Here is a 54,390-nt window from a genome sequence, read left to right on the forward strand (position 1 = left end):
GCAACCTCGCCAGTGCCGCTCGCAAACAGGATGAGGAAGACCGGCTCGCCTGGCTGCACTTCTACCGGTCGGCGCTGACGGTGCGCGCGAAGCTCGTCACGCCGCGCCTGAAGGGAGCGAAGGCGTTGGGCGCGACGGTGCTCGGCGAGAAGGCGCTGATCGCGCGCTGGAAACTGGGCGATGGCGAAACGCTTACGGTCGCCTTGAACCTCGATGATGCGCCCGTTGCGCTTGACGAGACGCCGCAAGGCAAGGTGATCTTCGAGACCCCCGCGCGTGCGCAGGATCGCAGCCGCGACGGCGAACTCGGCGGCCGCACCTTCCTCGCGTGGCTGACCGGCGATGTGAACGAGTACGCCATCGCGCACGATGCGCGCCGCTTCGAACCGGCGTCGGCCGAAGGAAAGAACCTGTGAGCGCCGCCGACAAATCCGCTGCCGCTTCGTCGAGCAGCATCGAAACCCTTGCGGCGCGCGCCGGCTTCGAAGTCGAATGGCAGGACGCGCATAAAGAGATGCGCCGCGTGCCCGACACCACGCTGCGCATCCTGCTGGAAAAGCTCGGCCTGCCCTGCGGCACTGCCACGCAGATCAAACAGAGCATGGCCGCCATCGATGCAGAAACGAGCGGCCGCAAACTGCCGCCGCTCATCACGGCCGTAGTGGACCGCGCGATCGCGCTGCCGGTGTCGGCGGCGAAGTCGGGGGCGCGCTATCGCATCGAGCTCGAAAACGGCGCCGTGATCGACGGGCGCTTCACGTCGCCGAAGGGCGAGACCGCGCTGCTCTCGCCCATCGCCGAGCCGGGCTATCACACGCTCGTCATCAACGACCATCGCACGACGCTGGCGGTCGCGCCCGCGCGCTGCTACACGATCGACGACGCCTGGCGCGCGCTTGGCGATGACGCTGACAACGCGCCGCCGCTGTGGGGCGTCGCGGCCCAGGTGTACGGCCTGCGCCGCAACGGCGACGGCGGCATCGGCGACTTCACGGCCCTCGCCGCGCTCGCCACGCAGACGGCCCGGCGCGGCGGTCACGCTGTCGCCATCAGCCCGATGCACGCGATGTTCAGCGCCGAGCCGAACAAGTTCAGCCCGTATTCGCCGTCGTCGCGGCTGTTCCTCAACGTCGCGCATGTCGATCCAGCCGCCGTGCTCGGCGCGCCCGCCGTGCGCGCCGCCATCGAACAAGCCGGTCTCGCCGGCGAACTCCAGGCGCTCGAGGAATTGACGCTGATCGACTGGCCGCGCGCCAGCCAGGCGCGCCTCGCCATTCTTCGCGCGTTGTTCGAGAAGTTCTCGGACGATCACGACTCCGCTTTCGCGAAGGACTTCGCCGCGTTCGTCGAGGAAGGCGGACGCCCGCTCGAAGACCACGCGCGTTTCGAGGCCTTGCAGGCCGCGCAACTCACCGCGAACGGCGAAGGCCACTGGCGCAACTGGCCCGAGGCATTGCGCGATCCGCGCGGCGAAGCCGTCGCCGGGTTCGCCCGCGCCCATCGCCGGGAAGTGGACTTCCATCTCTTCACGCAATGGCTCGCGGCAAAGGGCCTGCTGCACGCCCAGCACGCCGCGCGCGATGCGGGCATGGCCGTGGGACTGGTCGCCGATCTCGCCGTGGGCTGCGACAGCGCCGGCAGTCATGCGTGGTCGTATCGCGATGAAATGCTCACCGGCGTCTCCGTGGGCGCGCCGCCCGACCTGTTCAATCAGGCAGGTCAATCGTGGGGACTCACCACCTTCTCGCCGCGCGCGATGCGCACGCAAGGCTTCTCCGCGTTCATCGACATGCTGCGCTGTGCGTTCAAATGCGCGGGCGGCATCCGGATCGATCACATTCTCGGCTTGCGCCGCCTGTGGCTCGTGCCGGAAGGCGAAAGCGCGAAAGACGGCGCGTATCTGCGCTATCCGCTGGAAGACCTGTTGCGGCTGATCGCGCTGGAATCGTGGCGGCATCGCGCGATCGTGGTCGGCGAGGATCTCGGCACGGTGCCGCCCGGTTTCACCGAACGTTTGCAGGAACATGGCCTGCTCGGCATTCGCGTGCTGTGGTTCGAGCGCGCAGTGGACGGCCCCGGCTTCAAGCCGCCGCGCGAATGGGACAGCGGCGTCACCGCGACAACGACCACGCACGATCTGCCGACGGTCGCCGGATGGTGGCGCGGCGAAGACATCGTGTGGCGTTCGAAGATCGGCCAGACAATGGCGCGCGCCGACGGCCGCGATGCGGTGGAAGTGGCGCTGGAAGAGCGTGGCGAAGATCGCGAACATCTGTGGCGCGCGTTTCAGGACGCAGGCATCGCGCCCGCCGACGTCGCTGCACCCGATCTCGACAACGCGCCCGTGGACGAGGCGCTGGCCTTCGTTGCCGCGACGCCCGCGCCGCTCGTCACCTATCCGCTCGAAGACCTGCTGGCGCTGGTGGAACAGCCCAACCTGCCCGGCTCCATCGACGAGCATCCGAACTGGCGCCGGCGGCTGACGCTGCCCGTGGATGAACTGTTTCTGGACGACGCCTTCGCCGACCGGCTGCTGGCCGTCGATAGCGCGCGCAAGCGTTCCGCCCAACCGAACGAACCCACTTCGAATCCGACCGACTCACCATGACCGTTCCGCGCTCCACGCTCAGGCTCCAGCTGCACAAGGATTTCACCCTCGACGACGCCGCCGCGCTCGTGGACTACTTTGCGTCGCTCGGCGTGAGCCATGCGTACCTTTCGCCGATCACGACCGCCACCGCCGGCTCCACGCATGGCTATGATGTCGTCGATTACACGCGGATCAATCCCGAACTGGGCGGCGAAGACGCGTTGCGGCGTCTCGTCGAGAAGCTTCGTGCGCACGACATGGGCCTCCTCGTCGATATCGTGCCGAACCACATGGGCGTGGGCGGCTCCGAGAACGCGTGGTGGCAGGACATTCTCGAATGGGGCCGGCACGCGACGCACGCGCGCTTCTTCGATGTGGACTGGCACTCGCCGGACCCGGCGTTGCGCGGCAAGGTGCTCGCGCCGTTCCTCGGCGCCTCGTATGGCGAGGAGCTGCAAGGCGGCAAGATCAAGCTCGACTATCGCGCGGATGAAGGTCGCTTCGTCATCACGTATTACTCGCACGCGTTTCCGGTGTGTCCGGTGGACTATCCCGCCGTGTTCCAGGAAGCGCCCCAACTGGCGCAACGCTTCGCCGGTCTCACGACGCAACCCGCCGACCAGCCGCGCGCCGCCGATGCCCGCACTGCCCTCGTCACGATCGCGGGAACCGAAGGCGGCCAGGCCGCGATCGAGGCGATTCTCGCCGCGCATTCTTCCGATACGCCGGCGGGCCGCGACCGGTTGCATCGTCTGCTGGAGCGCCAGCATTATCGGCTGGCCTGGTGGCGCACCGCCGCCGACGAAGTGAACTGGCGCCGCTTCTTCGACGTGAGCACGCTGGGCGGCGTGCGCGTCGAGCGTCCCGAAGTATTCGAGGCTTCGCACGCGCTGATCTTCCGGCTCTTCACCGAAGGCTTGATCGACGGCGTTCGCGTCGATCACGTGGACGGCCTCGCCGAGCCGCGCGAATACTGCCAGCGTCTGCGCGCGCGGCTCGAAGAGCTGTCGGCTGCGCGTCCCGAGGCGTTGAGACACGGGAACGGACATACGTACTTCGTGGTCGAGAAGATTCTCGGACGAGACGAACCGCTGCGGCGTGACTGGCAAGTGGACGGCACGACCGGCTATGACTTCATGAATGACGTGGGCGCGCTGCTGCACGATCCGGCCGGCGCCGAACCGCTGGCCGCGCTTTGGGCGGAGCTCACGGGCGGGAGCGCGAGCTTCGCGGAAGAAGCGCTCAGCGCGCGCCGCAAGATTCTCGCGGAGAACCTCGCGGCGGAGCTGGATCGCGTGACGCGCGCGTTGCACCGTATCGCGCGCGACGCGCAGACTACCCGCGATTTCACCTTCACGTCGATCTGCCGCGTGGTTGCGGAACTGGTCGTGCACTTTCCGGTGTATCGCATCTATCCGCTGGGCAGCGTGCGCAGCGCCGAGGACGAGCGCTTCTTCTCGCAAGCGCTGGACGCCGCGCGCGCGACGCTCTCGCGCGCGGATCATGTCGTGCTCGATCAGGTTGCACAATGGCTCGGCGGCAAGCTGCCCGACGAGGCGCCGCAGGAGGCGCGCGTTGAGCGTGGACGAGACCGCGCCGCAGAGCGCAATCGCGATCGCGATCGCGATCGGAATCATGCACAAGTACAGGCAGCAGGTCAGGCCGGACAGAATGCGCAGCAGCCGTCGAGCGGCTCACAACGCCGCGCCGCACAGACCTTGTTCTCGCAACTGACCTCGCCGGTGGCGGCGAAGGCGGTCGAGGATACGGCGTGCTATCGCTATGGCCGGCTCATCTCACGCAATGAAGTCGGCGCTGATCCGGGCGAGTTCGCGTTATCGGTCGGGGATTTTCATGCGGGCAACCAGGAACGTTTTGCGGCCTTCCCCCACGCGATGCTGTGCACGGCCACGCACGATCACAAACGCGGTGAGGACGTGCGCGCCCGCATCGCCGCGCTGAGCGAGATCCCGGACGAATGGGCCGCGACGCTGCGGCAATGGTCCACGCTGAACACGCCGCTGCGGCGCGGCGCGACCGGCGGCCTGGCCGAAACCGGCGACCTCAATGACTGGGCGCCCGGCCCCGCCGCGGAAGCGATGCTCTATCAGACGCTCGTCGGTTGCTGGCCGCTGACGCTTGCCCCGGACGATGAAGCAGGCGTTCACGAGCTGGCCGAGCGCGTGGCACAGTGGCAATTGAAGGCATTGCGCGAAGCCAAGTTGCGCACCAGCTGGTTCGCGCCGGATGAAGCCTATGAACAGGCATGCAAGGACTTTCTGTTCGATATCGTCTCGCCGCAAAGGCGCAATGGTTTTCTGCAGGAACTGTCCGCGTTCGTCGCACGGCTCGGGCCGCTGGGCGCGGTGAACAGCTTCCAGCAAACGCTCCTGCGATTGACGGCGCCCGGCGTGCCGGACCTGTATCAGGGGACCGAGCTATGGGACTTCAGCCTCGTGGATCCGGATAATCGCCGGCCTGTCGATTTCGACTTGCGGCGCACATGGCTTGCCGAGATCGAGGAGAAAGGCGCGCCCTCGGAACAGATCGGCAACTGGCGCGACGGGCGCGTGAAGCTGGCTGTCGTGCGGCGAGCGCTGGCGTTGCGCAAGCATTGCGAGTCGTTGTTCGCGCAGGGCGAGTACATTCCGCTCGAAGTAACGGGCGCACAGGCCGGACATGTGATTGCCTATGCGCGGCATGCGGGCAGCGCGTTTGCGGTGGTCGTCGCGACGCGGCTCGCCGCGCCCTTGCTCGATGCAGATGCGGACCTGCCGCTGGTCGCAGCGGAGCGCTGGGGCGATACGGCTATCGTGCTGCCGGAAGCGCTGCACTCGCGTGCGCTGTTCGACTGGCTGAGTCCGAATGCCCCGAAGGCCGAAGGCGCGCAACTCTTCATGCGCGACGCATTGGGCGCGATGCCGGTGGCGTTGCTGGTGGAGGAAGGCGTGCCCCGGCCTTGAGCGTGTCATGTCGTGCGCGATGCCGGCTGAGGCATCGCGCAGTTCATGCTGAGGGCTCTCCCTTGAACCATTTCCACATCAGTTTCTCACCGGGTTTCAACTGCGCGGCGCGGGTTGTGAAATCCTCGAATCTCGGCGGATCCGCCCGGATGTCACTCAGCACGACTACGAGGAACGAGAACAGGTCGGGGTCGGCCATTCTTGCGGCGGTGGCGCTTTCTCCTTCCGCGAGCTTCCGGTCCTCTCTCAGAAGACCTGAGATGTCGACACCCACCTCCTCTCCCGTCGCGTTCCATCCCCTCGCGTTGGCGTTGACGAACGCCGCCAAGGGTCGCGCTTCCAGCGGTTGACCATCGAATACGAACAGGTTGTACGTCAGCGACAGTTGATCGTAAAACACTTGTTTCTCCGCAGCAGAGAACTTCGTCAGATTCTGCTTGGCCGCCTCCATCAAAGCAGTCCACTTCCGGGCAATCCGCCTGTTCTTCGTTGTCGCGACAAATCCTTCACGAATAACGCTTCGACAGAACTCATTCGTTCGGACAAGATGGGCTGTGACGTCGAATATATAGGTCGCTGTGTCGAAGTTATCAGGTCGCATTGCCAGCGGTATGATGTCTTCTCGCGCAGCGTACAGGTGCGCTCCGGTATCCTCGCCTCTCTTGATGAAACCCGGCCCTGTTACGGCATCCACCCGCTGATTGTGCTCCGCGTCTACATCCTGCGGTTGGATCCCTGTGGTGGCATCACGTGCCTCGGCGATATCAAAAGCTGAACCCGCCATAGCGGACAGCCTGCGCCCTGCTTTACCGCCCAGGAACGCCACGTCGTCTGAAACGCTGATCTCAGTCAGAAATTCGATGATATTCGAGAGATTGTGTGCGAAGCCGTGGATCGTCGCCGGACTGGAGTCATTCAAGAATATCTGGAAGGCCTGTTTCACCTGCTCCTGGACATCTTGTGCATCGCTCATCGCGGCCTCTCGCGCCTGACGCAGCATGACAAGTGCATCGCTCTTCGCAATCCGCACTTCCGTCACCATGTATCTTGCCTGCGCCGAGGTCCGGTCGAGGCCGGCGCCTGCCCACGTCGGCGAAGCAGCCCCTCCGCCCCTTCTGGGCGAAGTGCTTGCAACCCAGTCGGCAAACCTTCGGCGAAGATATGACGGAAACGGGCTGGAAGCGTCGTCAAGGACGGCCGTGTCGAAATTCGTATCCCAGTCGATAACGTAATAGATGTCCCCAACCTTGATGTAGTGGATCGCGAGTTGCTGCCCGTCTACGTCGTACGAAAACTCGTTCCGGTAAAGATCGGGCCCGACTCGCGTAACCCCTTCCTCCGGCTTCACGGGCACTTTCGCAAGGGCCGCGATATTCGGAGGCAGAATTGCATTGTCCAGGAACGCTTTGAGAGAACGGGTATCCGAGAGCACCTCGAAGGCAGATCTGGTCCTGACGATCACCCTGCCCTTCGAGATCACCCCTCTGAAATTAAGCGCAAATGGATTCAACGGAAATGTGAAGGGGAAAAAAAGGTCGAACAGCAGGGTGAGGAACTCTCTGCCAAGCTTCGTGACCGATTTAAGCGGAATTTGAGCGATCACATGAGCGGCCAACTTTCGGCCGTTCAGACCCGTGCGTATGCCCAATTTCCACAGGCCACCAAGATTGGCATCCTTCACGATTTTAATCGAGGATCTTAACCATGGAACGACCGTGAGCAAGACGGTTGCTGCATCAACGATGATCGCAAATGGATCCACGTTGTGGTTCTTGTCCAGACTGGCTTTTCGAATCTGGCTGTAAAACACGACGAAGAAGCCAATCCACTTGTCCTTCGGCGAAAGTTCGTGCATGGACGAATGCAGCAGGTCGGCCATGTCGCTCAAATCTTTCTCCGTCTCTCTGAGAAGATAAGGTACGAGCTGGGTGCCGATGACAGAGTCAGCGGGTGGGCTGATCTTTTCTTTCTTCTCAAACCTTTTGATGTTCCTCCCACCACCCCGCGCGTGGTTCTCAAATTCACATTTGACTTTCCCGAAGTAGATGCCTGGACGCCCTTGTGCGCTGGTCAGCTCGGAAAGCGCCTCGACCATGAATGGTCGCATTGTCCTCAAAGCCGAGCTATATGCCTCGGTCAAGTCGGGAGAGTTGGGTATTTTGGGCAGCCATTCCATTCCTGTATGCCAGCTCTTTACTTCTTCTTCAACCTCCTTCCTCTGTTTTTCAAAGGTTTTCTTTACCGTCGGATTTTTCACGAAAAAATAGAACAAACAGGAATCGTCATTCAGCTGAATCAAATGTGCCCGTGCGGTCACTCCGACCCAATCGACATCAAGATTAACAATGGCCTTGACGTCGTACATTCGCCCGTATTGAAGCTGTACATTCTCCAGGCCGATTTTTATCATCAATCCCGCGTCGTAGGGGAGTCCTGTTGCTCTGTAATCCGTAAACTGTCTGTCATAGCGTTCGTATCGTTCGTCCCCCGAGCCAAACTGCGATGACGGCTTGATTCCAGCCATGGATAAGTAGGAAGCAGGCTTTTCGGGAAGCACAGCGAACGGGTGGAAGGACCGACCTTTCTCCAGAAAAGTGGTGTGCAAGCCGTTGTAGTGCCTTCCCCGCATGGTTTCAACGCTCTGCGAGGTCGTACTGATTGTGTAGATGCTCACTGCCAGGAAAGCAAGATCCGTGGTAACGAATTCGATCTTATTCGAGCCTCCCTCGTAGATTATTTCCCTCGCGGCAACGATACAGTCTGTTATGTCGGTGTAGCGGTCTTTGGGTTTTATTTTCCTGCTTTCTATCTCTGAGCCAACCGCGCTGATCAACTCATGAAATCTCGCGGTTTTCGAGAATTGCGTCCATAAATAATATCTCGCAGATACTGTCTCTGCATCCGCCGTGTCTCTGGAGACTCCTGCTTTTCCGCTTCGTTGGGCGGCAAGCGCGAGTTCCGCCAGCGCGCCTGAATAGTGAGCCCAGAGCGTCCGTTGATTGACTTCGTAAGCTCCCGCTCTCCAGTCGATCGCAAGAGCGTATTTCTCTTCAAGCTTCTTTCCTTTTTCGATGCCGGCCTGATAGGCGTCGAAGATTCGCTTGTAAAGTTCCGTGGATCCCAAATGATCACGCCGATCCTGCAGGACCTTCTTTTTGTCGTCCACTTCCGTCTGCGCCTTGTTCAACCAGATGAGGTATTCTTCTGCCCAGACCCAATCATGTGTCAGATCGTTCCATTGGAGCAGCCAGTCGAAACCAAGCTTGAAAAACGCTGGGACTTTTTCCACAGATGGTTTGCCGCCAAACACATACAGGGGGTCCACGTAGAAGACTTTACCCGCATTATTCTTTATTGCAGTTGTTTCGAGGATTGCTCTCGAAATCAGTGTTTTCTGTTCATCGACTTCAGCCAGCTCCGCGTCGATTTTCTCAATTGCATTGATCGAGTCAGTGGATTCGACAGCGTCGTCCATGATCGATTTGTCGATGTATTCCGAGAAGTCCTCCTGCATGATAATTCTTCCCAACTGCTCGATAATCCGGCGCGGAAACTCCTGTCGCCAGTCTCCGGATGTGATGTCGTGTGCAAAGAAGGCAAACAGCTGCGCAGTCAGTATTATGACAGTGCGCCACTTTTCATTCGCATCAGTGGATCGGTATTCCGCTTCGAAGCTGTTCAAGCACGCTGAAAGGATTTGCATCGTTTCAGCCGCGTTCCTCACTGGACGTTTGGCCCATTTCTTTTCAGCCTCCCGAATCAGCCTGACGCCAACTTCCCCTCGCGCCATCATGGTTCTCAGGCATTCAGTGAACCAGGAAGGAGCCGATCTCCCCTCCCAGTCCAGCGCCCAGACCTTGTTGGCAAGGCGCAGGTTCACGTCGCACACGGTTCCATCGCCGAACGACGCACTCAGCACCCCCTCGGAAACGTTCCTCCATTGGAACTGCCAATATCTCCCTGCAAAGCAGATCAGCAGATCGGACTGTCCGTCCAGAAGATCGTAGTACAGACTCCCGTCTTGCCCTCGCTGCTGACCTTGAGCGCCGTATGCTCCGTCACTGCCGAATGTACGCCCCAGTTCCAGCAATGCGGCCGAGGCCGTCGTGTTGCTTGCACTGGACGGGTTGCGCATCCCATCCAGCTTTCCTTGATCGTTCATCACGGACGGAAGCAGTCCTTCTGTCTTGCTGAAAACCACATGCAGGATTCGCTTCTGACCTTCGAATGTGTAGTCGAAGTGTCCGTGATAGGTTAGATCGCGGCTAGCGAAGGCGCCGCTTTCATGATCCGATTCCTTCAGATCGACCGGCCGATATTCATCATTTTTAAAGTAGAAATAGGCATTTTCGGCCTGAATATACCCGGCTTTATCAATGCGAAAGTAGACTTGGTGACCCAGCTTTTTCGGATGCGCTCCTACCGTAGTACTATGAACTGCATCTGCCTTCGAAAATCTACGCTCGATAACCTGGTCAACAAGGCTTTTCGTGGAAGGCACCAAAAGCGGTTCTATCCTGGTGTGATAGCGCGCTTCAAATCTGTGGAAATCGTCAAGGGAATTGAATATGTGCACATCGCCGTTCGCGAAGACGGCGGGCATCCAGCCTCGATCTTCATCAAGGACAAACATCGCCTTTTCATTGGAATTTTTTCCGTAAGTCACGTACCCGGCAGCGGTGAATGTGGATGCAACATTTGAGTCAGGCTGGAAAATTTTCCACCAGGTCAAAGGCCAATACAGACGAACCGCTTTGATCAGATAACCCGACCGCAGGGTCCAGAACACACGTTTGTGATCACCAGGATTTCTTCTTATGAGTTTCCCGTGGCCTGAATAACTATCCTTCTTATCCTTTGCATACAGAAATTCATCCAGCAAAGAGCGCGGACCTCGTTGCAGGTCTTTCGAATGTTCCACGTAGTAGAGAGGCGCCTCCGGGGTTATCCCAGGGTAGGTACCGCCGTCCCACTTCTTGGAGACTCGCCATCGCAACGATTCGGCGTAAACCACGTCTACCACAGTGTGTTCCCCCAGAGCGAGGTTGGCGAAATACCTGATCGAAGGGTCTATCTCGAAAGGATTTCCACCGAAGCGGTTACGCTGCAGCTGGCTGATCTCGAAGAACTTCGCCTCAACGGGGACGTAATATTTTTTGTCGGCATAAACGCAGAGCACGTCGTCAATGTTATCCGGCATGGTGACGCGCTTGTCGTCGAGCTTGCAGCCTTCGTAGTCATCCAGATATTTTGCCAGCGCGGAGCAATCGCGCCCCGTATTTGATGCCGCTACCGCGCGCTTGACCACCTGATGCGCTGTCGACGAACCGGCTTGCGGCTCGGCAACGGATTGCTTCGGCAGATTCGCCGCGTCTTGTTCCCTTCGAAGCCATGTGCGCGCCAATGATCCCAAGACGAACACTCCGCCAGATACGAGAAACGCCACGCCGGCGATCTGCGGGATGCGGCCGGACGCCCCGCGCCTTGGAACAGCGTCAGCCTCAGGGACGACCGGAAGGCCGGCAACGTGCTGACTGTCCGCGCCCATGGGTACCCAAGCGATCTCCTCGGCAGAATTCGTCTGGACGTCATGCAAGTCCGCCGAGGCGTTTCGTCGGCGCGGAAATGGCGATCGGCACGTGTACCAAGAATAAATGAGCGCGAGAAGGCAAAGCACGGCAAGGCCTGCGCCGATAGCGGTTCCCGTCCACCGCCGAGCCGGATGGTCCAGTTCTTTTACCACCGCTTCGAGTTGTGCGAACGTCAGCTGGAAGTCGGAGAGCTGGTACCTGAGCGTTTCAGCTTCCGCAAAGGGATAGGTGCCTGCCTCAATGACATCCAGTAGCGCCTGAACTTCGCGCACCAGATACTCGGCCTCGAAGCCTTCCACGTCCATTTCCAATGCTTCGGCTTCGAGCGTGCCTCCGAGCATCTTGTGAGCGTCGGTGACGAACCAGCGCTTGTCGCGGAACGTGATGGCAGGCCCGGTCAACCCGCCCATGTGTTCCGATGCCCCTGGCTTCAATAGACGCAATATGTCGTAGCTGCTGTCGAATACGATTTCGAATGTTCTTCCCTCCACACGGATATACCGGCTGGCGCCGTGATGGTAAATGCCGCAGGGGTCCGGCGAACCGTCCTTTGTTAAAGCCCTGTTCTCTTCCGACAGCTGGATCCCGTGATGCTCGTATTCAACCGCGAGAGCCCCATCGACCAAGCTGAACTCGGTGGGCTGCGCGCCACGTAGCCACGCAAACGCGCGTTTGATCGATGGCATTGACGCGATGCTGCCTCGCGCTTGCCGGAGTAACGGCTCAGCAGCCGCGCCGACCTTCGGAGCCAATGCAAGCAAGGCGGCATGCAACGATTTCGCCTGGGCCTGAGCCACGTCCAGGCGGGCGTCGATGTCGTTCCTGGCGTCGGGCTTCGTCTGCTCGGAGAACCCGAACTGGACAAGCTGGTGGAACCCGCCCCTGAGCGATGCGGCGACCTGTCCTGCAAGCGCCTGTCTCAATCGGACAATGGAAGGCGCATTACTCTGCGCCAGCATCGGACTCAGCGCAACGCTCCAGTCGAACCACGAATCTGCCTGCGGGAGTTCGCGCTTCAGCAGCTTCCGTGCGTCATCGAGATCAGGAAGAAGCGGAGCCAGCGTGGCCAGTGGCCCGGCCCATTCGTAGCCAAGCTTGCGCAGCGTCGCCAGCGTGGTCGTCAGCGCCTGGAGCCGTTCGGCGCGCCTGAAAGAGTCGGCGCGAACCAACAGATAAACGTCCAGGGTGAGATGGATCTCCCAGATGTGACTGCCGATCTGCTGCACGATGGCGGCACCCACGCGTATCCAGCTCGTTAGCGCTGGAGAATCGATGGCGAACTTTTTGACGCTTTCCGTCAATTCCGCCGCGCTCGGATGGGTGCTGAGGAGCGTTCGTGCTAGCGCTGTCGCGAAGGCCCGGCATGACTCCCGGTCCGCCGCCGTCACGTTGCGCGCGTAGGCTTCCGGAAACTTCTTCAGCATGGGTCCGAGAAGAATCGAATACAGAGCGTCCGCAAGCAGCGCCATGACTGGATTGGCCGCGCGAGCATATCTCACGGCCATGCTTCGAGACATGTTCTCGAGTGCCTCGACAATGGCCGTCATGGTGCACCGGCGAATTGCTTCATCTTCGTCGGTCAAGGCCAGACTGAGGCCGATGCCCTGCTCCACTACCGTTCCAATACCGTAACCAACCGGGCTTTCAACATGGATCAGGCTAACGGACAATGCCTGTTGAGCGGCCCCGGCCGCTTCGCGCGAACACAGCACAGAACGGATGCTGGAGAGTGTCAGGTTATTGCCATTGATCAACGGCAGGAAACGCTTCAATAGCGCCATCACAGCATCGTTCTGGACCACGAGGCTTCGCCAACGCTTCACCGTGTCGCTGTAAGAGCCAATCAGCAGGTGCAGTGTGTCGGCGTTGACCAGATGCTCCCGCAGCCATGCGCGCTGATTGTCCCAGGATCCTGTCGCCGGAAATCCGCTGATCTGCCGAAACAGCCTTACCGCGTTTTGCGTCGTTTCCTTGTATTGAATGGGCACGCCCGACAGGATCAGCTTTTCGGCTTCAGGATGAGCGAGCCATCCGAGTAACGCGCTCAGCTTTCCCGCCGTCGAACCCGCGTCCGCGGAATCGGGCAGGTTCTTTCGCTCGGGCTCCAGTGATTGGAGTATCGAGTCTGCCAGTCCCGAAAGCTGCTCCAGCGCCTCTGACAACGCGGTTCCTTCGCCCCGCATGCTCATGAGCCCATGCACGAACGCCTCGAACGTGGCCTCGCGATGAATCTGCTTTTCCAGCAGGCCCACGATGTCCAGCGCCTGTGCCATGGTTCCGATCACGCGTGCGCTATGCCCGCTTGCGTCAGCACCCAATGACTGCCGCACGAAAGGTTTCATTGTCAGCCGCTGCAACGCACGCAGCGCCTTCGCGATCTGCTCCAACATGCCCGCGTTTGTGTCCATCGAGCCGAATGCGAGCGCGTCCGACAGCGTGTTCAACGTGACGGGCACATCAACGAGGGATGAGCGGAATGACTCCGGAAGCTGCTCGGTCTCCGATATCAGGCGAGAGATCAGGTTGAGCTTCTGCCGCAGTGATTCGTCGCCTTGCACGATCGAGGTCAGACGCGCATGGATTCCCTGACCGGCGTCGAAGCTTTTGCTCAGGCCGGCGAGCATCTCCGTCGCCGCCCCGAGCGATGCCACGAGTGGTTCGCCCAGCAACAATTTCAATGCGCGCAGGTCCAGTGCCTTGCTGACCTGTGTCAAGGCGTCGCTGGCATTTTTGGCTTCAAGCGTTGCGCCCAGCATGGTGCGAAGTTCAGTCAGCTCGCTATACCATTGACCCACCTGGGATTCGATATCGAGAGCCGAGTCCAAATGGGTGGAAAGCCCGCGCATGTCGATCAGTCCTGCGGAGACGAGCTCCTGCATGCTCGATAACCCGTCCGCGATGCTGCGAACCTCACTCAGTTCCTTGAAGCGCAAGAGCAATGAGCTGACCTTGCCGCGATAGGCCTGCAACTCAACGTGCGAACGGGGCAAGGTATTGAGGAAGTTCCGCAAAGCCTGCGGCAGTTTGAAGGCTTCGTTATCGAGGGTGGACTGGATCGCGGCGATCATCGCGAGATCACCGCTTTCCACGGAGGACAACTGGGACTCGAAGTGCTCAATCGCTTGATAAGATGCCGTGAACTGCTTTTGAGCCTCGCTGGCGTAGGCAATCCAATCTCTAAAGCTGTCGGGCAGATAAGCGACTGCGCTCTTGCATTTCTGCAACGCCGATGCGATCAGTCCGGGCTTGTCGTGCCAGGCCAGTTCCGGATTGTTCATGGCTTGCCGGATCGAATCGCACAGATTCCAGAGCTGGTCCACCTGTTCGAGTGCATCGCATGTCGCGCTGACTTTTCTTTGCGCAGCGTGGGGAAGCAAAGGCGCGCATTTCCGCATGAATGCAATCAGGTCCGTGAGTATTCCGGTCCATTCCCTCTTGTCCGATGTGCGAATGCGCGCATGGATCTGTTTCAGATCGGCGTAAGCGGCTTCCATGTCGCGATAATTCGCAAACAGCGCCGTCACGATCTCGAAAGCCATCTGCCCGGCCAAGGGCATCAGGACATCGATGAACCCGCCCGGGCTGGATGCAAGCGTTTCATCGCTGCCTTCTTCCGAGTCTTGCGCGGCTTCATTCGCGGCATCCGAGCGCATGCCGAAAGCATCGCGCGCGTCATGTCCGGAAACGATTCGATGCCTGCTGCGGCGCGATCTGAGAGAACTTGCATCGTTCGGGTTTGTCTCTTGATCGACCTGGGCACGCAGCATGAAACGAGCTCCTATGCAAAGAGATAAGACGGCACAATCCGGGCAAACATCACGCAGGCGCGGTGAAGCACGCGTCGGGAACGCGTAATCGGGGAGAGGCGTTGAATGCACAGGCCGGCCGGGGCCGGCGTCAGATCGTTGAGAGCGATCCGTGATGAATCGCGAAAGACTGTGCAATGTCGGTCGGTGGTTCTTTGATTGTTATCGTACCCGGACCCTGTCGCGTGGCTTAACCCGCGACACTAATCGACAATGCACAAGCAAGCATCTGACGGAAAAGTTCTGCTTTCCGGCAGTTGTCAACCGGTTGATCGAGTTATCAACCGGTATAACTTTGTTATTGCAGGGTGATTTGATTCAGCAGCGGATGCGTTGTTGCGCCAATCGAAACCGATCAGCGCACACTCACTCCGTTTCTTCGAGCGCTTCTTCCCGTGGATAAACCCGCACCAGCACGATACGCGGTCCCTTCATCTTCTTCACCACGATATCGAACTGGTCGAACTCCACGCGCTGCCCTTCGCTCGGCAGGTCGCCCAATGCATTGATGACGAGGCCACCCACCGACTCGGCGCGCCCTTCGTCGATATCGATGCCCAGCGCCCGTTCAAGCGACACGACAGGCAAACTGCCCTTGCCCATCAATGTGCCGTCGTCCATGCGCGACCAGTCCGCATCGCCTTGACGGAACTCGTCGTGGATCTGACCCACGAGCGCACCGAGCAGGTTGTCGAGCGTGATGAAGCCGATCGGTTTCGCGTCCTTTCGCCCCACGATGGCCAGATGCGGCGCGCCCTTGCGGAAGCGGCGGAACAGTTCGAGCGCCGAGAGATTCGGCGCCACATATTGCACCGGCCGCACATGACGGGAGAGTTCATCGAGCTTGCCGGCTTGCTTCGTGAGATGAAAGTTGAAGCCGCGTCCCTGGCCGTCGCCCGCGAGCAGCAGATCCTTCAAATGAATCATGCCGACCACGCGTTCGCCCGATGCATCCGCGTACAGCGGATAGCGCGAGAAACGATGCCGTGAAATCACGGCAAGGTTATCGCGCATCGGCAGGTCGTTGCGCAGACCAACCAGTTCGTGCGCGGGACGCATCAGGTCGGACACAGTCATGCGGCTGAAATCGAGCGAATGCGCGATGGTGTTCCACTCGTCCTCGTTATACGAGGACGCGCCGCCGTGACGCCGGCCGCGCAGGATCAGCTTCAATTCATCCGTGGAGTAATGCGTGTCGTGACCGTGTTCCTCCGACATGCCGAAGAGACGCAACACAAAGTTCGCACTCGAGTTCAGCACCCAGATGAACGGATACATCAGCCAGTAGAAGCCGTACAACGGCATGGCGAGCCACAGCCCCACTTGTTCCGAGCGGCGGATGGCCCACGACTTCGGCGCAAGTTCGCCCACCACGATGTGCAGGAACGAAATGACCGTGAAGGCGAAGAACAGCGAGATGGATTCGATGAGCTTTTCCGACTCCACGCCAATCAGCGCGAACAGCGGATGCAGCAAGGTCGCGAATGCCGGTTCGCCGATCCAGCCGAGACCGAGGGAAGCCAGCGTAATGCCGAGCTGGCAGGCAGACAGATAGGCGTCGAGCTGCCCGTGAACCTTTGCGAGCAGACGGCCCGGCAGGCCGTTGGTCCGCGCGATTGCCTTGACGCGCGTGGGCCGCAGTTTGACGAGCCCGAACTCCGCCGCGACGAAGAAACCATTCAACGCGACGAGCAACAATGCGCCGATCAGCGCAACGACCTGAGCCAAGGCAACTCTCTTCGAAAGTGGAAAGCGTCAGTATAGAGGCGACAGCAAATCGAAAGTAAACTCACATCCCTGCGACAGGAATGCGCACCGACAGCGTCACCTCGGCGTTGTCCGCAATGTCGCTCTGTTCGAAGCCGCCGCCATGCGCCTCGGATACGCGCTTGCACAACGCGAGCCCCCACGCGATGCGCCCGCCTTCACGCGGTTCCAGCGCCTGGCGGCGCGCGAACGCTTCGAGCACATGCGGGGACGCCGTGTCGTTGAGCGCCTGCGCGGACGCGGTGAAGCGCACATCGGTCCGCCACATGCTGCCTTCGATATTGCTGGCCGCCCGTACGGCCGCGCCGGCCGGGACCGCCTCGGCGGCGAACGCCAGCATCAGCCACAGCGTTTGCAGAAGGCGCTCTGCGTCACCTTCCACTTGTTCTTCGGCGAGCGGCGTGTCGAGCTCGATGGTCACGCCGCGCGCATTTGCCACACTCGCACGCGCCAGCGCCGCGCTTTGCTCCAGCAGCGGACGCAACGCGACCGGCGCCACCGCGACCTGCAAGGCCTTGGTTTCGGCGCGCGTGGTATCGACGGATTGCTCGATCAGCTTCACCTGCTGTTCGACGCCCGAACGAATGCCGGCCAGTGCGCGTTGCGCAGCGGGATCGTTTGCGTCGACCTTGCGCTCGAGTACATAACCCCAGCTGTGGATGGCGTTCAGCGGACCGCGCAGATCATGCGACACGATGGACAGCACATGGTCGCGCATGAAGAGCGCGGCCTCGGCGCGCAGATGCGCGACACGGTCGAGGGGTTCTTCACTGCGTTCCGACGCTGACGGCGACACGATCAGCGTGACGCAATCCTGGCCCGGCAACGCGATGATCGCAAAGGAACGCGTTGCAGCGTCCCCGCCGATGCTCACCTGCGCGCGGCGCGTGCCGTTGCCGGCCAGCGCGGCGTCGGCGGTTTCGCCGAGCACGGCGGCGAGCGGACCGGGCAACGGCGTTTCCGCCAACGCACGGCCGTTCAATGCAGCGGAATCGAGATCGAAGAGATGAGCAAAGACGGCGTCGGCCGACAGGCACCGCTGAGCGGCGTCGAGCACCAGCACGCCGTCGTTTCCTGCAACGGCCGCGTCGAAGGTCTGCGCGCCGCCCGTTTCGACCGTACTGGAAAAAGACGTTGTCACGGTTATGGGTCCTTGCTGTAGGGCTATCGCGGTTAAAGTCAAGGGAAGGCAACGCTTCGCAACGACGGTGAAAACCTGCGGATCACGAGGACAGACGGCCCTCGTGAATGGATTCTGCAAGTCATTATATGTGAGTGCCTCCTGTGCATGCTGCCGCCCTACGCGCTCGTTTCCCGTCCGAAGCCGACGCGCAAACGTTACACGTCATCACGTTCGGCGCTCCGCTGAATTCAGCGGACAAGCTTCCAGTCCGTAAGAACCGGGCGCTTCGGGCTTGCAGCACGTTTCGCTCCTGACATAAAGCGGCGTTACTCGTCTTCCGATTTTTTAAACACACGTTACAAATTCACGGGTTATCTGTTTTGATATAACCACGGAGCGCATTTAATCGAAGCGCGCACGCAGAACTTGAGCGGCGCCCGCAAACGCAATGGCGACGGGGCACTGAAGGTATCGATGAGTGATTGGCAGCGTTTTGAACGGACATACTCGATTCAAGGGGCTTAGCGTCCGCTTTCAAATATGCGGCGCCGCGCAAATAAAAAATAAATCGGCAGCGGCCAATTTCCATGCGTGCGTACGCGAACATTCCCGGCTTACAACTGCCTATAGGATTCCACCTGACCAATGACGCATTGGACAGCCGGCGCGCATGAACCGGCCTCTGCCACGGTGGCCTCAATACCAACACTAACCGGTGACACGAGCTATGACACGCGTCCACAACGGTACTCGCAAGACCCTGCTGTCGGTGATCATCCCCGCGTATAACGTGGAGCATTTCATCGCCGCCTCGCTGGCGTCGGCGCTCTCGCAACCGCGCTCGGAGGAGATCGAGCTCATCGTCATCGACGACGGTTCCACTGACCACACGCTCGAACGCATTCTCGAGGTACAGCGCACGGAGCTGGGCCGCCACATCCGTGTGATCCATCAGGAGAACCGCGGCGTGTCTGCCGCGCGCAATCGCGCGATTGCCGAAGCGACGTCGCCCTACATCGGCTTCCTCGATTCGGACGATGTCTGGTCCGAGGACTTCACGCAGAAGATCATGCCGTTGCTGGACCAGAACGTCGCCGACATCATCGAGTTCAATGTCGGGATCATCAATTCGGCAGGCAAGGTGATCGACAAGGTTCAGTTGATCGATCCCGCGACCGCCGGCACGCGTCCATGCAATCTCGATGCGCTGCTGGACTTCGCCCGCGTCTATCAGGTGTTCCCGGCGGCGCGCGTGTACCGGCGCGCGTTGTGGGACGGCATCGAGTTTCCCGCGGGCCGCGTGTACGAAGATGCCGCGGCCATTCCGCTCGTCTATGCGCGCGCCAGCACGCTGTTTCGTCTCGCCGACAATCTCTACTTCTATCGGCGCCGCGCCGGCAGCATCACGACGCGAGCAACGCCCTATACGGTCACGTCGCTCACGATCTGCGCCGAAGAAACCATGGAACGCTGCAATGGCGGCCCGCTCGATGCCTTCTGGCTCGCGATGTTCCACAAGGTCTTCTCGTACGCGTGCCATCAGGCGGCGCGTGTCGATGCAAATGCGTTCGCCGAAGCCATCCGGACCGTCGAGGCCACTGCCGCGCACTATCGCGCGTTCGCGGTGAATCGGCGGGATACGCCCAGTGAGTTGTTGTTCCACAAGAAGATCGTCGCGGATCGCCGCTGGTTCCAGGCCAAGCGCGTGGTCAAGCGGGTACTCGGACTCGAACTGCGTCCGCCTGCCGCGCCGGCGCGCGCCGTGCCGTCCGCCAATCTGCGCGGGCGTCCGTCCGCGGGCAGTCAACAATGATAAGAATGTCGTAAGGGGCCTTCAGCATGCAGATCTACCCGAAGAGGCCCGGCTTCACCGCGGGCGAGTCGTTCGAACTCGCGGTGCAGCCGGGTTCGCGTTTTTCTGTCGCGATCTATCACCAGGGCAATGACGAAAGGCTGACCAGCATGGGCGGCATCGTCGTGCAGCCGGGCGGCGCCGTGCAGGCACAGTTGCAGAACGGCAAAACCGTCTTCCAGTCGCCGGGACGCGCGGGGCACCCGCGTCACGATGAAGACTGGAACTGGCCGACCATTTCGATCAGGCCGAATGCCGACGACATCGAAAGTGGCGCCTACGTTGCGATCGCCTACGAAGTGGGCGCGAACGGCGAGCCGCTCGATGAACTGGGCCGTCGCGCGGCCGCGCACAAGCCGATCTTCGCGGGACCGCCCGCCTCCGACAGCATGGCGCTCATCATCGCGCGGCCCCGCAAGCCGTCTGCGGAGATTGCGTACATCGTGCCGATCAACACGTACCACGCTTATAACTCGATGGGCGGCGGCTGTTATTACGGCGACCCGATTCACCGCACGCAGCCGCAAACCACGGTGAGCGTTCAGCGTCCGGGCGGCGGCCTGGGTGCACAACTCGGCGAGCCGACCGATCCTTATGATCCGCGTTCGCCGCGTCAGCAGTTCACGCACTGGGATGCAAAGTTCATTCGCTGGCTGCGCGCGGAAGGCATTGCGTGCGACTTCTACACGGATCACGACCTGCATCGCGGCACGGATCTGAAGCTCGAGAACTATCGCTGCATGCTGAGCGTCGGACATCACGAATACTGGTCCACGCAGATGCGTGAGCGCGTGGCGCAGTTCATCGCGCAAGGCGGCAATCTCGCCATCTTCAGCGGCAATACCTGCTTCCGTCCGATCGACTTCGGCGAAGCGCCGATCAACGGCGACTATACGGTGATGAATCGGCTCGGCGAGAAGTGGCCGGGTTATGACGAGTCCAGTCTGATCGGTCTGAGTTACGCTTATGGCGGCGGCAAGTATGGCGTATGGAAGCGTTTGCGCGGCGGCTGGATCAAGCGCGAACGCGAGGCGATCGGATACACGGTGCGGCAAGCGGACCACTGGATCTTCGCCGGTACGGGTCTCGTCAATGGGCAGACCTTCGGCGCACAAGACCGCCTCGTCGGCTATGAAGTCGATGGCGTGCCGCCCGAGCCGAATGGTTTCGTGACGCTCGCGGACACGGTGCGGTTGACCGGATGGGACATGGGCGGCGTCGGCGCGATGGGCATGTTCCAGCCCGATCGCAATGCAGGCCCGCGACAAGGTCTCGTCTTCAACGGCGGCACGACCGACTGGCCGCGCGTGCTGATGGACCCGGAAGCGGAGAGCCGTGTGATCGTCGATCAGATCACGCGCAACGTGGTGCGCCGCTTCATCGGCATGCAAGCCCGCGTCATTGCGCGCACGGACGTGGCAGCGGATGAGCCGCCCGCATGCGCCGTGGAACGAGCAAGAGACGGTGCTCTCGTCTGACCGGAAGCGTGCAGCCCGTACTCGCTTCTTGCCTGCGCCCTAACAGGGTTATGCCGGATTTTCAATTGCTCAAAAGCGTTGCGAATCCTGCATTGCGTGGGCCAACCCACTGATGATTGCGGCCGCGGCCTGTCAAATGCATACGGTAGTACAAGAGCCGCCGTCATCGGGTTATCAGGTGCCCGGAACCGGTGCGTTCTGTGCAGCATCCGTTCACTCGACCCGGGCGGCGCCCGGGTGTGCAGACAGCTTTTCCCGCATACCGCATTGACGGCGCGGCCTACAAGCGAAACTATTCGCCTGTGACGCTGTCATGTTTAGGCCCACCGCTCAGGCGCAAACGCGCGACGTTTGCGATCTTTGCCCCTCAGTCATCAAGATCACGCACAGCTCCAAGCCGGGAAAACCGTTCAATGGCTTCATTCAAGAAGAACTTTACGATTTTGATGACGCTGCAGGTATCCACCTACCTTGCACCGCTTTTGACGTTGCCGTGGCTCGCGCGCGTGCTCGGGCCGAGCGAATATGGACGCCTTTCGTTCGGCCTGGCATTTACCGCCTATTTCATTTCACTCACGAATTACAGCTTCTCTCTTACCGCTACCCCGAAGGTGTCCATCAATCGCGAAGACCGTGCGTTGCGTTCGCAGGTCTTCTGGGAAACGATCCTTACCCAGGCTGCGCTGGCCGTTGCCGGCCTGATCGTGCTGATCGTGCTGACCTCCGCCATTCCTTATCTCGAAGAGAACCGCGAGCTGCTGTTGCTCGGCTACGGCCAGGCCATCGGCGCCATGCTGATCCCGACGTGGTACTTCCAGGGCATCGAAGATCTGGGGATGCTGAGCGGCTTCGTGTTCGTGGGCCGCGCGCTCAGCATTCCCGCGATGTATCTGTTTGTGCGCCAGCACGACGACGCCTATATCGCGATGGCCGTGAATGCGCTCGTCCCACTTTTGTCCGGCGTCGCAATTTGCATTTATTTGTATTTTCGACACGAGCTCGATTTCGTCAGAGTATCGTTCAAGACCATCATTGAACGTCTGAAGGAAGGTTGGAGCGTGTTCATCGCGACGTCGCTGGTGGACATCTATGCCTCGAGCAACATCGTGTTGCTGACGTTCATCTCGGGCAATGTGGCAGCGGGGTACTTCGCCGCGGGCGACAAACTGATCCGCGCGGCATTGAACATGCTACAGCCGCTCAAGACCGCCGCTTATCCGCGTGTCAGTTTCCTCATGCACCACGCCAAGGATGATGCGTTCGCGTTCTTGCGGAAGATGTTCGTATTGCAAGGGTCGATCGTCTCGCTCATATCGCTCTGCATCTTCTTCGCTGCTCCGCTTGCAGTAAAGCTCTTGTATGGTCCGCAGTTCTTGCCTACGGTAGAAGTGCTGCGCTGGATGGCGTTCGTGCCGCTCATGGCCGGACTCTCTGATCTCTTTGGCGTTCAGACGATGCTCCCGCTCGGTATGAAGAGTCATTTCAGCCGTGTGCTGATTGGTTCGGCGGTACTGAATTTCGCCTTGCTTGCCGTGCTGGCGAAGCTCTTCGGCGAGCAGGGTGCGGCGGCTACGGTGCTGATCGTCGAGACCTGTGTAGCTGGTGCGATGGCCCTGACGCTGCATCTGCAGAAGGTGCCGTTCCTGCGCCGGCCGATCACCGAGAGCGCGGGATCGGGCACGTGATCGCGTTATGTGACCTGCCTCTCCTAAGCCGCTGACTTACACGGTCAAGCGCACGTAAAGGCCAAACGGGTGCGTGCTATAAAAGCATCAAGGGTGTCGTGCAGGTTGATGAAGGCATCGGGCCAGCAGCGTGAATGACTGCCCCTTGATGAAGAATCAGTGCGCGACGTTGGTGCGGCGCCGCACGTTCGATAGCGGCCTACTCCAAAAGTTGCATGCGTGTATGTGGAGCAGCGCACGGACCAAGGCGAGTCGAGTCGATATCGTATTGGTACGAACAGTTAATTAATTAAGTGAGCGGTCTGACATGGGATCAGAGGATACGTCGATCGAGCTGGTGCAGAAGCTGGTGGACCAGGCGCAGAGCCTGCGCATGCAATCGGTCGCAGTGCCGCTCAAGGATCTGCGCATACTTCTGCAGGTCTGTGAAGCAGTGGTCGCTCAGCAGAATTCGTCTACCGTCAAATAGCGATGACGAAGTGAGCAATGAAACAGTCATATCAGCAGAGTAAGGCTTTGTGTTGATGGGTCCTGAGCACGGGCTCAAGGAAAGTGCTCAAGCTGTTCTGAAAGGCACGGCTTGGAGAAGTCAAAAATATGATTGATCAATCGGGCTTTACGTCTCGCGACAGGTGGTCGTAGTCAAACGACCGCCGTGCGCCTTATCGGCGCGACGCGAAGCAACGTTCGCAAAGACCGGTATCGGAGTGTCTTCCGGGCCCGTGCGAGCCGGACAGACGCTTCTGGAATCCAAGCTTGGGAAGCAAGCTTGACGGGGATTCCTCGCGGAGACAGTCGCGAGGAACGAGTAATGCTTGGGTCGGAGCGCGTTGGCGGGGATGGAGCGGTTTTTTTGCGTTCCATTAGTACTCCAACGCGCACATTACCGGATTCTTTAATGTGCTCTTTTGCAGGTGGGCAGGCGCCCTCCCATCTCGCATGCATTCGGCGCGCTTGAAAGTGTGATGTCCTTAACTGATAACGATTAGGCCGCTTCCTTCTCATGTGGTCGCCGCGGGCACTCGGCGACACGACAACGATGAGTTCAATATGAAAGAGATCGTCCATATAACCGAGGCTTTCGGAGGCGGAGTTCTGTCAATGCTGACGCAGCTATCCAATCGCGCGGCGGCCGCTGGAGTCGGCGTAACGATCCTTCATTCGATTCGGCAGGAAACACCGGTTAACTTTTCCAAGCTCTTTCATCCGGCAGTCAAGCTTACCTACGTCAGCATGTTCCGCGAAGTCAGCGTCAAGAACGACTGGACCAGCTTGTGGAACCTGGTGCGCAAGCTCAAGGAGCTTGATCCTTCGGTCGTGCATCTGCATTCGTCGAAGGCAGGCGTGCTGGGCCGCGCCGCCGCTCGCATCGCCGCGCCGCGTGCCCGCGTGTTCTATTCGCCGCATGGTCTCGCGTTCCTGCGGCGCGATGTGTCGCCTGTCAAGCAGTTCGCCTATCTGAGCTTCGAGCGCATTGCCGCTCGCATGGGCGGCACCATCGTCGCGTGTTCGAAAAGCGAGCTGAGCGAGATCGAAACCCGAATGGGCACGCGCGAGGCGCGCATGATCGAGAACGGCGTGAACGTTACCGAGATTCCGCCGCGCATCGAGCGCAATCCTGGCGATGTCGTGGTCGGCATGAGCGGCCGCGCTTCTTATCAGAAGAACCATCAGGCATTCGTGAAGCTTGCCAGCGAACTGAGCGGCCCTTCCGTCAAGTTCCTGTGGATCGGCGGCAATCTCGAAGAACTGCCTGATCAAATGAAGAGTGGGTCAGTCACGTGCAGCGGCTGGGTCACGCGCGAACGCGCGCTGGAGCTGACCTCCGAACTCGACATCTACGTGCAGACCTCGCGCTGGGAAGGCATGCCGATCGCACTGATCGAAGCCCAGGTCGCGGGCATTCCCGCCGTCGTGACCGACGTGGTCGGCAACCGCGATGTCGTGCAGCATGGCGTGACCGGCTTCGTCGCAACGAGCGTGGAGGACATGGCCAAGTACGTTGCCATGCTGCGCGACGACCCCGCATTGCGCGCCCGCATGGGCGCTGCATCGAGGGAATCCGCAAGCAAGCGTTTCTCGATGGACGCGATCTTCCGTCAATGGCTCTCGGTCTACCAGCTCGGCTCCGACCGGCCCACGCGCGAGCCGCTCGCCTCGAATGAGGCAGCCTCGTATGAAACCAGCTCCGACTCCCAGTTCTGACGCCTCCTCCATGGACACTTCCATCGCTACGAACAAGCTTGTCTATAACGGGCGCTTCACGAGCCAGAAAACCACCGGCGTCCAGCGCGTCGCGCGCGAACTCGTCGCGGCGCTCGGACAACTGCCGCAGGCTTCGCATGTCACGCTCGCCGTGCCGCCGCAACCGGGTCTCGATCCCGTGGATGGCGTCGAGACGGTCAAGCTCGGTTTCGGCAAGGGCGTCTTCTGGGAACAGCTCGTGTTGCCGCTGTTCGCAGGACGCTCGCGCATCGTGAATCTTTCGAATTCCGGCTCGATCTTTCGCGCGAACCAAATCATCTACATGCACGATGCCGCGGTGTTCGACACCCCGTCGCATTTCTCGTGGAAGTTTCGCACCTGGTATCACGTGATGTTCTGGATCCTCGCGCGCACCTCGAGCTGCGTGCTGACCAATTCGAAGTTCTCGCGCGACCGCCTGGCGCATCATGTGGGCGTGCCTGCGGAACGCATCGGCGTGGTGCCGCTCGCGGCGGATCATCTCGATCACATCACGCCGGATACGTCGGTGCTCGACGAACTCAAGCTCACGAAGAGCCGCTACGTGCTCGCCGTAAGCAGCATGAATCCGACGAAGAACTTCAAGCGCCTTGTCGAAGCGTTCATGCGCCTGAATGATCCGTCGATCGATCTCGTGATCGTCGGCATGAAGAACGCCACGATCTTCGGCAAGGCCCAGGACCTGTCCAGCGCGCCCAACATCAAGCAGGCGGGCTATGTGAGCGACGAACAACTCCGCGCGCTGTACCAGCATGCCGCGTGCTTTCTTTATCCTTCGATTTACGAAGGCTTCGGCATCCCGCCGCTGGAAGCCATGCGCAACGGCTGCCCGACGCTCGTCGGACGCGCCGCGGCCCTGCCGGAAACCTGCGGCGATGCGTCGGTGTACTGCGATCCCTATTCCGTCGACGACATCGCGGGCAAGTTGCGTGAACTGCTCGACTCGCCCGCGCTGAGCGAAGATCTGCGCCAACGCGGTCTCGCGCACGCCGAACGTTTCCGCTGGACGGAGAGCGCGCGTCTGCTCAAGCAGTACATCGACAAGCCGCAATGACGGGCGCACGCGCGCTGCAAGGGAGAAAGCCGGTGAAGTTGGGAATCTATTGCGACTCGGGCGTCAACGGCGGCCATGAGGAAATGCTGAAGCGTTTCATGCTCGCGCTGGTCGCGAGCGCGCAGGTCGACACCTTGCATGTCCTCGTGCCGGCTGCGAACGAAGCGCTGTCGCGTCATGTGCGCGAACTCGCGGCCCAGCATCCGAAAGTCAAGGTCATCGCCCTGTCCTACACCGCCGAGTCCATTCGCGGCAACGTCTTCGCACTGCTGCGCATGATCCGTTCGACAGCGGCCACGCTGCGCACACTGCGTCTCGACAAGCTGATGATCGCCCAAGGCACGATCGCTTCGGGGCTTGCGGGGCTATTTGCCGCGCGCCGCGCGCGCACGACAGCGGTGAGCTATCTGCCGCTGGTGGACGACGCGCCCGTGAAGGCCGGCCGCGCGGAACAGCTCAAGTGGCTCGTGAAGCGCGTCCTGTACCGCATGCCGGACGAATACGTGACGCTCAACGAGCATCTGCGCGACAAGCTGCGCACGCTCGCGCCCAAGGCGCGCACGATGATTCTGGAGAATTACGTCGACGACCGTTTCAGCCGTTCGACGCTCACGAAAGAAGCCGCGCGGGCCGCACTTGGGCTGCCTGATGACGGCACGACCATCGTCGCGCAGATTGGCCGGCTGAATTTCCAGCAGAAGCGCCAAGACTTCTTCATGGAGGCCATCGAGCGCAATGCGAAGGCTTTCGCGCATACGCTCGTGCTGATCGTCGGGGAAGGACCGGATGACGCGCGCCTGCGCGAGCGCATCGCGGCCAGTCCCACGCTGTCCGGATGCGTGCGCATGGTCGGACCACAAAAGGACGTGCTGCCCTTCATCGTCGCAAGCGATGCCCTGGTGCTGCCTTCGGCCTATGAAGGCGTGCCGCTCGTGATGATCGAGGCCGTGCTTGCTGAGCGGCCGATCGTCGTGTCGCGAGTGTCGGGTCTCGATTCGTATCTCCCCGACGCACTGCTGTTCCCCGCCGATGACCGTGAGGCTTTCGTCGCGCGACTTTTCGCGGCGCGCGAACTCTCCATGGCTTCGTTGCGCAGCGAATTCAGGCGTCGTTTCTCGCGCGAAGCCTTCGACGCGCAAGCGCAACAGGTGCTGCTGCCCACCAGCGCCCCGCGCGATGCAGGCGCTCATTCCGCGCCCAACCATTCCGACGTGCTGGCCAAGTAACCGCGCGCACCTTTTCAGAGGTCAACGCCGATGCGTACCTTGCTGGTCGCCGTTTCCGTATTGGGCGCGCTGTCGTGCGCGGCCCTCCTGATGTCCTCGCGCAGCGGCTCGCCCGATGCGCATCACAGTAACCGCTCGATCATCGCCGATGCTGAAGCCGCCGAGCCGCCCGCGCCGAAGCTCGCGTGCGGCAAGGGCACGACCGGCGTGTTCTACGGCATCGCGGGTCATCTCGAACATCGCGGCGCATATCGCATGAGCGATTACGATCTGCAGATTTCGCAACTGCGCGATCTGGGCATCACGATGTACGCCCAAGACGTCTCCAGCGAAGGCAGCGCGCACATGGTCGCGGATTTCGCCCGCGCGGCCGCCAAGCAGTGCATCGGCGTGCTCGCGCTCGTCACACCTTTCGAACAGGAGAAGCGCGCGAACGAGCAGGAGACGTACGAACGCGCGTATGCGCTCGGCAAGACGGCGGGTCGCGTGCTCAAAGGGCTGGTTACGTACTATCAGGTGGGCAACGAGTACGACAATTGGACCATCAAGGGCGCCGACCGCAGCGGCGAGCATCCGTCTGACTATGACAACGCGATGTTCGTGAAGGCGCGCGGTTCGATTCTCGGGCTGATCAAGGGCATTCGTGAGAGCAATCCAGACGCGAAGATCCTGCTGACGTCGTTCAGCTGGCTTCACTACGGCTTCACGGACATGCTCTTCGCCGGCACGCAGCCGGACGGTTCGAGCGGTCATCCCATCCCGCAATGGGACATCACCGCATGGCACTGGTATTCGAACATGGGTTCGATCACGGCCGCAGGCCAGAACAAGGTCAACGTGCTGGAGCGCCTGCGCGACAGCTATGGCAAGCCCATCTGGATCACTGAGTACGGCGTGCGTCCGAATCATCAGGATCCGGGGAGCTATCTCGTGGGCAAGGATGCATTGAAGGGTTTCGTGTCGCTGGCGAAGACCTACAATGTTCAAAACGTGACGCTCTACGAGCTCTATGACGATCAGCGCTATGGCGGCGACGGCAACTACGGCGTGATTGCAGACGATGGTAAAACGCGCAAGCCCCGCTTCAATACCGTGCGCGATTTCATCAAAGCCAACCCGATGCCTTAAATTTTTAACGCTTTGATGCTACCAATACGGTGGCAGCGGAACCGCAGATTATCGCGCGAAACAGGCGCCGCGCAAGTGCCGTTCCCGACCTTGCAGGACATCGAACGTTCGCTACTTAACAGACGCGCTCACCTCCTGACCGGAAGATGGCCTTGACGCTCATTGCTTCAAGGCCTTTTGTATCGTTGCGCAAGCGAATCGTCGCAAGGAAGGTGCGGTGACGCGCACGAGTCGGCGGGCACCGGGTCGAGGCACGAAGTGTGCTTCCATCCACCAGCGATCGTACTCCGACGGGCCCACGCGTTCCGTCAATGCGAACCAGAAGCGCCACGCGCTTCGCTCGTTCTACCTGCCTCTCGCGTCTCTGGTCTTGAAGTTCCAACGGCCATGCGCCGGATCAACAACAACGTAAGTCGCAACGCGGACATGCCGCGCGGACCTTCGCTTTTTCAATGGTCCGGGAATAACTGCTCAACTTATCGAACTGAGGACGGCGCCTTTGAACACCCTCTATGTCAACTCAGCATCTTCGCGGCACGGCAAGGAAGACGGTGAATTCACCGCGGGCGACATGCTCCGGCTGCTGCGCGATCACCTCGGCATGCTGCTCCTGTTCGTCGGAGTCGCGGCTGCCCTCGCGTCCGCTTACGCGTTCCTGGCCAAGCCCATCTATTCATCGGATGTAGTCGTTCGGGTCGATCCGCCCGATCCGAATGCACTCGGCATCGCCCCGCAAAATCAGCAGCAGATGCAGCAGCAGGGGCAGACGGTCAACCAGATCGCGCCCGCCGAGATCTCGGTGATGCAGAGCCGCTCGGTGCTCGAACCGGTCGTCAAGCAGTTCCACTTCGACATCCGGGTCAAGCCCAACACGTTCCCGATCCTCGGCCAGCTTGCGAACATGTTCGCCAAGAAGGGGCATCTTGCACCGGCATGGTTCGGTCTCGATTCGTACGCATGGGGCGGTGAAGACCTGCAGATCGGCCGCCTCGATGTCCCGCCCGCGCTCGAAGACCAGAAGCTCGACTTTGTTCTCCTCGACAACAATCAATACGAGCTGCGCGATCCGGACGGCGAAGTGATCCTGCATGGCACGGTGGGTCGTCCCGCAGCAGCGAACGGCGTCTCGATGCTCGTCAATCATGTCGTGGGCCACCCGGGCGTGCATTTCGATGTGACCCGTCTCAACACGCTCGACGCCATCGCGCTGATGAAGAAGACGACGAAGGTCGCGGAATCGTCGAAGGATACGGGCGTCGTGCAGCTCACCTTCAACGCCGACGATCCGCAACTCACCGCCGACGTCGCCAACGCGCTGGCCCAGGCTTATCTGGGCGCTGCCGTGCAGGCGCGCCAGGCCAATGATACGAAGACGCTCGAATTCATCCGCGGAGAACTGCCGCGTCTCGAATCCGATCTGAAGAAAGCCGAAGGCAACCTGAGCGCCTACCGCGCGAAGTCGCAGTCGGTCCAGCCGATCAACGAAGCGCAAGCCTATTTGCAAGGCAGCATCGTGTCGATGCAGCAGCTCGCCACGCTCAAGCTGCAACGCACGCAGATGCTGCAACGTTTCCAGCCGAGCAGCCCGCAGGTGCAGAACCTGGACCAGCAGATCGCACAGCTCGAGTCGTCGAACCAGCAGATCCAGTCGCGCTTCGACAGCATGCCGGCCTCCGAGCGCCAGAACGCGGAACTTACACGTGATGCACGCGTGGCCGAGACCATCTACATGGGCATGGTCAACAAGGCCGAGGAACTCTCGGTGCGCCGTGCGAGCACGAGCGGCGGCGCGCATATCGTCGATACCGCACTGCGTCCGTATCGTCCGGTGAAGCCGAACAAGCCGCTCGTGATTCTCGGGGGCACGGGCCTGGGCTTCTTTATCGGCACGTTCTTCATCTTCCTGCGTCGTCACGCGATGATCGGCGTCACGGACCCGATGTTCGTGGAACGCCGCCTGTCCGTGCCGGTGCTGGGCGAAGTGCTGTACAGCCGCCAGCAGGCGATGCTGGATCACGAGATCGCGGTCTCTCCGGTCGACCATGCGCCGCTCACCTATGCGGGCGCGCAAGGGCATGCCGCGCCGAAGGCGCTGGCCTACACCGAGGCGCCCCGGCATGACGCATTCGCGATGCCGCACGTGCCCGAGTCTCATCGCGAGGCCCGCGTGCTTGCCTCGCGTTATCCGCACGATCCGGCGGTGGAAGCGCTGCGTGCGGTGCGCACGGACCTGTATCGCGATCTCGCCAACGCGCCGAACAACATCGTGATGCTGACCGGCCCGATCCCTTCGGCAGGCAAGAGCTTCGTCGCGACGAACCTGGCCGTGCTGCTCGCGGAAATCGGCCTGCGCGTATTGCTGATCGACGCCGATATGCGTCGCGGCCATATCGCCTCGTTCTTCAAGCAGTCGAATCCGGGCGGGCTCTCCGAAGTCCTGAAGGGCGAGATGGAACTCGGCGACGCGCTGCGCTATGTCGGCGTGCCGGGGCTGTCGTTCCTGTCCTGCGGCGGTTATCCGGAGAATCCTTCCGAGTTGCTGATGATGCCCGGCTTTCGCGACACGCTTGCACGCATGAGCGATCAGTTCGATCTCGTGCTGGTGGATACGCCGCCGTTCCTCGTCGTCACTGACGCGGCAATCGTGGCGAGCGATGCCGGCTCCACGGTGCTCGTGCTGCGCTCGGGCATCCAGAGCGAGGAAGAGATCGAAGAGACCGTGAAGAAGGTGCAGCGCGCGGGCGGCAGGCTCGTGGGTTCGGTATTCAACGCGATCCCGCGCCGTCCGAGCAATCGCCGCACTTATGGTTATGCGGCGGCTTATACGAGCACCTTCAAGACACAGAACTGACGACTGCATTTCGATGTCGAACACAGCGCCGCGTGACATGTCACGCGGCGTTTCAAGTTGTAGGGCGACAAAAGGCTGAAAGGGTTGCGGCGCGGATGCCGACGTGTGGCGCGCAGCCGACCGGATCGGGGAAGAGTACGCACAAGGTGAACCTATGGGCGCGCGTTTTTCCTTCCGGCATCGGCTCAAGCAGTGCCCGCGTTGTCGCAGGCCGGTCGGGGCCGATGTGCCGGTCTGTCCGCATTGCGACTTTCATCGGCTGCCGGAGCGTGCCTTCGTGCCGAGGTTGCCCGCGCCGGCGAACTTGCCGCATGCATCACGCGTCGTGCGCGCGGCCCGCAGGCGAACGCCGTTGCGTGCGGTACTGGTTCTCGTGATGGCACTGTTGGCCATCAGCGGCTACATCTCGCTGCGCGAAGCGGGCATCGAAACGCGCTTGAAGTCGTTGAGTTCGCATCACTGGCTTGGCTTTGTCGACGAACAGCCGAACCATGCACCTGAAAACGAAGCTGCAAGCAGTGCGCCGGTTCCGATCGGTTCGCTGAATTTTAAAGAAGCCCGTTCCACGCGGGTATAACCAATCGACGATGAAAGAAAAAGCGGCGCTGACCGACCTCTATTACAGGATCTGGGCCTTCGCGATGCCGGTGACGTCGTTTCTGCTCGTCCCGTCCATCCAGGGCACGACCATCGGCTACATGATGTGCTTCCTTTCAGTGCCGCTCGTGCTGCTGTTCGGCGGCCGGGCGCGCAAGAGCTGGATGCACTTCGTGGGCGCGGCGCTCGTGGTGTGGCTGCTGATGCTCTGCACCACCCAGGTCGCGGATGTCATGGCCCCCTACGATCCCGACTTCTCCCGGATCGTGCTGGTCGAGGATACCGATCCCTTCACCTTCATTCTGCGCAAGAGCATGTTCACGCAGTCGGTCTATGTGGCGGCCGTCGTGCTCTACGCGGGCTATGTCTACCACTACTACAAGCCCACCTGGGACCAGTGGCTGCTCGCTGCCGTTACGCTCTTCGCGCTCTATGGCATGTTCGAGGTCGCGTACTTCGTCATCACCGGCCAGCCGGGCGACTTCATCTCCAACCGCGCCTTTGGAGACCAGTTCGGCAAGGGCATCGTGCGCTCGGACGGCACGGTGAACGGCAGCTCGTTCCAGCAGATGGACATCGGCGGCATGCGCTTCCAGCGCCTCAAGGCGCTGACCGGCGAGCCCTCGATGTACGCCCTGTCCATCTTCCCGTTCTGGGTGTATTTCAACGCCACCTCGCGGCTGCGCTGGCCGGTATGGATCATCGGCATCTCGCTCCTGATGAGCACCTCGTCCAGCGTGCTGATCGGTTATGCGGTGTATGCGCTGATCCGCATGCGCAAGCTCGGCATCAACCCGGTCAAGGCGCTCATCGGGCTGTTCGTGCTGTGCGTGATCGCGTATATCGCGCAGGACTACATCGCCGATCTCTTCAAGCAGATGGTGACGAACAAGCTCGAACAGAAGGACGAGTCGGGTTCCGACCGGGCGCTGCTGTTCGTCGAGTCGATGCGCCTCTGGTATCACGGATCGCCGATGAATCAGCTGTTCGGCATCGGCTTCGGCTACGTGCGCTCGACCGACCTGTTCTCCACGTTGATGGTCAACACCGGCATCGTCGGCACGATCTTCATCAGCGGGCTGATGCTCTATCCGGCATTCAAGCTCGACTGGGACGCGCGCGGCATGGCGCTGCGCCAGTGCTGCGTCGCCACCTGGACGATGATGATGGTCTCCGTGCCGGAGTTCGCGTATCTCGCGCCGTGGACGCTGGTCGCGATGGCCTATGTCCGCGTCCGCGCACTCAAGCTCGCGAAGCAACAGCGAGGCGACGACGCCGCCGCTTCCGCCATGGAAGACGCGCAACTGGGGGCGAACATCGGCACGTCGATTGGCCGGCATGTCGCGCCGGAACTCGGGCCGCGCATCGGCTCGCGCTTCGGGCCGCGCGGCCGGCATCTCTGAAGACGTTCAACTCTTCGACGCATGAGGTTGGCGCGCCGCCTGCTTCCGGCGGCGTTCTACAATGGCGGTTTCGACCACCGACAACCAGGGAGCCACCATGTCGACTGTCACGACCGATTCCGGTCTCAAATACGAAGATCTCACTGTCGGCGAAGGCGCCGAAGCTGTCGCCGGCAAGACGGTCAGCGTGCATTACACGGGCTGGCTCACGGATGGCCAGAAGTTCGATTCGAGCAAGGACCGTAACGACCCGTTCGCCTTCGTGCTGGGCGGCGGCATGGTCATTCGCGGCTGGGACGAAGGCGTCCAGGGCATGAAGGTCGGCGGCGTGCGCCGTCTCACCATTCCGCCGCAGCTCGGCTACGGCGCGCGCGGCGCGGGCGGCGTGATTCCGCCGAACGCCACGCTCGTGTTCGAAGTCGAACTGCTCGACGTTTAAGCCAGATCTGCGTGAACGCGCCGCGGCCCCGTCCCGCCGTTGCACTGCGCCGCTATGCCGCGACGCAGGCGTCCGAGGTCCACGACTTCCATCAGATCGTGCTGGGCGTGGAGGGATCGATGGACATGGCCGTGGACGGCCGCGAAGCGCGTATCGACAGAAGTGGCGCGTGGATCATTCCGGCAGGCGCGCGTCACGATTACTGGGCCGCCGGCGACAATCGCCAGCTCGTGCTCGATCTGCCCTTCGCGTCGCTCGCGGTGCCCGAGCGCTTCTTCGATCAGGCGCGTTGCATCACGCTTCATCCTTCCATCACGCGGCTGGTCGCCGGGTTCGCGCAAGGCGCGGGCGGCGCGCAATCAAGTGAGTGTCATCGCTTTGCCTGGCACGCGGCGGCGCATCTGTGCGGCGCGCTCATGCACGATGCCGGTCACGCCGTGTTCCCTTCGCAAGGCCTCGATTTCGCGCGCATCGACGCATGGCTGCGCCGGCATCTCGCCGAGCCGCTGCGCATCGCCGATCTCGCCGCGCATTGCGGTTTCGGCATGCGGCGCTTTCATCAGCTGTTCAACGATGCCTTTGGCGAGACGCCGCATCGCTACCTGCAACGCCTGCGGCTCGATACTGCGCTGACACGGCTTGCCGATCCGCACGCCGCGCTCATGGACATCGCGCTCGATTGCGGTTTCGCCGATCAAAGCGCGTTCACGCATGCCTTCACGAAACGTTTCGGCATGGCGCCGGGGCAATGGCGTGCAGGCGGCATACGCACGCACTGAACGCGTACCAAACGTCTTCCCGTTCACCCAGGACGCAAAAAAGCCCGCTTGTCCTTGCAGACGAAGCGGGCTCATGCAAACACGCCGAAGTCGCGTTACTCGACCGATAGTTGCAGATGCAACTGTGAGCGCGCCATGCCGCCATCCATCGCGTCGCTCGCGGCATCGCGATCCGATTGCGATTGCGGAGCCAGACGCGCCGATTCGATGCGATCGAGATAATCAGTCGTCACGTCGCCGGTGATGTAGTTGCCATCGAAGCACGAGGCCTCGAATTCCTTCAGTTCCGGATTGATGTCGCGGATCGCGTTCTTCAGGTCTTCCACGTCCTGATACACGAGATAGTCCGCGCCGATCATGCGCGCCACTTCTTCATCCGTGCGGCCGTGCGCCACGAGTTCACCGCGCGTCGGCATGTCGATGCCGTACACATTCGGAAACTTCACCGGCGGCGCCGCCGATGCGAAGATCACCTTGTTCGCGCCCGCATCACGCGCCATCTGCACGATCTCGTGGGACGTCGTACCGCGCACGATCGAATCATCGACGATCAGCACATTCTTGCCCTTGAACTCGATGCCCATCGCATTGAGCTTCTGGCGCACCGACTTCTTGCGCACCGCCTGGCCCGGCATGATGAAGGTGCGGCCCACGTAGCGGTTCTTGAAGAAGCCCTCCCGATACTCGACGCCCAGTTTCGCGGCGACCTGCATCGCGGCGGGACGCGAGGAATCGGGAATCGGCATGACGACGTCGATGGCCACGTCCGGCAGCACGCGCTTGATCTTCTCGGCGAGGTAATCGCCCATGCGCAGACGCGCGTTGTAGACCGGCACGCCGTCGAGGCACGAGTCCGGACGCGCGAGATATACGAGTTCGAAGATGCACGGGTTCAGCGCGGGCTTCTCGGCGCACTGGTGGCTGTGCAGGTTGCCGTCGCTGTCGACGAAGATGGCTTCGCCCGGTTCCACGTCACGCACGAATTCGAAACCGATACCTTCGATCGCCACCGACTCCGACGCCACCATCCATTCGACGCCCGTCGTCGTTTCCAGCTTGCCGAGCACCAGCGGACGAATGCCGAACGGATCGCGGAAGGCCACGAGACCGTAGCCCGCGATCAGCGAGACGATCGCATACGAGCCCTTCACGCGGCGATGCACGCCGGCCACCGCCTTCCACAGCGCGGCGGCGTCGAGCTGCAGGCCCGAGCTCGCGAGTTGCAGTTCGTGGGCGAAGACGTTGAGCAGGACTTCGGTGTCGGATGCGGTGTTGATGTGCCGGCGGTCGATGCGGAACATCTCGTCCTTCAACTGCGGCCAGTTCGTCAGGTTGCCGTTGTGCGCGAGGATGATCCCGAACGGCGCATTCACGTAGAACGGCTGCGCTTCTTCCTCGCTCGCCGCGGAACCGGCGGTCGGATAACGGACCTGGCCGATGCCGACATTGCCCGGCAGGCTGCGCATGTTGCGCGTGCGGAACACGTCGCGCACCATGCCGTTGGCCTTGTGCATGTGGAAGTTGTTGCCGTCCGCCGTGGCAATCCCCGCTGCGTCCTGGCCGCGATGTTGCAGCAGGAGCAGGCTGTCATAGATCAGCTGGTTGACGGGGTTTTGCGAAACTACACCTACGATGCCGCACATGGCATGGTCCTTCAAAGAGTCGAAACGGTAGAGAAGGCGTTGCTGGTTCAGCGGACGCATTCACGTCCGGCTGCACGTAGCCGCCCAGACCGGATCGAAGTGGGTCTTCGAGCCGTCGCGCGCCCCATGTAGCCGGCCGTTCGTCTATTGTGCGGCGTTTGGCGCCATGCCGCTGGAACCGGCAGCGGGGGCGACGTGCACATACGCGGCGAGCGTATCGGGGAGCAGCAGTTTCAGTTCACGCACACCCTGCTCGGCCGTGGGCCTCAGCAGCGCGTTGCGCCAGAAATCTTTCTCGGGTAGTTCGGTCAAGCCCGCCAGGGCGACCAGGATCACTACCAATAGTGCGCCTCTGACGAGGCCGAAAAGCAAGCCCAGCGAGCGGTCCACGCCGCGCAGGCCGGTGACTTCCGTGATGAGCGTCAGCAGTGCGGACAACACGCTCGACAGCAACAACACCGCCGCCACCACCAGCACGAATGCCACCAGCCATTGCGTGAGCGCGCCGCCCGGCCAGGTGTCCGGAATGTAAGGAACGACAAACCCGACACAACGCCCCGCGATCAGGATGGCGGCAATCCACCCGACCAGCCCGAACGCCTCGGCCAGCAAGCCGCGCCACATGCCGCGCAGGGCGGACAGGCCGATCACGGCCATCACGCCATAGTCGAAAGCGGTGAACATCGGACGCGCTTAGTTCGACGTCGACCGGGTGCCGCCGCCGAGACCGGCCTGGCGCACCTTGACCAGCGCCGCCTGCGCCGCCGCGCGATCCGCGAACGGTCCGGCGCGCAACAGCGAACGGGTCGAGCCGTCCGATTGCTTGCGATGTTCGAGATATGCGGGCACACCCGCGGACTTCAACTTGTTGACCCAGTTCTGAGCGGCGGTTTCGTCGTCGAACTGGCCGATCTGCAGCACGAAGCGGCTGCCGGCGGGCGATGCCGGCGTGTTCGCGGCGCTCGCGGCCGCGTTCGCCGCGGTGGTCGCGTTGGCGTCTTCGGAGGGCTTGGTTGCCGGAGTCTTGGCGGCTTGAGTAGCGGTTGCGGCGGGCTTCGATGCCTGCGGCTTCGCTTCGGGTTTTGGCGTTTCCTTGGCGTCCGGCTTGGCCTGCGCCACCGCAGCCGATGACGCCGGCTGTGGCGGCGTCATGCCGCCGGTCACACTACCCGACGCATTCGCCGGGCCATCGTGGGCCACGCCGGCTTGCGTGTCGGCGTCGTTCGCGTCGCGCGAAGGCTTCATGGCCGGCGCGGGGCGATTGGGAATGTCGATGGAGATATCGTCGGTGACGGGCTTCGGGCGGGAGTCGAGCACCATCGGCAGGACAATGACCGCCGCCAGCACCAGCGCGATGGCGCCTACCAGCCTGCGACGTGCACGCTGCTTTTCCGGCAGCGTGGGGTCGAGCATCATGGCGTCGGCGTCGGTGCGCTCGGACCTGCGCGTGCGGCGTTCCGTGCGGACGGTTTGACGCGAACCGCGTCCGGAGTCCGAATATGCGTCGCGACCGGAGTCGTCTTTCTTGCCGAACGAGAAGAGTCCCATGTATCGCTTGGTGCAGAGGGGTGCCCGCGAGTGCTGATCCTGCGTAGGTGCCGATCAGCGCCGACGGCCGCCCGTCTCAGTGATGCCGCTCAATGATGTTGCGACTTGCGGTAGGCCATGACGCCAGCCACCGTGTAGAAACTGCCGAAAACCAAAATTCTATCATTTTCGGAGGCCCTGCTTAACGCGTCTTGAAAGGCAGAGGCAGGGTTTTCAAAACGGGAAACGCTGCTGTCGGGTCCGTCGTTGACACCGGCGTCGCGCAGCGCGCCTTCGAGCTGCTCCGCCGATGCGCCGCGCGACGTAGGCAACGCGGTCACGTTCCAGTGATCGATTTCGCCTTTCAGATGCGTCAGCACGCCTTCGATGTCCTTGTCGCGCATGGCGCCGAACACCGCGTAAGTGTACGGAAAGTAGCCCATGTTGCCGAGATTTTGTGCCAGCACGGCGGCTGCATGCGGATTGTGAGCGACGTCGAGAATGACTTGCGGCTTGCCGGGCAACACCTGGAAGCGGCCCGCCAGCTCCACGTTGGCCAGTCCGAGCCGGATGTCCTGCGCCGACACCGGCACGCGGTCGCGCAAAGCTTCCAGCGCCGCCAGCGCCGCCGACGTGTTGATCAGCTGATTCGCGCCGCGCAGCGCCGGATACGCGAGCGCCGACCGACGCTGCTCGCGGCCGAGATAGCTCCACTGCTGGCGTTCGTTGCCCAACTGCGCTTCGTAACGGAAGTCGCGGCCGACCCGCCAGAGATCCGCACCGATCGCTTCGGCGTGATCGATCAGGCTTTGCGGCGGCGACGGATCGCCGCAGATCGCCGGCTTGCCCGACCGGAAAATGCCCGCTTTCTCGAAGCCGATCTTCTCGCGCGTATCGCCGAGAAAGTCCGTATGGTCGATGTCGATGCTCGTGATCACCGCGCAATCCGTATCGACGATATTCACGGCGTCCAGACGTCCGCCGAGACCGACTTCGAGCACCACCGCGTCGAGCCCGCGCGATGCGAACAGATGGAGGATCGCCAGCGTCGTGAATTCGAAGTAGGTCAGCGAAACCGGCTCAGGCAGGCTCGCGCGTGCTTTCTCGACGGCCTCGAAATGTTCGAGCAGGTCAGCGTCAGTGGCTTCGGCGCCATCGATGCGCGCCCGCTCGTTGAACGTCAGCAGGTGCGGCGAGGTGTGGCAACCGACCCGATAGCCCGCGCGCAGCAGGATGGTTTCGAGGATGGCGCAGGTCGAGCCCTTGCCGTTCGTGCCGCCGACCGTGATCACCGGGCAGTCAAAGCGCAGACCGAGCGCGTCCTTGACCCGGCCGATGCGCGTCAGCCCCATGTCGATGCCGACCGGATGTGCGGCTTCCAGATGGGTAAGCCAGGCGTCGAGGGAGGGAAAAGTGTTCATATTCGGAATGATGAAAGCAAAAACGCCGCGCGGAACCTTGAGGGTTCACGCGCGGCGCGGCGCGGCGTGGGGCACGCTCAGGCGACGGCGTCGGCCGGCTGGCGCGTCATCAGCGCCATCAACTGGGCAATTTCCTCGCGCAGCTTGCGGCGGTCCACGATCATGTCGACCGCGCCCTTCGTCAGCAGGAATTCGGCGCGCTGGAAGCCTTCCGGCAATTTCTCGCGCACGGTCTGCTCGATCACGCGCGGGCCGGCGAAGCCGATCAGCGCCTTCGGCTCGGCGATGACCACGTCGCCCAGGAACGCGAAGCTCGCCGACACACCGCCCATCGTCGGATCGGTCAGGACGGAGATGAACGGCAGCTTGGCATCAGCCAGTTTGGTCAGCAGCGCCGTGGTCTTGGCCATCTGCATCAGCGAAAGCAGGCTTTCTTGCATGCGAGCGCCGCCCGAAGCCGTGAAGCAGATGAACGGCACGTTCTGTTCGAGCGCGTTGCGCGCGCCGCGGGCAAAGCGTTCGCCGACCACCGAGCCCATCGAGCCGCCCATGAAGGAGAACTCGAAGCAGGCGACCACGCAGGGAATCGTATGGATGGCGCCGCCCATGACGACCATGGCGTCGGTTTCGCCGGTGTCGTCCATCGCTTCCTTGATGCGGTCCGGGTACTTGCGGCTGTCCTTGAACTTGAGCGCGTCGACCGGCACGACTTCCTGGCCGATTTCGTAGCGGCCTTCCGGGTCGAGCAGGCGGTCGAGCCGCTCACGCGCGCCGATGCGCATGTGATGGCTGCACTTCGGGCAGACATGCAGGTTCGCCTCGACGTCGTTGCGATACAGCACGGCCTCGCACGACGGGCACTTCACCCACAGGCCTTCGGGAATGCCCTTGCGGCTTTTGGGATCGGTTTGCTTGATCTTGGGCGGCAGCAATTTGTCGAGCCAGCTCATCGTTTTTCCTTGACTATTCGGTCGCCGCACGGCGCGCCCCGAATCAGGCGGGCCGCGGCGGCGCGTATTTTACTCAGGCATCGAGCGCCTGACGAATTTCCGCGATGAAACTCGTCAGAGACGCGGCAGCGGTGTCCGGCTTGGCTTCCTCGAGCAGTTGCACGAGGCGGCTGCCGATCACGACGGCATCCGCGACCTCGGCCACGGCACGGGCGGTTTGCGCGTCGCGAATGCCGAAACCGACGCCGATCGGCAGGGGCACATGCGACTTGATGGCCGGAATTTTACTCGCGATGCTGGAAACGTCCAGATTTGCCGAGCCGGTCACGCCCTTGAGGGAGACGTAGTAGACATAGCCGCTCGCAATCTTGCCGACCGCCGCCACGCGCGCGTCCGTGGACGTGGGCGCGAGCAGGAAGATGGGATCGATGCCAGCGGCGGTCATGGCTCGACCAAAGTCTGTGGCTTCCTCGGGCGGGTAATCCACCACCAGCACGCCGTCCACGCCGGCTTCCTGAGCGGCCTTCGCGAAATGCTCGGCGCCCATGCGTTCGATCGGATTGGCATAGCCCATCAACACGACAGGCGTCGTGTCGTTGGTTTCGCGGAAGCGCGCCACGTCGGCGAGTACGCGCTTCAGCGTGACGCCGCGCGCCAGCGCCCGTTCCGACGAACGCTGGATGACAGGACCGTCGGCCATCGGATCGGAAAAGGGGACGCCCAGTTCGATGACGTCCGCGCCGCCCTTCGTCAGCGCATGCATGAACTCCACCGTTTGTTCCGGGTTCGGATCGCCGGCGGTGATGAACGGGATCAAACCCTTCCGGCCTTGAGCGGCCAGCGCAGCAAAAGTGTTCTTGATACGGGACATGAGAATTCTCGAAGTCGGATTCGTTGGCCTCCGGGGCCGCATGGACATCGGAGGCGATCTGCGACGAAAAAGCGTGCTACCGGCGTTATTCGGCCGCTTCAGTGGCGGCGTCGATCACGAGCGGCGGTCTGCGGCGCGTCTCCGGCAGTTTCGGCTTGCGAGCCTCCGCGAGCCGGCTTTCCGCGATCGCGCAGTAATCCGCGTTGATCTCGTAGCCCGTGAAGGCGCGGCCATGGCGTGCACAGGCAACCGCCGTCGTGCCGCTGCCCATGAACGGATCGAGCACGCGGCCGCCCGGCGGACAACTCGCCAGCACCATGCGTTCGACGATCTCCAGCGGCTTTTGCGTCGGATGATCGACCCGCTCGGCGTGCTGCCGATGCAGCCTCGATACGGACCAGACATCCTTCGGGTTATAGCCCAGCTCCAGCCACTTGCTGCCTTCGAAGATCTTGCGCGAGCGCGCTTTTTTCGTCTCTGCGTCGTAGGGGATGCGCACCGGATCGAGATCGAAGTAATAGTCCTTCGATACCGCGAAATAACCGATGTTGTCATGCACTGACGTGAATTTCCGCGTCGTTCCTCCCATGCTCGGCACGCGGCGGTCCCAGACGATCTCGTTGATCATCAGGAGACGCCGCTTCAGGAACACGAAGAGTTCGGGCGAGTATTGCCACGTGCAGAAGATGTACAGCGAGCCGCTGGGCTTCAGCTTCGGGATCGCCAGGTCGAGCCAGCGATACGTCCACTCCAGAAAAGCCTCGCCGGACAGCATGTCCGAGTCATTCCCGTAATCCTTGCCCAGGCCATAAGGAGGATCGGCGACGATCAGATCGATCGACGCATCGGCAATGTTCTTGGCATCGGCCAAAAAGTCACGGTTGCGAATGTCGCTGCCGGCGCTGGTGAGAGCGCCGGCGGACAAGGGCTCGTCGATGACGGTGCGCATCTATCGGGGGCTCAGAACTGGATGCCCGATCGCTCGGCGACCGTATGCATGTCCTTGTCACCCCGGCCCGACAGATTGACGAGCAGCACCTTGTCGCGCGGCAGCGTCTGGGCGAGCTTGGCGCCGTATGCCAGCGCGTGGCTCGACTCGAGCGCGGGGATGATGCCCTCGATACGGCAGCAGTCGTGAAAGGCCTTGATCGCTTCGTCGTCGGTGATGCCGACGTACTCGGCGCGTCCGGCCTCTTTCAGCCACGCGTGCTCGGGGCCCACGCCCGGATAGTCCAGACCCGCCGACACCGAATGCGTCTCGATGATCTGCCCGTCCGCGTCCTGCAGCAGATACGTGCGGTTGCCATGCAGCACACCGGGACTGCCGCCGATCAGCGAGGCGGCGTGACGGCCGGTGTCGATGCCGTCGCCGGCTGCTTCGACGCCGATCAGCCGCACGTCCTTGTCTTCGATGTAGGGATAAAAGATGCCCATCGCGTTCGATCCGCCGCCAACGCACGCGATCACCGCATCCGGCTGGCGGCCGGTCATCTCGGGCATTTGCACGCGGCATTCGTCGCCGATCACGCGCTGGAAGTCGCGCACCATCATCGGATACGGATGCGGGCCCGCCACCGTGCCGATGATGTAGAACGTGTTCTCGACATTGGTGACCCAGTCGCGCATGGCTTCGTTGAGCGCGTCCTTCAGCGTCTTCGAGCCGGATTCGACCGGTACCACGGTCGCGCCGAGAAGCTTCATGCGATAGACATTCGCGGCCTGCCGGCGCACGTCTTCCGAACCCATGTAGACCACGCATTCCATGCCGAAACGCGCCGCGATGGTTGCCGTTGCCACGCCGTGCTGGCCCGCGCCGGTTTCCGCGATCACCCGCGGCTTGCCCATCTTGCGGGCGAGAAGCGCCTGACCAATCACGTTGTTGACCTTGTGCGCGCCCGTGTGATTCAGGTCTTCGCGCTTCAGGTAAAGCTGCGCGCCGCCCAGCATCTCACTCCAGCGCCGCGCGTGATAAACAGGCGACGGACGACCCACGTAGTGCTTGAGCTCGTATTCGTATTCCGCGATGAATTCGGGATCTCGTTGAGCCGCCTCATACGCGACGCGCAGTTCGTCGAGCGCGTGGATGAGCGTTTCAGAGACGAACACGCCTCCAAATTGGCCGAAATGGCCTCTTTCGTCTGGCAAGTTGTACATTGTGTCACTCTCGGTTACGCGGACGGCTGTGCGTTCCGCGTTCGATTCACCCAGCATCCGCTGCGCGCACCGCGCGCACGAATGCCGCCATTCGGGCGGGATCTTTCACGCCCTTGGCGCCCGCTACTTCGATGCCGCTGGAGACATCGACCGCGTAGGGGCGCACACGCCGAATGGCGTCATGGACGTTTTGCGCGTTCAAGCCACCACTCAAAACGGCCTGATGCCCGAGATCTGTTGGGATAAGTGACCAATCGAATGCCTTTCCACCGCCGCCGAAGCCCTCGACGAGGGCGTCGAGCAGAAGACCACCTGCGGCTTTGAACTGTTTGGACGATTCTATCAAATGGTCCGGGGACGCATCAGGCCCAATTCGTAGTGCGCGCCAATAGGACAAACCCGCAATCTTTGCCAGTTCTTCGCACTGATCGGGTGTTTCGTCGCCGTGGAATTGAAGCAGCGAGAGCGGCACGTTCGACGTGACTTCGCGGATCCATTCCGGTGTCGCGTTCACGAACAAGCCGACTGCCGTTACGAGCGGCGGCACATGCCGGGCCAGTTCGGCCGCCTGCGCGACGCTCACCGAACGCGGGCTGGGCGGATAAAACACGAAGCCGACGGCGTCCGCGCCCAGTGCCACGGCATGCTGCACGTCCTCGGCGCGCGACAGTCCGCACAGTTTGATGCGGGTTCGATGCAGATCGGTTTCGTTCATGTCGGCTCGGCCCAGACGGCGCTCCAGGGCATGGCGGCGAGATGCGGCGACGGCACCGCGAAGTGTTCAGGATAGCCGACCTCGGCGAGATACAGCCCGTCCGGCATGAAAGTGGGCGCGGCAATGCGCCGGTCGCGCGCGGCGAGCACGTCGGCCATCCAGGATGCCGGATGACGCTCCCGCCCGATCGCCACGAAACATCCCATCAGGTTGCGCACCATGTGATGCAGGAACGCGTTGGCGCGAAAGCGGAAATGGATGAAGTCGCCCTGTTCGCGCACGTCGATCTGATGCAGATGCTTGACCGGCGTCTTCGACTGGCAATCGGCGGCGCGGAACGACGAAAAATCATGCTCGCCGATCAGGCAGGCAACCGCGTCGCGCATCGCGGCGACATCGAGCGGCGTATGCGTATGCACCCAGCCCGCGCGCTTCGCCAGCATCGGCGAGCGCACCGGATTCACGTAAAGCACGTAGTAGTAAGTGCGCTCGAAGGCCGCGAAACGTGCATGGAAGTCGTCGGGCATCGGTCGCGCCCATTGCACGGCAACCGTTTCCGGCAAGAAGGCGTTGGTGCCGCGCACCCATGAGAACTCGGTGCGATCGAGCTCGGTGTCGAAGTGCACGACTTGCCCGAGACCGTGAACGCCGGTATCCGTGCGGCCGGCGACGACCGTCGGCAGCGGCGTCCGCGCAAACTCCCTGAGCGCGCGCTCCAGCGCGTTCTGCACGGTTTTGCCGTGCGGTTGCGACTGCCAGCCGCAAAACGCCGAGCCGTCGTACTGAATGCCTAAAGCAATGCGCATTTCAGGAGTGCGGCGCGAGCGTCGAAAGCAGCGTGGCGGCCTGCTGGCGGGTGGCGGAATCGTTCGATTCGATCACTTCCTGCAGCAAGGTGCGCGCGCCCTGAAGATCGCCCAGTTCAATGTACTCGGCCGCCAGTTCGAGCTTGTTTCGAGCGATGGTCGCGAGCTGCGCGGGCGTGAGCGCGGGCAGCGGCTCGGTCGTGCTCGAAGACGGTCCCAGGTCGAAATCGAGACTCAGCGGTCCGAAGCGCGTTGCGCCAAGCCCTGCCACCGATGCCGCGCCCGCCGTGCCCGCTTCGATCTGCGACGCCACGGAGCGCTGCTCCGAAGCCTGCGCCGGAGGATCCGCTACCGGCTGCGGCACGAACGGCGCCTGTTCGATCGGTGTCGGGTCGATCTCGTGTTCACCAGCGGAGCGCGCGGTGAGCGGCGGCGTCTCCGGAAGCGTCTCGCGCGGGGGCGGTTCAAGGGCCGCCGTCGGTGCATGTTTGACTGGCGCGACGGGCGCCGCCTCGGCCTTCCGTTCCATGCGCGGCGGCAACGCCATGTCGAGCGAATCGAGCGCCTGGATGGCCTCCTGCGGCAACTTCGGCATCGGGAAACTGTGCGCGAGCACAGGTTCTTGGTCAGGCGCGAGATCGGGCGATCGCGCCGGTTCGTCGGCCGTGCGGGCCTGCAGGTCACGAAGTTCCGCTTCCCGCCCGACGATTTCCTTCTCCGCCGCTTTCCGCGCCTGCTCTTCGCGCTCGGTCATCTTGCGCACTTCGGCTTCGCGGGTTGCGGCCTCGCGAGCGGCGGCTTCCCGCACGCTGCGTTCGTGCTCCAGCGCCTCTTGCGCCTCCTGCGCCGTGGCGTCGCGCTCGTTGGCTGCGGATTCGGCAGCGTCACGGTGCGCTTCGGCGGCTTCGTCGCCACTCGCCAGCGTGCCGGGCAGCGGCGGAACGAAATCAGGATGATGCGCGGCCGGTGCAACGGGCGCGAAGGCTTCGGCTTCGGCGGATGCTTCCGGCTTCGCGCGGGCCGACATCGAAGGATGCGCTTCGGTTGTCGGGGGCAAGTCGGATTCGGCGCGTGCCGCAGGAATCTGCGGTGCGTCGGCGCGTTCGAGACTTGCCGCAGCCGCGTCGAGTTCAGGCTGGTTTTCCTCGACAGGCTCGTCAGCGCGCGCAAGCGCGACACCGCCTGCCGCAGCCGCCGCGCTCGTGGCACTGGACACGCCGCCAGCCGCCAGGCCCGCTTCGGATCCACGCTCGGCGCGAGCGTCGGCCTGGCGTTGCTTGCCTCGCCGCATCCGCATAACCACCATCAGCACAACGATGACCGCGATCACGAGACCGATCAGCATCGGCGACATGCCGCCGCTTTTGGCGGGCGCGGTGCTGGCGGGTGCGCTGGCGGTGACGGCGGGCGCGGGCGCCGGTTCGGTCGTCTGCGCAGGCGTGGATGACGTGTCCGCTGGCGCGCTCGCAACGGGTGCCACGGACGCTGCGGGCGCCGCACTCGCAGCCATGGCCGGCGCGCTTTCCGAAGCCGGCGCGACCGGCGCAATAGCGGCACTGGCCGCCGCGACCGGTGCCGAAGCTGAGACCGCAGCCGAAGCCGCTGCCGGCGCCGACGCGCCGCTCAAATCGGCAGGCACGTTCAGCACGGCGCCGAGTTTGAGCTTGTTGATGTCGTGATTGCCGAACGAATTCGGATTCGCGTCGAACAATGCGCGCGCCGCACGGGCCTTGACGTCCCGATCCTTCGATCCCGTCAGCTCGCCGGCGATGTCATTCAGCGACTGCCCCGGCTTGACCGCATAGGTCTGACCCGGCGCCTGTACCGGTGCGACAGCGGAGGCCGCATCGCTTGCCTGGGCGAGCGCGTCGCCGGGATGCGCCCAGAACATCGCGCATACGGTGAGGCTGACCGCGGCCAACGCTGCACGCGACGTCGAAACGAGAGACCGGCGAGGTCGTTGGATCATTGAGGCTCCGGAATACGGCGAGATTGACGCGAAGCGGGCACGGCCCGTCCGCTCGATTACGGTTGTGCCGCGATGCGGCGCGCGACTGCCGAAAAACAAAAGGCGCCGCGTGAAACGCGACGCCTTGCTCTTTCAGCTACACGCTTCAGGCGCGTAGTTTACTTTACTTGTCCAACAGAATGCGCAGCATGCGGCGCAGCGGCTCGGCGGCGCCCCACAGCAGCTGGTCGCCGACCGTGAAGGCCGACAGATACTCGCCACCCATGGCCAGCTTGCGCAGCCGGCCCACCGGCACGGTAAGCGTGCCCGTGACGACCGCAGGCGACAGATCGCGCATCGACGCTTCACGTTCGTTCGGCACGACCTTCACCCAGTCGTTGGCCGAAGCCAGGATGCTGTTCACTTCGTCGAGCGGCACATCCTTGTTGAGCTTGATGGTCAACGCCTGCGAATGGCAGCGCATCGCGCCGATGCGCACACACAGGCCATCGACGGGAATCGAGCCCGGCTGACCCATCGCCGGCTTGCCGAGAATCTTGTTGGTTTCCGCGCCGCCCTTCCACTCTTCCTTCGACATGCCGTTGCCGAGATCCTTGTCGATCCACGGAATCAGCGAACCAGCCAGCGGCACGCCAAAGTTATCGACCGGCATGCGTTCGCCGTTCATCGCGGCGAGCACGCGGCGGTCGATATCGAGAATGGCCGAGGCCGGATCCGCCAGATCTTCCTTGGCCGCGCCGTAGAGCACGCCCATTTGCTGGAGCAGTTCGCGCATGTTCTGCGCGCCCGCGCCCGATGCGGCCTGGTACGTCATGGCCGTCATCCAGTCGACGAGGTTTTCGCGGAACAGGCCGCCCAGCGCCATCAGCATCAGGCTGACCGTGCAGTTGCCGCCGACGAAATCACGGCCGCCCTTGACCAGCGAATCCTTGATGACGTCGAGATTGACCGGATCGAGGATGATGACTGCGTCGTCCTTCATGCGCAGCGCCGACGCCGCGTCGATCCAGTAGCCCTTCCAGCCTGCCGCGCGCAGCTTCGGATACACCTCATTGGTGTAGTCGCCGCCCTGGCAGGTAATGATGACGTCGCACTTCTTCAGGTCGTCGATGCTCGTTGCATCCTTGAGCTTCGTCTCGTTTTTGGCGAACGACGGCGCGTTGCCGCCCGCATTGCTGGTGCTGAAGAACACCGGTTCGATCAAGTCGAAATCGCCTTCCTGCTGCATGCGTTGCATCAGGACGCTGCCGACCATGCCGCGCCAACCAACGAGACCTACGTTCATGACTCACTACCTTTGAAGTGGACGCTTCCCCGCATCTTTACCCGGCGTGGCCGCGCGGGGAAGACGCTCGGACACGAGGGACGATCAGCGAATCGTGATCGCTTTGATGGAGATTTTTGTAATGCGCGTGGTTTTGGAAAACCCGGACGCGCTTTGAATGGCGTCGATACGCGTGCCGATGGCGAGTTCCGTGGCGACGGCATGTGCGCCGCGTCCGATGGAAACCAGAGAGAATTGAGAGTTCTTCGCCATGACGAAAGAATATACACGATAAGCCGCGGTTTCCGTCGGTCCGATGCGTCTTCCGTCTGAAATTCGTATCGATCGTGCAGGAACAGCGGTAAAGAGAGACGATCAGCCGCGATAAGCGCGATGCCGCCGATCGTCTCCGGGATTACAGCGCCTTCAGCACTGCATCGCCCATTTCCTTCGTGCCGACAATCTTGCCGTCCGGCGTCGCGATATCACCCGTGCGATAGCCCTGCTCCAGCACCTTCTTCACCGCGCTTTCCACGCGCTCCGCCTGTTCGGCCTTGCCGAGCGAATAGCGCAGCATCATGGCGGCCGAGAGGATGGTCGCGAGCGGATTGGCGACGCCCTTGCCCGCGATATCCGGCGCGGAACCGTGCGACGGCTCGTACAGGCCCTTGTTGTCCTTGTCGAGCGAAGCCGACGGCAACATGCCGATGGAACCCGTCAGCATGGCCGCTTCGTCCGAGAGGATGTCGCCGAACATGTTGCCGGTCACGACCACGTCGAATGCTTTCGGCGCCTTGACGAGCTGCATCGCGGCGTTGTCGACATACATGTGCGACAGCTCGACGTCCGAATATTCCTTCGCCACGTCGATCATCGTGTCGCGCCACAGCTGCGAGGTTTCCAGCACGTTGGCCTTGTCGACGCTGGTCAGCTTCTTTTGACGCTTCTGCGCCGCCTGGAAAGCGACGTGCGCGATGCGGCGCACTTCGGGTTCCGAGTAGCGCATCGTGTCGAAGCCTTCCTTTGCGCCTTCGAACGGACCATCCGGCGCCTGGCGCACGCCGCGCGGCGCGCCGAAGTAGATGTCGCCGTTCAGTTCGCGCACGATCAGGATGTCCAGACCCGACACGATTTCCGGCTTCAGCGACGACGCGCCCGTCAGCTGCGCATAGCAGATCGCCGGACGGAAGTTCGCGAACAGCTGCAAGTGCTTGCGCAGGCCGAGGATGGCCTGCTCGGGACGCAGCGCGCGTTCGAGCTTGTCGTACTTCCAGTCGCCTACCGCGCCGAACAGGATGGCATCGGCTTCCTTCGCGAGCTTGAGCGTCGACTCAGGCAACGGATGACCGTGCGCCTCGTAGCCCGCGCCGCCCACCGGCGCCTCTTCCAGCTCGAACTTCTCGCCAAGCGCGTTCAGCACCTTGACCGCTTCGGCCATGATCTCCGGACCGATCCCGTCGCCGGGCAGCACTGCAATCTTCATCGTGTGTTCCTTTCCTGATCGTGATGGATTTAGCCGGCGAGCCGGTGATTCAGCCACGGCTGCTTCGCGAGGCGCTCGGCTTCGTACTGGCGAATCTTGTCGGCGTGACGCAGCGTCAGGCCGATATCGTCGAAACCGTTCAGCAGACAGTACTTGCGGAAACCCGGCACGTCGAACGTGTATTCGGTGCCGTCGCCGGTGCGCACGACCTGCGCTTCGAGGTCGATGGTCAGCTTGAAGCCGACGAACGCATAGGTCTCGTTGAACAGCTTGTCCACGTCCTGCTCCGACAGCGCGACCGGCAGCAAGCCGTTCTTGAAGCAGTTGTTATAGAAGATGTCCGCGAAGCTCGGCGCGATGATCGCGCGGAAGCCGTATTGGTCCAGCGCCCACGGCGCGTGTTCACGCGAACTGCCGCAGCCGAAGTTCTTGCGCGTCAGCAGAATGGACGCGCCCTGATAGCGCGGCTGGTTCAGCACGAAGTCCGGGTTCAGCGGACGCTTGCTGTTGTCCTGACCGGGCTCGCCGACATCGAGATAGCGCCATTCGTCGAACGCATTCGGGCCGAAGCCGGTGCGCTTGATCGACTTCAGGAACTGCTTCGGGATGATCGCGTCCGTGTCCACGTTCTCGCGATCGAGCGGCGCCACGAGGCCGCTATGCACATTGAATTTTTCCATGACGTTCGGACCTTTTCGAAATGTTTAAGCGAGCTTGCGCACGTCGACGAAGTGACCTTCGATCGCCGCAGCGGCAGCCATGGCCGGGCTCACGAGGTGCGTGCGTCCGCCCGCGCCCTGACGGCCTTCGAAATTGCGGTTCGACGTCGACGCGCAGCGCTCGCCGGCATCGAGCCGGTCGGCGTTCATCGCGAGGCACATCGAGCAGCCCGGTTCGCGCCATTCGAAACCGGCGTTCGTGAAGATCTTGTCCAGGCCCTCGCGCTCGGCTTGCGCCTTCACGAGTCCCGAGCCCGGCACGACCATCGCCAGACGGATGGTCGGCGCCACGCGCTTGCCCAGCGACTTCACGACATAGGCGGCGGCGCGCAGATCCTCGATGCGCGCGTTGGTGCACGAGCCGATGAAAATCTTGTCCGGTTTGATCGATTCGATCGGCGTATTCGGCTGCAGCGCCATGTAGGTCAGCGCGCGTTCCATCGCGTCGCGCTTGACCGGATCCTTTTCCTTGTCGGGATCGGGCACACGGCCGTCGATGGACGTCACCATTTCCGGCGACGTGCCCCACGTCACCTGCGGCACGATCTCGGCGGCATTGAGTTCGACGACGCGATCGAACTCCGCGTCCGGGTCCGACTTGAACTGACGCCAGTACTCGACCGCATGATTCCACTCGACGCCCTGCGGCGAGTACGGACGGTCCTTCAGATAGCTGATGGTGGTGTCGTCCACGGCGACCATGCCGGCGCGCGCGCCCGCTTCGATGGCCATGTTGCAGACGGTCATGCGGCCTTCCATCGACAGCGCGCGGATAGTGGAACCGCCGAATTCGATGGCATAGCCCGTGCCGCCCGCCGTGCCGATCTTGCCGATGATGGCCAGCACGATGTCCTTCGCGGTGCAGCCGCGCGGCAATGGCCCTTCCACCTTGACGAGCATGTTCTTGCTCTTCTTCTGCAGCAGCGTTTGCGTGGCGAGCACGTGCTCCACTTCCGACGTGCCGATGCCATGCGCCAGCGCGCCGAACGCACCGTGCGTGGACGTGTGCGAGTCGCCGCAGACGATGGTCATGCCGGGCAGCGTCGCGCCCTGCTCGGGTCCGATGATGTGCACGATGCCCTGCCGCAGGTCGTTCATCTTGAACTGCGTGATGCCGAAGCTATCGCAGTTCTGGTCGAGCGTGTCCACCTGCAGTTTCGAGACCGGATCGGCAATGCCGTGCGTACGGTCCGTGGTCGGAACGTTGTGATCGGATACTGCCAGATTCGCGCTGATACGCCATACCGGGCGCTGTTCGAGCTTGAGGCCCTCGAAGGCCTGCGGACTCGTCACTTCGTGCAGCAGATGACGGTCGATGTAGAGGATCGAGGTGCCGTCCTCTTCCGAGTGGATCACGTGCGTGTTCCACAGTTTGTCGTAGAGAGTCTGTGCCATGGTGAGCGCTTTCGTATGTGACTGCGGGGAGTGTGCCGTCGTGCACCGACGGCTTGTTGCCCGATTATGCCACTTCCGCGCCCGCGTTGGGTACTAGGCTGAGGGAAAAACCTATTAAAAACAATGCTTTATGCTAGTGGTGCCAGTACCCGGATCAGCACTACCAGCCTGTTTCGTTGCGCGTCCTCGTTAGCCCATTCGGCCGAATGGCGGCAAGAGTCATCGATCGGTAATCTGTGACGGAGCGCTGGGTTCGGCGCGCGTACCAACATTGTATTGACCACAACCCTATGGAGTTATAACATCGTGCTTCCTGTTCTGATCACGAGCGATTCCATGAAAACCACTATCCGGAAGATGGGCAACTCCCAGGGCGTTCTGATTCCGAAACCGTTTCTCGCTCAATTGGGCTTGGAGAAGGAGGTCGAAATGGAAGTCGAAAATGACGCAATCGTCTTGCGTCGTCCGCGCAGCAAGGCGCGTCACGGCTGGGCGGAAGCCAGCAAGTCCATCTCGCAGGGCGGCGGCGACCGGCTCGTCATGGGCGAGTTCGGCAACGGAGAAGATTCGGAGCTGGAATGGTAGCCCGCGGCGATATCTGGTTGACCGCGCTCGACCCAACCTTGGGCAGTGAGATTCAAAAAACGCGACCCTGCGTCGTCGTTTCACCGCCTGAGTTGCATGATCATTTGCGCACGGCCATCGTCGCGCCGATGACCACCAAGGGCAGGCCGGCGCCCTTCCGCATTCCGGTCACGTTCAACCGCAAGCAGGGGTTCATCCTGCTGGATCAGATCCGTACCGTGGACAAGGTACGGCTGGTCAAGCTGGAAGGATCGATCGAACCCAGCACGCTGGGAAGCGCGCTGGGCGCGTTGCAGGAGGTGTTTGCGGATTAGGGGCTCGCCGCTGCCCGCCGCTTTCTGCTGCGCGCGGCTCGCCACCAGCCCATTGCGCGGACATTAAAAAACCCCGGCGGTTGCCCGCCGGGGTTCGCTTGCAGCGTTCCGAAACGAAGCGGCTTAACGCTTCGACAGCGGCTTCGCTTCGCGCGGCGTCTGGCCAATGAACAGCTGACGCGGACGGCCAATCTTCTGCTCAGAGTCCGCAATCATTTCGTTCCATTGCGCGATCCAGCCCACCGTACGCGCCATCGCGAAGATGCACGTGAACATCGAGGTCGGGATGCCCAGTGCGCGCTGCACGATGCCCGAGTAAAAGTCGACGTTCGGGTACAGCTTGCGCGACACGAAGTATTCGTCTTCCAGCGCAATCTTTTCGAGTTCCATCGCGAGCTTGAAGAGCGGGTCGTCATGCAGGCCGAGCTCGTTCAGCACTTCGTGGCAGGTCTCGCGCATCAGCTTGGCGCGGGGGTCGTAGTTCTTGTACACGCGGTGACCGAAGCCCATCAGCTTCACGCCCGAGTTCTTGTCCTTCACTTGCTTGATGAACTCAGGAATGTTGTCGACCGAGCCGATCTCTTCCAGCATGTTCAGCGCGGCTTCGTTGGCGCCGCCGTGCGCCGGGCCCCACAGGCAGGCGATACCGGCCGCGATACACGCGAACGGATTCGCGCCCGACGAACCCGCCAGACGCACGGTGGACGTCGAAGCGTTCTGCTCGTGGTCCGCGTGCAGGATCAGGATGCGGTCGAGGGCGCGCACGAGCACGTCGTTGACCTTGTACTCTTCGCACGGGTTCGAGAACATCATGTACATGAAGTTCGCGCTGTACGAAAGCTCGTTCTTCGGATAGACGAACGGCTGGCCCACGCTGAACTTATAGGCCATCGCGACGAGCGTCGGCAGCTTTGCGATCATGCGGATCGCGGAGACTTCGCGGTGACGCGGGTCGTTGATGTTCAGCGAATCGTGATAGAACGCCGACAGCGCGCCCACCGCCGCCGTCAGCACAGCCATCGGGTGTGCGTCACGACGGAAGCCGCGGAAGAAGAAGTGCATCTGCTCGTGCACCATCGTGTGACGCGTAACCGTGTCCACGAATTCCTTGGCTTGCGCTTCATTGGGCAGTTCGCCCTTCAGCAGCAGGTAGCAGGTTTCGAGGAAGTCGGCGTTCACGGCCAGCTGCTCGATCGGGTAGCCGCGATACAGCAGCTCGCCCTTGTCGCCGTCGATGTAGGTGATCGCGGAATTGCACGCAGCCGTCGACATGAAGCCCGGGTCATACGTGAACTTGCCGGTCTGACCGTACAACTTGCGGATGTCGATCACGTCCGGGCCCATCGTGCCCTTGTAGATCGGCATTTCGACGCTCGGCGAGTTGTCGCTGAACGATAGCGTGGCTTTAACATCTGACGGGGTCATAGCACATCCTCAATCGAAGTATGGATACAGGTTTTCGATAATTTGCACGACGGAAGCTGCGCGGCAAAAACTGTACTGGGGGCCGTTGGTCTCAGTACGGCCTTGTCATTTCGGCCGATGCGTTGCAAATCGCAACCATCCGCCTATTTTGCAAAACTCCGCGCATTCCTGCTGAAGTCACACGGTGCGCAGCAAGCCGAGCAAGCGGATCACATCCGGCGTTGCCAGGTCGTCTTCCGGCTCCGTACGGGCCAGCAGCAGGTCCATCAGTTCGTTGTCGCTCAGCTCGAGCAGACGGGTCAATGCGGACACGTCGGCGTCACTGAGGTCTTGCTCATATCGACTGAAGAAACGATCGAAGATCAGATCGTTTTCCAGCAGGCCGCGTCGCGCGCGCCAGCGAAGGCGTGCGCGACGCAGGGGGTCGGACTGATGCGGAGAATCGTCTTGGGTATCGACCATCACATTGCCCATCTCAAACCGCCCGGCGCACCATCAATTCCTTGATCTTGCCGATCGCCTTGGTCGGGTTGAGCCCCTTCGGGCACACGTCGACGCAATTCATGATCGTGT

38 protein-coding genes and 1 pseudogene (1 of these 39 only partly in view) are annotated in these 54,390 nt (G+C 62.1%); 18 read left to right on the forward strand and 21 right to left on the reverse strand.

Going from position 1 to position 54,390, the window contains the following annotated elements:
- The 3 genes in view from treZ to treY are tightly spaced (each overlapping or abutting the next) and all read left to right on the forward strand, a layout consistent with a single transcriptional unit that may run on beyond the window.
- Positions 1-416 carry the end of a malto-oligosyltrehalose trehalohydrolase gene (gene treZ, locus QCE63_RS32495; protein ID WP_309838854.1) on the forward strand. It extends 1,504 nt beyond the left edge of the window, so 416 of the gene's 1,920 nt are visible here — the last part of the coding sequence; the start codon falls outside the window, past its left edge; it ends in the stop codon at positions 414-416.
- Positions 413-2,608 (forward strand): 4-alpha-glucanotransferase, encoded by a 2,196-nt coding sequence (malQ, locus tag QCE63_RS32500; RefSeq protein ID WP_309838856.1) that lies wholly within the window; start codon positions 413-415, stop codon positions 2,606-2,608. Before treZ ends, malQ begins: the two co-directional genes overlap by 4 nt.
- Positions 2,605-5,553, forward strand: coding sequence for a malto-oligosyltrehalose synthase (treY, locus tag QCE63_RS32505; RefSeq protein WP_309838858.1), 2,949 nt, complete (start codon positions 2,605-2,607; stop codon positions 5,551-5,553). The genes malQ and treY overlap by 4 nt, the downstream gene beginning before the upstream one ends.
- 43 nt (positions 5,554-5,596) lie before the next feature.
- Here the strand turns inward: treY and QCE63_RS32510 are convergent, their stop codons facing one another.
- The 3 genes from QCE63_RS32510 to QCE63_RS32520 all read right to left on the reverse strand — a co-directional run bounded on the left by QCE63_RS32510 (position 5,597) and on the right by QCE63_RS32520 (position 17,858).
- Positions 5,597-14,911 (reverse strand): hypothetical protein, encoded by a 9,315-nt coding sequence (locus tag QCE63_RS32510; protein ID WP_309838860.1) that lies wholly within the window; start codon positions 14,909-14,911, stop codon positions 5,597-5,599.
- Positions 14,912-15,316: 405 nt separating this feature from the next.
- Positions 15,317-16,678 carry a hemolysin family protein gene (locus QCE63_RS32515; protein ID WP_309838862.1) on the reverse strand — a complete coding sequence of 454 codons (1,362 nt, stop codon included), beginning with the start codon at positions 16,676-16,678 and terminating at the stop codon, positions 15,317-15,319.
- Between the two features lie 61 nt (positions 16,679-16,739).
- Positions 16,740-17,858 carry a sensor histidine kinase gene (locus tag QCE63_RS32520; protein ID WP_309838864.1) on the reverse strand — a complete coding sequence of 373 codons (1,119 nt, stop codon included), beginning with the start codon at positions 17,856-17,858 and terminating at the stop codon, positions 16,740-16,742.
- Positions 17,859-18,567: 709 nt separating this feature from the next.
- On the opposite strand from QCE63_RS32520, the gene QCE63_RS32525 reads away from it, so the two are divergent.
- The 13 genes from QCE63_RS32525 (at position 18,568) to QCE63_RS32585 (ending at position 34,576) form a co-directional block, all read left to right on the forward strand.
- Positions 18,568-19,653 (forward strand): glycosyltransferase family 2 protein, encoded by a 1,086-nt coding sequence (locus QCE63_RS32525; RefSeq protein ID WP_309838865.1) that lies wholly within the window; start codon positions 18,568-18,570, stop codon positions 19,651-19,653.
- Positions 19,654-19,679: 26 nt separating this feature from the next.
- Positions 19,680-21,170 carry a N,N-dimethylformamidase beta subunit family domain-containing protein gene (locus QCE63_RS32530; RefSeq protein ID WP_309838867.1) on the forward strand — a complete coding sequence of 497 codons (1,491 nt, stop codon included), beginning with the start codon at positions 19,680-19,682 and terminating at the stop codon, positions 21,168-21,170.
- 413 nt (positions 21,171-21,583) lie between these two features.
- Positions 21,584-22,855 (forward strand): flippase, encoded by a 1,272-nt coding sequence (locus QCE63_RS32535; protein ID WP_309838869.1) that lies wholly within the window; start codon positions 21,584-21,586, stop codon positions 22,853-22,855.
- A gap of 307 nt (positions 22,856-23,162) precedes the next feature.
- Positions 23,163-23,324 (forward strand): hypothetical protein, encoded by a 162-nt coding sequence (locus QCE63_RS32540; protein WP_309838871.1) that lies wholly within the window; start codon positions 23,163-23,165, stop codon positions 23,322-23,324.
- A 581-nt stretch (positions 23,325-23,905) separates the two neighbouring features.
- The gene (locus tag QCE63_RS32545; RefSeq protein WP_309838873.1) at positions 23,906-25,060 is read left to right on the forward strand and encodes a glycosyltransferase; all 1,155 of its coding nucleotides are present in this window, start codon (positions 23,906-23,908) and stop codon (positions 25,058-25,060) included.
- 10 nt (positions 25,061-25,070) lie between these two features.
- The gene (locus QCE63_RS32550) at positions 25,071-26,153 is read left to right on the forward strand and encodes a glycosyltransferase family 1 protein (protein ID WP_309838875.1); all 1,083 of its coding nucleotides are present in this window, start codon (positions 25,071-25,073) and stop codon (positions 26,151-26,153) included.
- 32 nt (positions 26,154-26,185) lie between these two features.
- On the forward strand, positions 26,186-27,379 hold the full coding sequence (locus tag QCE63_RS32555; RefSeq protein WP_309838876.1) for a glycosyltransferase: 1,194 nt from the start codon (positions 26,186-26,188) through the stop codon (positions 27,377-27,379).
- 30 nt (positions 27,380-27,409) lie between these two features.
- Positions 27,410-28,507: a glycosyl hydrolase gene (locus QCE63_RS32560; protein ID WP_309838877.1), complete on the forward strand. Its 1,098-nt coding sequence runs from the start codon at positions 27,410-27,412 to the stop codon at positions 28,505-28,507.
- A 499-nt stretch (positions 28,508-29,006) separates the two neighbouring features.
- A complete protein-coding gene (locus tag QCE63_RS32565; RefSeq protein ID WP_309838879.1) occupies positions 29,007-31,358 on the forward strand; it encodes a polysaccharide biosynthesis tyrosine autokinase in 2,352 nt (783 codons plus the stop codon).
- A 103-nt stretch (positions 31,359-31,461) separates the two neighbouring features.
- Complete coding sequence (locus tag QCE63_RS32570) at positions 31,462-31,935, forward strand: hypothetical protein (RefSeq protein ID WP_309838881.1); 474 nt, start codon at positions 31,462-31,464, stop codon at positions 31,933-31,935.
- 10 nt (positions 31,936-31,945) lie between these two features.
- On the forward strand, positions 31,946-33,358 hold the full coding sequence (locus QCE63_RS32575) for a hypothetical protein (protein ID WP_309838883.1): 1,413 nt from the start codon (positions 31,946-31,948) through the stop codon (positions 33,356-33,358).
- A gap of 97 nt (positions 33,359-33,455) precedes the next feature.
- The gene (locus QCE63_RS32580; RefSeq protein ID WP_309821126.1) at positions 33,456-33,797 is read left to right on the forward strand and encodes an FKBP-type peptidyl-prolyl cis-trans isomerase; all 342 of its coding nucleotides are present in this window, start codon (positions 33,456-33,458) and stop codon (positions 33,795-33,797) included.
- 11 nt (positions 33,798-33,808) lie between these two features.
- Positions 33,809-34,576 (forward strand): AraC family transcriptional regulator, encoded by a 768-nt coding sequence (locus tag QCE63_RS32585; RefSeq protein ID WP_309838884.1) that lies wholly within the window; start codon positions 33,809-33,811, stop codon positions 34,574-34,576.
- A 95-nt stretch (positions 34,577-34,671) separates the two neighbouring features.
- Here QCE63_RS32585 and purF read toward each other — a convergent pair whose 3' ends face one another.
- From purF to leuC, 15 genes are all read right to left on the reverse strand, one after another.
- On the reverse strand, positions 34,672-36,219 hold the full coding sequence (gene purF / locus QCE63_RS32590; protein WP_309838885.1) for an amidophosphoribosyltransferase: 1,548 nt from the start codon (positions 36,217-36,219) through the stop codon (positions 34,672-34,674).
- 144 nt (positions 36,220-36,363) lie between these two features.
- The gene (locus QCE63_RS32595; RefSeq protein WP_309838886.1) at positions 36,364-36,903 is read right to left on the reverse strand and encodes a CvpA family protein; all 540 of its coding nucleotides are present in this window, start codon (positions 36,901-36,903) and stop codon (positions 36,364-36,366) included.
- Positions 36,904-36,912: 9 nt separating this feature from the next.
- Positions 36,913-37,767: an SPOR domain-containing protein gene (locus QCE63_RS32600; protein ID WP_309838888.1), complete on the reverse strand. Its 855-nt coding sequence runs from the start codon at positions 37,765-37,767 to the stop codon at positions 36,913-36,915.
- 89 nt (positions 37,768-37,856) lie between these two features.
- Positions 37,857-39,167 (reverse strand): bifunctional tetrahydrofolate synthase/dihydrofolate synthase, encoded by a 1,311-nt coding sequence (gene folC / locus QCE63_RS32605; protein WP_309838889.1) that lies wholly within the window; start codon positions 39,165-39,167, stop codon positions 37,857-37,859.
- Between the two features lie 77 nt (positions 39,168-39,244).
- Positions 39,245-40,117, reverse strand: coding sequence for an acetyl-CoA carboxylase, carboxyltransferase subunit beta (gene accD, locus QCE63_RS32610; protein WP_309821132.1), 873 nt, complete (start codon positions 40,115-40,117; stop codon positions 39,245-39,247).
- 73 nt (positions 40,118-40,190) lie between these two features.
- Positions 40,191-40,988, reverse strand: a complete 798-nt coding sequence (gene trpA, locus QCE63_RS32615) for a tryptophan synthase subunit alpha (protein WP_309838890.1) — start codon at positions 40,986-40,988, stop codon at positions 40,191-40,193.
- An 85-nt stretch (positions 40,989-41,073) separates the two neighbouring features.
- Positions 41,074-41,937, reverse strand: a complete 864-nt coding sequence (locus QCE63_RS32620; protein WP_309838892.1) for a site-specific DNA-methyltransferase — start codon at positions 41,935-41,937, stop codon at positions 41,074-41,076.
- Between the two features lie 11 nt (positions 41,938-41,948).
- Positions 41,949-43,142 carry a tryptophan synthase subunit beta gene (gene trpB / locus QCE63_RS32625; protein WP_309838893.1) on the reverse strand — a complete coding sequence of 398 codons (1,194 nt, stop codon included), beginning with the start codon at positions 43,140-43,142 and terminating at the stop codon, positions 41,949-41,951.
- 46 nt (positions 43,143-43,188) lie between these two features.
- The gene (locus tag QCE63_RS32630; protein ID WP_309838895.1) at positions 43,189-43,857 is read right to left on the reverse strand and encodes a phosphoribosylanthranilate isomerase; all 669 of its coding nucleotides are present in this window, start codon (positions 43,855-43,857) and stop codon (positions 43,189-43,191) included.
- Entirely contained in the window at positions 43,854-44,663 is an 810-nt protein-coding gene (truA, locus tag QCE63_RS32635) for a tRNA pseudouridine(38-40) synthase TruA (RefSeq protein WP_309838897.1), read from the reverse strand. Before truA ends, QCE63_RS32630 begins: the two co-directional genes overlap by 4 nt.
- A gap of 1 nt (position 44,664) precedes the next feature.
- Positions 44,665-46,632: a FimV/HubP family polar landmark protein gene (locus QCE63_RS32640; RefSeq protein ID WP_309838899.1), complete on the reverse strand. Its 1,968-nt coding sequence runs from the start codon at positions 46,630-46,632 to the stop codon at positions 44,665-44,667.
- Between the two features lie 163 nt (positions 46,633-46,795).
- Positions 46,796-47,917 carry an aspartate-semialdehyde dehydrogenase gene (gene asd / locus QCE63_RS32645; protein ID WP_309838901.1) on the reverse strand — a complete coding sequence of 374 codons (1,122 nt, stop codon included), beginning with the start codon at positions 47,915-47,917 and terminating at the stop codon, positions 46,796-46,798.
- A 394-nt stretch (positions 47,918-48,311) separates the two neighbouring features.
- Entirely contained in the window at positions 48,312-49,379 is a 1,068-nt protein-coding gene (gene leuB, locus QCE63_RS32650; RefSeq protein ID WP_309838902.1) for a 3-isopropylmalate dehydrogenase, read from the reverse strand.
- Positions 49,380-49,408: 29 nt separating this feature from the next.
- Positions 49,409-50,059 (reverse strand): 3-isopropylmalate dehydratase small subunit, encoded by a 651-nt coding sequence (gene leuD / locus QCE63_RS32655; protein ID WP_309838903.1) that lies wholly within the window; start codon positions 50,057-50,059, stop codon positions 49,409-49,411.
- A 24-nt stretch (positions 50,060-50,083) separates the two neighbouring features.
- Positions 50,084-51,493 (reverse strand): 3-isopropylmalate dehydratase large subunit, encoded by a 1,410-nt coding sequence (leuC, locus tag QCE63_RS32660; RefSeq protein WP_309838905.1) that lies wholly within the window; start codon positions 51,491-51,493, stop codon positions 50,084-50,086.
- 336 nt (positions 51,494-51,829) lie between these two features.
- Here leuC and QCE63_RS32665 point away from each other — a divergent pair, with 336 nt between their 5' ends.
- Positions 51,830-52,078: an AbrB/MazE/SpoVT family DNA-binding domain-containing protein gene (locus tag QCE63_RS32665; RefSeq protein ID WP_309839374.1), complete on the forward strand. Its 249-nt coding sequence runs from the start codon at positions 51,830-51,832 to the stop codon at positions 52,076-52,078.
- Positions 52,072-52,392, forward strand: coding sequence for a type II toxin-antitoxin system PemK/MazF family toxin (locus QCE63_RS32670; protein ID WP_309838906.1), 321 nt, complete (start codon positions 52,072-52,074; stop codon positions 52,390-52,392). The genes QCE63_RS32665 and QCE63_RS32670 overlap by 7 nt, the downstream gene beginning before the upstream one ends.
- A gap of 123 nt (positions 52,393-52,515) precedes the next feature.
- On the opposite strand, the gene QCE63_RS32675 is transcribed toward QCE63_RS32670, so the two are convergent.
- The 3 genes and pseudogenes from QCE63_RS32675 to sdhB all read right to left on the reverse strand — a co-directional run.
- Positions 52,516-53,817, reverse strand: coding sequence for a citrate synthase (locus tag QCE63_RS32675; RefSeq protein ID WP_309838909.1), 1,302 nt, complete (start codon positions 53,815-53,817; stop codon positions 52,516-52,518).
- A gap of 177 nt (positions 53,818-53,994) precedes the next feature.
- The gene (locus QCE63_RS32680) at positions 53,995-54,291 is read right to left on the reverse strand and encodes a succinate dehydrogenase assembly factor 2 (protein ID WP_309838911.1); all 297 of its coding nucleotides are present in this window, start codon (positions 54,289-54,291) and stop codon (positions 53,995-53,997) included.
- A gap of 1 nt (position 54,292) precedes the next feature.
- A pseudogene (sdhB, locus tag QCE63_RS32685) lies at positions 54,293-54,390 on the reverse strand (succinate dehydrogenase iron-sulfur subunit); the annotation flags it as partial.

The sequence above is a fragment of the Caballeronia sp. LZ065 genome (assembly GCF_031450975.1).
In the GTDB taxonomy this organism is placed as follows: Bacteria; Pseudomonadota; Gammaproteobacteria; order Burkholderiales; family Burkholderiaceae; genus Caballeronia.

What these genes read in the sequence shown, in the direction of transcription:
- QCE63_RS32560 (WP_309838877.1), top strand. Translation starts at nt 27,410, where the DNA reads ATGCGTACCTTGCTGGTCGCCGTTTCCGTATTGGGCGCGCTGTCGTGC.
- QCE63_RS32640 (WP_309838899.1), bottom strand. Translation starts at nt 46,632, where the DNA reads ATGATCCAACGACCTCGCCGGTCTCTCGTTTCGACGTCGCGTGCAGCG.
- QCE63_RS32550 (WP_309838875.1), top strand. Translation starts at nt 25,071, where the DNA reads ATGGACACTTCCATCGCTACGAACAAGCTTGTCTATAACGGGCGCTTC.
- trpA (WP_309838890.1), bottom strand. Translation starts at nt 40,988, where the DNA reads ATGTCCCGTATCAAGAACACTTTTGCTGCGCTGGCCGCTCAAGGCCGG.
- QCE63_RS32510 (WP_309838860.1), bottom strand. Translation starts at nt 14,911, where the DNA reads ATGCTGCGTGCCCAGGTCGATCAAGAGACAAACCCGAACGATGCAAGT.
- QCE63_RS32575 (WP_309838883.1), top strand. Translation starts at nt 31,946, where the DNA reads ATGAAAGAAAAAGCGGCGCTGACCGACCTCTATTACAGGATCTGGGCC.
- folC (WP_309838889.1), bottom strand. Translation starts at nt 39,167, where the DNA reads ATGAACACTTTTCCCTCCCTCGACGCCTGGCTTACCCATCTGGAAGCC.
- QCE63_RS32540 (WP_309838871.1), top strand. Translation starts at nt 23,163, where the DNA reads ATGGGATCAGAGGATACGTCGATCGAGCTGGTGCAGAAGCTGGTGGAC.
- QCE63_RS32595 (WP_309838886.1), bottom strand. Translation starts at nt 36,903, where the DNA reads ATGTTCACCGCTTTCGACTATGGCGTGATGGCCGTGATCGGCCTGTCC.
- purF (WP_309838885.1), bottom strand. Translation starts at nt 36,219, where the DNA reads ATGTGCGGCATCGTAGGTGTAGTTTCGCAAAACCCCGTCAACCAGCTG.
- QCE63_RS32670 (WP_309838906.1), top strand. Translation starts at nt 52,072, where the DNA reads ATGGTAGCCCGCGGCGATATCTGGTTGACCGCGCTCGACCCAACCTTG.
- truA (WP_309838897.1), bottom strand. Translation starts at nt 44,663, where the DNA reads ATGCGCATTGCTTTAGGCATTCAGTACGACGGCTCGGCGTTTTGCGGC.
- QCE63_RS32600 (WP_309838888.1), bottom strand. Translation starts at nt 37,767, where the DNA reads ATGGGACTCTTCTCGTTCGGCAAGAAAGACGACTCCGGTCGCGACGCA.
- accD (WP_309821132.1), bottom strand. Translation starts at nt 40,117, where the DNA reads ATGAGCTGGCTCGACAAATTGCTGCCGCCCAAGATCAAGCAAACCGAT.
- QCE63_RS32525 (WP_309838865.1), top strand. Translation starts at nt 18,568, where the DNA reads ATGACACGCGTCCACAACGGTACTCGCAAGACCCTGCTGTCGGTGATC.
- trpB (WP_309838893.1), bottom strand. Translation starts at nt 43,142, where the DNA reads ATGTACAACTTGCCAGACGAAAGAGGCCATTTCGGCCAATTTGGAGGC.
- treY (WP_309838858.1), top strand. Translation starts at nt 2,605, where the DNA reads ATGACCGTTCCGCGCTCCACGCTCAGGCTCCAGCTGCACAAGGATTTC.
- QCE63_RS32630 (WP_309838895.1), bottom strand. Translation starts at nt 43,857, where the DNA reads ATGAACGAAACCGATCTGCATCGAACCCGCATCAAACTGTGCGGACTG.
- QCE63_RS32545 (WP_309838873.1), top strand. Translation starts at nt 23,906, where the DNA reads ATGAAAGAGATCGTCCATATAACCGAGGCTTTCGGAGGCGGAGTTCTG.
- QCE63_RS32680 (WP_309838911.1), bottom strand. Translation starts at nt 54,291, where the DNA reads ATGGGCAATGTGATGGTCGATACCCAAGACGATTCTCCGCATCAGTCC.
- asd (WP_309838901.1), bottom strand. Translation starts at nt 47,917, where the DNA reads ATGAACGTAGGTCTCGTTGGTTGGCGCGGCATGGTCGGCAGCGTCCTG.
- QCE63_RS32665 (WP_309839374.1), top strand. Translation starts at nt 51,830, where the DNA reads ATGAAAACCACTATCCGGAAGATGGGCAACTCCCAGGGCGTTCTGATT.
- QCE63_RS32535 (WP_309838869.1), top strand. Translation starts at nt 21,584, where the DNA reads ATGGCTTCATTCAAGAAGAACTTTACGATTTTGATGACGCTGCAGGTA.
- QCE63_RS32620 (WP_309838892.1), bottom strand. Translation starts at nt 41,937, where the DNA reads ATGCGCACCGTCATCGACGAGCCCTTGTCCGCCGGCGCTCTCACCAGC.
- leuC (WP_309838905.1), bottom strand. Translation starts at nt 51,493, where the DNA reads ATGGCACAGACTCTCTACGACAAACTGTGGAACACGCACGTGATCCAC.
- QCE63_RS32530 (WP_309838867.1), top strand. Translation starts at nt 19,680, where the DNA reads ATGCAGATCTACCCGAAGAGGCCCGGCTTCACCGCGGGCGAGTCGTTC.
- leuB (WP_309838902.1), bottom strand. Translation starts at nt 49,379, where the DNA reads ATGAAGATTGCAGTGCTGCCCGGCGACGGGATCGGTCCGGAGATCATG.
- QCE63_RS32675 (WP_309838909.1), bottom strand. Translation starts at nt 53,817, where the DNA reads ATGACCCCGTCAGATGTTAAAGCCACGCTATCGTTCAGCGACAACTCG.
- QCE63_RS32580 (WP_309821126.1), top strand. Translation starts at nt 33,456, where the DNA reads ATGTCGACTGTCACGACCGATTCCGGTCTCAAATACGAAGATCTCACT.
- leuD (WP_309838903.1), bottom strand. Translation starts at nt 50,059, where the DNA reads ATGGAAAAATTCAATGTGCATAGCGGCCTCGTGGCGCCGCTCGATCGC.